47 protein-coding genes and 1 pseudogene (1 of these 48 only partly in view) are annotated in these 57,671 nt (G+C 60.7%); 8 read left to right on the forward strand and 40 right to left on the reverse strand.

Annotated features, from left to right (window positions below; all coding sequences use genetic code 11):
- Nucleotides 1-229 precede the first annotated feature (229 nt).
- The 4 genes from PQR53_RS14575 to hemE all read right to left on the reverse strand — a co-directional run bounded on the left by PQR53_RS14575 (nt 230) and on the right by hemE (nt 5,889).
- On the reverse strand, nt 230-475 hold the full coding sequence (locus PQR53_RS14575; protein WP_408454788.1) for a hypothetical protein: 246 nt from the start codon (nt 473-475) through the stop codon (nt 230-232).
- A complete protein-coding gene (locus PQR53_RS14580; RefSeq protein ID WP_408454791.1) occupies nt 475-1,905 on the reverse strand; it encodes a YeiH family protein in 1,431 nt (476 codons plus the stop codon). Before PQR53_RS14580 ends, PQR53_RS14575 begins: the two co-directional genes overlap by 1 nt.
- A gap of 172 nt (nt 1,906-2,077) precedes the next feature.
- Nucleotides 2,078-4,324 (reverse strand): primosomal protein N', encoded by a 2,247-nt coding sequence (locus PQR53_RS14585; RefSeq protein WP_408454794.1) that lies wholly within the window; start codon nt 4,322-4,324, stop codon nt 2,078-2,080.
- A gap of 464 nt (nt 4,325-4,788) precedes the next feature.
- Complete coding sequence (hemE, locus tag PQR53_RS14590; protein WP_408454797.1) at nt 4,789-5,889, reverse strand: uroporphyrinogen decarboxylase; 1,101 nt, start codon at nt 5,887-5,889, stop codon at nt 4,789-4,791.
- Between the two features lie 220 nt (nt 5,890-6,109).
- Between hemE and PQR53_RS14595 the strand changes: the two genes are divergently transcribed.
- Nucleotides 6,110-6,907: a transporter substrate-binding domain-containing protein gene (locus tag PQR53_RS14595; RefSeq protein ID WP_408454800.1), complete on the forward strand. Its 798-nt coding sequence runs from the start codon at nt 6,110-6,112 to the stop codon at nt 6,905-6,907.
- A gap of 883 nt (nt 6,908-7,790) precedes the next feature.
- Here PQR53_RS14595 and PQR53_RS14600 read toward each other — a convergent pair.
- The 26 genes from PQR53_RS14600 to PQR53_RS14725 form a co-directional block, all read right to left on the reverse strand.
- On the reverse strand, nt 7,791-9,521 hold the full coding sequence (locus PQR53_RS14600; RefSeq protein ID WP_408454803.1) for an AMP-binding protein: 1,731 nt from the start codon (nt 9,519-9,521) through the stop codon (nt 7,791-7,793).
- 317 nt (nt 9,522-9,838) lie between these two features.
- The gene (locus PQR53_RS14605) at nt 9,839-10,264 is read right to left on the reverse strand and encodes a F0F1 ATP synthase subunit epsilon (protein ID WP_012434800.1); all 426 of its coding nucleotides are present in this window, start codon (nt 10,262-10,264) and stop codon (nt 9,839-9,841) included.
- A 254-nt stretch (nt 10,265-10,518) separates the two neighbouring features.
- On the reverse strand, nt 10,519-11,913 hold the full coding sequence (atpD, locus tag PQR53_RS14610) for a F0F1 ATP synthase subunit beta (RefSeq protein ID WP_120346436.1): 1,395 nt from the start codon (nt 11,911-11,913) through the stop codon (nt 10,519-10,521).
- A gap of 103 nt (nt 11,914-12,016) precedes the next feature.
- On the reverse strand, nt 12,017-12,901 hold the full coding sequence (gene atpG, locus PQR53_RS14615) for a F0F1 ATP synthase subunit gamma (RefSeq protein ID WP_115781412.1): 885 nt from the start codon (nt 12,899-12,901) through the stop codon (nt 12,017-12,019).
- A 139-nt stretch (nt 12,902-13,040) separates the two neighbouring features.
- On the reverse strand, nt 13,041-14,582 hold the full coding sequence (gene atpA / locus PQR53_RS14620) for a F0F1 ATP synthase subunit alpha (protein WP_408239270.1): 1,542 nt from the start codon (nt 14,580-14,582) through the stop codon (nt 13,041-13,043).
- Nucleotides 14,583-14,640: 58 nt separating this feature from the next.
- Nucleotides 14,641-15,180: a F0F1 ATP synthase subunit delta gene (locus tag PQR53_RS14625; protein ID WP_120346434.1), complete on the reverse strand. Its 540-nt coding sequence runs from the start codon at nt 15,178-15,180 to the stop codon at nt 14,641-14,643.
- Between the two features lie 2 nt (nt 15,181-15,182).
- Complete coding sequence (locus tag PQR53_RS14630; protein ID WP_105510156.1) at nt 15,183-15,653, reverse strand: F0F1 ATP synthase subunit B; 471 nt, start codon at nt 15,651-15,653, stop codon at nt 15,183-15,185.
- 138 nt (nt 15,654-15,791) lie between these two features.
- Nucleotides 15,792-16,061, reverse strand: a complete 270-nt coding sequence (gene atpE / locus PQR53_RS14635) for a F0F1 ATP synthase subunit C (RefSeq protein WP_007180033.1) — start codon at nt 16,059-16,061, stop codon at nt 15,792-15,794.
- Nucleotides 16,062-16,153: 92 nt separating this feature from the next.
- Nucleotides 16,154-17,005 (reverse strand): F0F1 ATP synthase subunit A, encoded by an 852-nt coding sequence (atpB, locus tag PQR53_RS14640; RefSeq protein ID WP_408454808.1) that lies wholly within the window; start codon nt 17,003-17,005, stop codon nt 16,154-16,156.
- Between the two features lie 161 nt (nt 17,006-17,166).
- On the reverse strand, nt 17,167-17,712 hold the full coding sequence (locus tag PQR53_RS14645) for an ATP synthase subunit I (RefSeq protein WP_408454811.1): 546 nt from the start codon (nt 17,710-17,712) through the stop codon (nt 17,167-17,169).
- 916 nt (nt 17,713-18,628) lie between these two features.
- Nucleotides 18,629-19,519, reverse strand: a complete 891-nt coding sequence (locus PQR53_RS14650; protein ID WP_323047233.1) for a ParB/RepB/Spo0J family partition protein — start codon at nt 19,517-19,519, stop codon at nt 18,629-18,631.
- 18 nt (nt 19,520-19,537) lie between these two features.
- Nucleotides 19,538-20,329, reverse strand: coding sequence for a ParA family protein (locus PQR53_RS14655; protein WP_408454814.1), 792 nt, complete (start codon nt 20,327-20,329; stop codon nt 19,538-19,540).
- Between the two features lie 90 nt (nt 20,330-20,419).
- Nucleotides 20,420-21,103, reverse strand: coding sequence for a 16S rRNA (guanine(527)-N(7))-methyltransferase RsmG (gene rsmG, locus PQR53_RS14660; RefSeq protein ID WP_408454817.1), 684 nt, complete (start codon nt 21,101-21,103; stop codon nt 20,420-20,422).
- Nucleotides 21,100-23,058: a tRNA uridine-5-carboxymethylaminomethyl(34) synthesis enzyme MnmG gene (gene mnmG, locus PQR53_RS14665; protein WP_408454820.1), complete on the reverse strand. Its 1,959-nt coding sequence runs from the start codon at nt 23,056-23,058 to the stop codon at nt 21,100-21,102. The genes rsmG and mnmG overlap by 4 nt, the downstream gene beginning before the upstream one ends.
- Nucleotides 23,059-23,233: 175 nt before the next feature.
- Nucleotides 23,234-23,986 (reverse strand): ABC transporter ATP-binding protein, encoded by a 753-nt coding sequence (locus tag PQR53_RS14670; RefSeq protein WP_408454822.1) that lies wholly within the window; start codon nt 23,984-23,986, stop codon nt 23,234-23,236.
- A gap of 11 nt (nt 23,987-23,997) precedes the next feature.
- The gene (locus PQR53_RS14675; RefSeq protein WP_408454825.1) at nt 23,998-25,782 is read right to left on the reverse strand and encodes a branched-chain amino acid ABC transporter ATP-binding protein/permease; all 1,785 of its coding nucleotides are present in this window, start codon (nt 25,780-25,782) and stop codon (nt 23,998-24,000) included.
- Between the two features lie 4 nt (nt 25,783-25,786).
- Entirely contained in the window at nt 25,787-26,842 is a 1,056-nt protein-coding gene (locus PQR53_RS14680) for a branched-chain amino acid ABC transporter permease (protein ID WP_179735253.1), read from the reverse strand.
- A gap of 204 nt (nt 26,843-27,046) precedes the next feature.
- Nucleotides 27,047-28,207, reverse strand: coding sequence for an ABC transporter substrate-binding protein (locus PQR53_RS14685; RefSeq protein ID WP_408454829.1), 1,161 nt, complete (start codon nt 28,205-28,207; stop codon nt 27,047-27,049).
- 408 nt (nt 28,208-28,615) lie between these two features.
- Nucleotides 28,616-29,782, reverse strand: a complete 1,167-nt coding sequence (locus PQR53_RS14690) for an ABC transporter substrate-binding protein (RefSeq protein ID WP_408454832.1) — start codon at nt 29,780-29,782, stop codon at nt 28,616-28,618.
- A gap of 516 nt (nt 29,783-30,298) precedes the next feature.
- Nucleotides 30,299-31,270 carry a branched-chain amino acid ABC transporter permease gene (locus PQR53_RS14695; RefSeq protein ID WP_408454965.1) on the reverse strand — a complete coding sequence of 324 codons (972 nt, stop codon included), beginning with the start codon at nt 31,268-31,270 and terminating at the stop codon, nt 30,299-30,301.
- Nucleotides 31,270-32,154 (reverse strand): branched-chain amino acid ABC transporter permease, encoded by an 885-nt coding sequence (locus PQR53_RS14700; protein WP_408454835.1) that lies wholly within the window; start codon nt 32,152-32,154, stop codon nt 31,270-31,272. Before PQR53_RS14700 ends, PQR53_RS14695 begins: the two co-directional genes overlap by 1 nt.
- Before the next feature lie 195 nt (nt 32,155-32,349).
- On the reverse strand, nt 32,350-33,564 hold the full coding sequence (locus PQR53_RS14705) for an ABC transporter substrate-binding protein (protein ID WP_179735263.1): 1,215 nt from the start codon (nt 33,562-33,564) through the stop codon (nt 32,350-32,352).
- Nucleotides 33,565-33,630: 66 nt separating this feature from the next.
- Nucleotides 33,631-34,389, reverse strand: a complete 759-nt coding sequence (locus PQR53_RS14710; RefSeq protein WP_408454837.1) for an ABC transporter ATP-binding protein — start codon at nt 34,387-34,389, stop codon at nt 33,631-33,633.
- A complete protein-coding gene (locus PQR53_RS14715) occupies nt 34,386-35,165 on the reverse strand; it encodes an ABC transporter ATP-binding protein (RefSeq protein ID WP_179735267.1) in 780 nt (259 codons plus the stop codon). Before PQR53_RS14715 ends, PQR53_RS14710 begins: the two co-directional genes overlap by 4 nt.
- A gap of 414 nt (nt 35,166-35,579) precedes the next feature.
- Nucleotides 35,580-37,289 (reverse strand): GMC family oxidoreductase, encoded by a 1,710-nt coding sequence (locus tag PQR53_RS14720; protein ID WP_408454839.1) that lies wholly within the window; start codon nt 37,287-37,289, stop codon nt 35,580-35,582.
- 925 nt (nt 37,290-38,214) lie between these two features.
- Nucleotides 38,215-39,753 carry a CoA-acylating methylmalonate-semialdehyde dehydrogenase gene (locus PQR53_RS14725; protein ID WP_408454842.1) on the reverse strand — a complete coding sequence of 513 codons (1,539 nt, stop codon included), beginning with the start codon at nt 39,751-39,753 and terminating at the stop codon, nt 38,215-38,217.
- Nucleotides 39,754-39,886: 133 nt separating this feature from the next.
- On the opposite strand from PQR53_RS14725, the gene PQR53_RS14730 reads away from it, so the two are divergent.
- Together PQR53_RS14730 and PQR53_RS14735 are read left to right on the forward strand one after the other, a co-directional pair.
- Nucleotides 39,887-40,786, forward strand: a complete 900-nt coding sequence (locus PQR53_RS14730; protein ID WP_408454845.1) for a LysR family transcriptional regulator — start codon at nt 39,887-39,889, stop codon at nt 40,784-40,786.
- A gap of 429 nt (nt 40,787-41,215) precedes the next feature.
- Nucleotides 41,216-41,752: a class IV adenylate cyclase gene (locus PQR53_RS14735; protein WP_408454848.1), complete on the forward strand. Its 537-nt coding sequence runs from the start codon at nt 41,216-41,218 to the stop codon at nt 41,750-41,752.
- Between the two features lie 108 nt (nt 41,753-41,860).
- Here PQR53_RS14735 and PQR53_RS14740 read toward each other — a convergent pair whose 3' ends face one another.
- On the reverse strand, nt 41,861-42,352 hold the full coding sequence (locus tag PQR53_RS14740; RefSeq protein WP_179735278.1) for an Lrp/AsnC family transcriptional regulator: 492 nt from the start codon (nt 42,350-42,352) through the stop codon (nt 41,861-41,863).
- 148 nt (nt 42,353-42,500) lie between these two features.
- On the opposite strand from PQR53_RS14740, the gene phhA reads away from it, so the two are divergent.
- Both phhA and PQR53_RS14750 read left to right on the forward strand, forming a co-directional pair.
- Nucleotides 42,501-43,391, forward strand: a complete 891-nt coding sequence (phhA, locus tag PQR53_RS14745; protein WP_408454851.1) for a phenylalanine 4-monooxygenase — start codon at nt 42,501-42,503, stop codon at nt 43,389-43,391.
- A 92-nt stretch (nt 43,392-43,483) separates the two neighbouring features.
- Nucleotides 43,484-43,786 (forward strand): annotated as a pseudogene (locus PQR53_RS14750) (4a-hydroxytetrahydrobiopterin dehydratase); the annotation flags it as partial.
- 93 nt (nt 43,787-43,879) lie between these two features.
- Here the strand turns inward: PQR53_RS14750 and PQR53_RS14755 are convergent.
- Entirely contained in the window at nt 43,880-44,104 is a 225-nt protein-coding gene (locus PQR53_RS14755; protein WP_408454968.1) for a DUF3717 domain-containing protein, read from the reverse strand.
- A 174-nt stretch (nt 44,105-44,278) separates the two neighbouring features.
- On the opposite strand from PQR53_RS14755, the gene PQR53_RS14760 reads away from it, so the two are divergent.
- Nucleotides 44,279-44,965 carry a response regulator transcription factor gene (locus PQR53_RS14760; RefSeq protein WP_028197606.1) on the forward strand — a complete coding sequence of 229 codons (687 nt, stop codon included), beginning with the start codon at nt 44,279-44,281 and terminating at the stop codon, nt 44,963-44,965.
- Nucleotides 44,966-45,108: 143 nt separating this feature from the next.
- Nucleotides 45,109-46,611: a sensor histidine kinase gene (locus PQR53_RS14765; RefSeq protein ID WP_408454854.1), complete on the forward strand. Its 1,503-nt coding sequence runs from the start codon at nt 45,109-45,111 to the stop codon at nt 46,609-46,611.
- Between the two features lie 73 nt (nt 46,612-46,684).
- Here the strand turns inward: PQR53_RS14765 and PQR53_RS14770 are convergent, their stop codons facing one another.
- The 7 genes from PQR53_RS14770 to mnmC form a co-directional block, all read right to left on the reverse strand.
- On the reverse strand, nt 46,685-47,200 hold the full coding sequence (locus tag PQR53_RS14770; RefSeq protein ID WP_323043354.1) for an SET domain-containing protein: 516 nt from the start codon (nt 47,198-47,200) through the stop codon (nt 46,685-46,687).
- 220 nt (nt 47,201-47,420) lie between these two features.
- Nucleotides 47,421-48,533: an NADH:flavin oxidoreductase/NADH oxidase gene (locus tag PQR53_RS14775; RefSeq protein WP_408454858.1), complete on the reverse strand. Its 1,113-nt coding sequence runs from the start codon at nt 48,531-48,533 to the stop codon at nt 47,421-47,423.
- 73 nt (nt 48,534-48,606) lie between these two features.
- A complete protein-coding gene (locus PQR53_RS14780; RefSeq protein ID WP_408454861.1) occupies nt 48,607-49,320 on the reverse strand; it encodes a glutamine amidotransferase in 714 nt (237 codons plus the stop codon).
- A 127-nt stretch (nt 49,321-49,447) separates the two neighbouring features.
- Nucleotides 49,448-50,086: a MarR family winged helix-turn-helix transcriptional regulator gene (locus PQR53_RS14785; protein ID WP_408454864.1), complete on the reverse strand. Its 639-nt coding sequence runs from the start codon at nt 50,084-50,086 to the stop codon at nt 49,448-49,450.
- 538 nt (nt 50,087-50,624) lie between these two features.
- Nucleotides 50,625-51,740: a YbdK family carboxylate-amine ligase gene (locus PQR53_RS14790; protein WP_408454867.1), complete on the reverse strand. Its 1,116-nt coding sequence runs from the start codon at nt 51,738-51,740 to the stop codon at nt 50,625-50,627.
- Nucleotides 51,741-51,869: 129 nt separating this feature from the next.
- Nucleotides 51,870-53,075, reverse strand: coding sequence for a cation:proton antiporter (locus PQR53_RS14795; RefSeq protein ID WP_408454870.1), 1,206 nt, complete (start codon nt 53,073-53,075; stop codon nt 51,870-51,872).
- Between the two features lie 882 nt (nt 53,076-53,957).
- The gene (gene mnmC / locus PQR53_RS14800) at nt 53,958-55,925 is read right to left on the reverse strand and encodes a bifunctional tRNA (5-methylaminomethyl-2-thiouridine)(34)-methyltransferase MnmC2/FAD-dependent 5-carboxymethylaminomethyl-2-thiouridine(34) oxidoreductase MnmC1 (RefSeq protein WP_408454971.1); all 1,968 of its coding nucleotides are present in this window, start codon (nt 55,923-55,925) and stop codon (nt 53,958-53,960) included.
- Nucleotides 55,926-56,341: 416 nt separating this feature from the next.
- Here mnmC and PQR53_RS14805 point away from each other — a divergent pair, with 416 nt between their 5' ends.
- Entirely contained in the window at nt 56,342-56,620 is a 279-nt protein-coding gene (locus PQR53_RS14805) for an HU family DNA-binding protein (protein WP_006050811.1), read from the forward strand.
- A gap of 118 nt (nt 56,621-56,738) precedes the next feature.
- Here PQR53_RS14805 and PQR53_RS14810 read toward each other — a convergent pair whose 3' ends face one another.
- Nucleotides 56,739-57,671 carry the 3' portion of a GTP-binding protein gene (locus tag PQR53_RS14810; protein WP_408454873.1) on the reverse strand. It continues 366 nt past the right edge of the window, so the window shows 933 of its 1,299 coding nt (coding positions 367-1,299); its start codon lies off the right edge, out of view — the gene reads right to left on this strand; it ends in the stop codon at nt 56,739-56,741.

The raw sequence follows: 57,671 nt of genomic DNA on the forward strand, positions 1-57,671 counted from the left end.
TGCTTTTCATCCGTGGCGCGACCAGCGGCCCGGGCAGGAGCATGACTGATGAAAAGCGTGTGCGTCCTGCGTCGCGCGCATCGGCTGGCGACACGCGGGCAGCGTTGAACGATTGAGGGGCCACGCCCGGCGGCTCAGGATCGACATCGAGATGCGGTTCCTCGGCCGACACCGGACGGTGAATGCGCGCCGCTAGGTTCAAAGGCCGCTAGCGATGCGAACGTGCGCGTCAGTGCGGCGGAATCGGCTCGTATTGGGCGCAAACGTCGTCGGGCGAAACGAACTGATCGTGCAGCCGGCATAGCCGGCTGTCCGCCACGCTCGCGCCAAACCCTGAACTGAACACAGCGAGACCCGGAATGCTCTGCTCCAGTGAATGCCGATCCTCGGCGCGATTCCGGCAGCTGGCACAGCGCGGCGCGCACGCGTCTCCGCGTGCGTGGGCCGTGCCTGCCATGCGGACAGCCTCGCTCATTACGAGCCCTGCCCCAAGCTATTCCAGTACGGTGCGAACACGTGCGCGGACAGCGCGTAGCCGATGGCGATATTGACCACCACTCCGGCGGTGAACGCCAGGAACGGCTTCAGGCCGGTGGCCGTGAGCGAACGCAGGCGCGTGGTGAGCCCGATGCTGAGGAAACAGAACGTGAACGCCCACGTGCGCAACGCAGTGATCGGTGCGACGAAATCAGGCGTGACGACCTTGCGATAATCAGCCAGCGAATAGTGGCTGGCAATCCACGTTACCAGCGCCGAGGCGATCACAAAGCCGATCACGAACTTCGGAAAGCGCGCCCAGATTTCCCCGGCATTGGGTTTGGCTTTGACGCCGCTATCTTGCGACTCCCAGCGCGTGGTCGCGACTATCGCCAGCACGAACGCCCAGATACCGATCCAGATATCGCGGCCAACGACCTTCATCAGCGTGAACGCCTGCAGCGATGCCTCGGGGGCGCCCGCAATCACGCCGCCCGCATGCTTCGCGAAGTCGCCGTAGGCTTGAGCGGCGGCAATGCCCGCGGCGTCGGCGAATTCGGACGTACCGATCCACGCACCCGCCACCGCCGTCGAGAGCCCTAGCGAACGCGATGCGAACGGCAACACGAAGATCATCACGATTGCCCACAAGACCACCAACGTGATCGCCACCGACGCCTGCTCCCGCTTCGCCCGCACCGCGCCGGCAATCGCAATCGCGGCCGACACGCCGCACACCGCGCCGCCCACACCGAGCACGGCGGCAAACCGCCGGTCGAGACCAAGCGCCTTGCCGGCAAAGAAGATCACAAAGAACGTGACAAGCGAGACGATGCTGGCCTGCCCCACCGCGACCGGCCCCGCCCACACCAGCAAGGTGAACGGCAGCGTCGCGCCGAGCAGCACGATGCCGACCTTGATGTAAAACTCCACGCGCAGGCCGGCTGAGAACCACTCGGGCAACGTGACAACGTTCGAGATCAGGAGGCCCAGCGCCAGCGCCACCAGCGGCGGCTCGAGGTTGTACTTCGACGCATTGACCCACGCACCCAGCGTAAAGATCAGCGCCGACGCGACGAACAGGACCAGGAACGACGCCAGGAAAGCACCGACCCGCTGCTTCAACGTGGCAAGGCTTACGCCGAACAGCACGGCGAATGCGACGAACAGCGCGAGATAGTTCGGCAGATGCTTGCCGATGTCCTGCGCGGCTTGCTCGACGCTCGACCATCTGGCCGGCGCCACCGCCAACCACTTGATGCTGCTGCCCGAGGCGAACAGCGCCCAGGCAATCACGATCACCAGCAGGCCGACCCAGACGGCCCACCAGTCTTCCGTGGAAAAGAGACCGCCGCCGTGCGCGCTACGGCCGCTGCGCGGTTGGCTGGGCGCGGCGCCGCTCGGCAGTGTCTGGTTGGTATCGCTCATCGCAAATGCCCCGGGGAAAGTTAAGGTGCATCGGCGCGTGATTGTTGAGTTTTGCCTGAATGTGCGCCGATTCGGCGAAATATAGGCGAGCGGCGCCGCAAAGCGAAACGACCATTCGCTCTATGAATATGACTGAAAGGAGTAACGCCGCGCGGGGATGCGGCGACAGGCGTCAGATGTCGAGCGGGTCGACTTCGAGATTCCAGCGCAGGACGCCTTTCAAACCGCGCAGCAGCGGTTGCCACGCGCGCAAAGTGGCCTGCAATGCGCCACGCGACGCGCTCTCGATCAGCAATTGCGCGCGATGCACGTGCATGACCTTGACGATGGTGAGCGGCACAGCGTCATAGACCGTCACGCGCTCGGCGGCCGGAATCTCCGTCAGTGCGGCGGCCGCCTGCTGCAGGAAGGCGAGCGCGGCTTCGAGCGTGCGGCCTTCGGCGCGCAGCAAAGCCTGATAGACGAACGGTGGCAGATGCGCGTCGCGCCGCTCGGCCAGTGTCGAATTGGCAAAGCCGACGTAGTCGTGCCGCCCCAGCGCGTGATACAGCGCGTGGCGCGGATAGCGTGTCTGCACCAGCACGTCGCCCGGCAAACCGGCGCGGCCCGCGCGCCCGCTGACTTGCATCAATTGCGCGAAGAGGCGTTCGCTCGCGCGGAAGTCGTGTGAGAACAACGCCGTGTCGGCGTTCAGCACGCCGACCAGCGACACCCGCTGGAAGTCGTGGCCCTTCGCGATCATCTGCGTGCCGACGAGGATGTCGACCTCGCCGGCGTGGACGTCGGAAAACAGCGCCTGCGCGCTGCCTTTGCGGCGTGTGCTGTCGGCGTCGATGCGCAGCACGCGGGCGCCGGGTACCGCGCTGGCCAGAGTTTCCTCGACGCGTTGCGTGCCGCGTCCCATCGGCGCGATGTCGACATTGCCGCAGTCCGGGCACGAGCGCGGAATGCGCGATTCCCAGCCGCAGTGGTGGCAGCGCAGCGCGCGTTCGGGTTTGTGCAGGACGACGTAAGCGCTGCAGCGTGGACAGCCGGCGACCCAGCCGCAGGCGTCGCAGGCGAGTTGCGGCGCGTAGCCGCGACGGTTCAGGAACACGAGACTTTGCTCGCCACGCTCGAGCCGGGTCTTCAACGCCGCGATCAGCGGTCCGGACAACCCCTCTACCGAGGCCCGCCCGCGCCGCCGCTCCTCTTCCAGATCGATCAGCTTGACGGTCGGCAGCACGGCCTCGGCGACCGCGCGGCGAGAGAGGGTGAGACGCTTATAGCGCCCCTGATCGGCCTGCCACCAGCTTTCCAGCGATGGCGTGGCCGAGCCCAGCACGACCGGCAAACCGAGCTGCTTGGCGCGATAGATCGCCAGATCGCGCGCCGAATAGCGCAGGCCTTCCTGCTGCTTGTAAGCCGGATCGTGCTCCTCGTCGACGACGATGATCGCGAGCTTGGGCAGCGAGGCAAGCACCGCCAACCGCGTGCCGAGCACGATGCGCGCCCGTCCGGTGTGCGCGGCGAACCAGTTGCGGGCGCGTTCGCCTTCCGCGAGACCGCTGTGCAGCGTGACAATCGACGTGCCTTCGAGCGCTGCAAAGCGCGCCCGGAAGGCGGACTCGAACTGCGGCGTCAGATTGATTTCGGGGACGAGGACGAGTGCCTGCGCGTCGGGCTTCGCCGCGAGGATCTCGGCGAGCGCTCGCAGATACACCTCCGTCTTGCCGCTGCCCGTCACGCCGTGCAGCAGGAAGGGCGCGAAGCCGTTTGCGTCGCGGATCGCTTCGACTGCGCTTGCCTGTTCGTCGGTGAGGGTGGGTAGCGTGGGTGCCGGCGTATCCCGCGATGTCGGGTTGGCAAGCACCTCGGCGGCTTCGATCAGTTCCAGCGCAACCCAGCCTTCGGCTTGCCATGCGTCCAGTGTCGCGATGGCTTTGGGATGGAGCGCGCGAGCGTCCGCGGCGCTCAGAAATTCGGCCTCGGCGAGAGCCAGGGCAAGCTTGCGCAACGCGCTGGCTCGCGCCGGCAATGTGTCGGGCAATGCGGCGCGACCCTCCGCCGTCAAGCGGTAACGTTCCGCCGGCGCGAACAGGCGCGACCAGCGCGAAGCATCACGCAGAGCTTGGGGCAAAGCGGGCAGCGCCACTTCCCCGAGGCCGCGTTGATAGTAGTCGGCGGCGAAGGCCGTGAGCGCCAACCATTCGGCCGACACGGGCGGGCAGGCGGTGCAAACCTGATTGACCGCCCGCAAGCGGTTATCGGGCACGTCACTGTGAGCGGTCACTTCGCAGACGAGGCCCACCACGTGCCGCTTGCCGAACGGCACGCTCACCATCATGCCCGGTGCGACACGTTCGGGCGTGTCGCACCGGTAGTCGAACAAAGTCGGCAGCGGATGATCCAGCGCAACGCGAACAAATACCTCACTCACGCGGCGGCACGGGTGGGGTAAATGGATGCAGCACGACGCCACATCACGGTGCACATTGAACAAACGGCGAAGCCGTCGAAGTTAAAGTAAAACTTCAATTTCGGCGCTAAGTTTTGGATTCGGCTGAACAATTGCAATCGGCCCGCTTGCCTGTGGATAACTTTGTTGAGAACTTCACTCAGAAGGGCTGGGAACCGCGCCGCAGCGGCCTTCTGTGGGATTCCGCACATTCTGTCGTAAACCCTTGAAACCCTTGCCAGACAAGGCTTAGATCAAATGCGCCGGCAATGTGCAAGGGTAATGGCACGACGAAAGCTTCTACCGCGCCGCAGCGTGAACAATGTGCATAAGTCAAGTCTTGACTTTCGCGGGATCGCCATCCGACGGCCCATTCACTGCAATGTTTGCCTTAGAGCGAGAGCCCAGCTCGCTGCGCCGCAGCAAAAATGGTAACGATTACGGCGTCAGGTTGGTGCGTGGGCGCCGCTGCGAATCGCGCGGCTATGACGATGGACTTCGTCGACGAGTTCGGCAACATTTTCCGGCGGCGTGAACTGCGAAATACCATGGCCCAGATTGAAAACATGGCCAGGATGATTGCCGAAGCTGTCGAGCACAGCGCGCGCTTCCATGCGGATCGAAGCTGGCGGCGCAAACAGCACGGAAGGATCGATATTGCCCTGGAGTGCCACCTTGCTACCCACACGCTCACGCGCCTTGCCCAGGTTCACGGTCCAGTCGAGACCGACCGCATCCACGCCAATCCCGGCGATCTCATCGAGCCACAATCCACCGCCCTTCGTGAAGGTGATCACCGGTACTTTTTCGCCGTCGTGATCACGTTTCAGCTGGCTCACGACCTGTTGGATGTACTGCAGCGAGAAGCGCTGGTAGGCGCCGTCCGCGAGCGCCCCGCCCCACGTGTCGAAGATCATCACGGCTTGCGCGCCCGCTTCGATCTGCGCATTCAGGTACGCTGCAACCGACTTCGCGTTGACGTCGAGAATACGGTGCATCAGATCCGGGCGCGCGTACAACATTGATTTGACGGTGCGGAAGTCCGCCGAGCCGGCGCCTTCGACCATGTAGCACGCCAGTGTCCAGGGGCTGCCTGAAAAACCGATCAGCGGCACGCGCTGACGGCCTTGCGCGTCGGTGAGCGCGGTACGGATTTCGCGCACGGCGTCGGTCACATAGCGCAATGTGGCGTCGATATCCGGCACCGCGAGGCGTGCCACATCGTCTTCCGTGCGCACCGGCCGGGCGAATTTCGGGCCCTCGCCGGCAACGAACTCGAGACCCAGGCCCATCGCGTCCGGCACCGTCAGGATGTCCGAGAACAGGATCGCGGCGTCGAGCGGATAGCGCTCGAGCGGCTGCAACGTGACTTCCGTTGCGTACGCCGGGTTCTTCGCCAGACCGAGGAAACTGCCCGCGCGACCCCGCGTGGCGTTGTATTCCGGCAGATAACGGCCAGCCTGCCGCATCAGCCAGATCGGCGTGTAGTCGGTCGGCTGGCGCAGTAGCGCGCGCAGGAAGGTATCGTTCAGGAGTTTATGAGCCATGTTGCGTACGACCGAAGGCAAAGGGCCATTTTACCGGACGCGGCTTGCCGCATCGCGCCTGATGTACGCAATAACCGTCGCGCCTCGGTTGCGGTGGCCTTTTTTTGCGGCTGCCCGCGGCGCCATGACTCAGCTGAACGGCCAATGTTCAAGCGCGATTTGCCGGGCTATCATCCGACGGCTTTCCAAACAAACAATTACGCGCAACCAAGGAGACCTGATGAACAAGGCAGCACTCGCATTAGCCGGCATCCTGGCCGGCTTTTTGATGCACACGGGCGTCGCCCATGCCCAGACCAGCACAACCGCCGCGGCGCCCTCGCGGCTTGACGAAATACTTGCGCGCGGCACCCTGCGCGCCTGTACGACCGGCGATTACAAGCCGTACTCGTTCTACAAAGCGGACGGCCAGTTCGAGGGCATCGATATCGACATGACCGAGTCGCTCGCCAAATCGCTCGGCGTAAAGACGGAATTCGTCAAAACATCGTGGTCGAACCTGATGAACGACTTCGTCGCGAAATGCGACATCGGCGTGGGCGGTGTTTCGCCGACGCTCGAGCGCCAGAAGCGTGCGTTTTTCACGCAGGCGTACATGGTGGATGGCAAGACGCCGATCGTTCGGTGCGACGACGTCAACAAATATCAAACCGTGGCGCAGATCGATCAACCGTCGACACGCGTGATCGTCAATCCGGGCGGCACTAACGAGCGTTTCGCCAAGCAGTATTTCCCACATGCGAACTTGACTGTCTATCCGGACAACGTGACGGTCTTCAAGCAGATTCTTGCCGGCAAGGCCGATGTGATGGTGACGGACGCGTCGGAGACCCTGTTGCAGCAAAAACTGAATCCAGGTCTTTGCTCGGTGCATCCGGACAAGCCCTTCCAGTACGGCGAGAAGGCCTGGCTGTTGCCGCGTGGCGACGTGGCGTTTCAGCAGTACGTCGACCAGTGGTTGCACCTTGCGCGAGCGACTGGCGAGTATCAGGCGATCTCGGATAAGTGGCTGAAGTGAAGTGAGGATTGCGGGGTTCGGCGCGAATCGCGCCCGGTCCGGGAAAACATGTGGGGCTGATCGCTCAATAGGTTCACGCGGTCGGCACAATCATGTAACCGGGCCCCAAGGTGTTAAGCAAAACTCGAACAATGCGGTTTGAATAAGGGGCTGATCCAGAGGTCCCCTCCGTATATTTTGTCCGCCCGGCCAAATTGCTGCGACGCAGCATGAGCGTTTGACAGCTAACCGAAGATTTGCTGATGCTCGAAAAGCGCTTGTAACACAGTCGATTCGGTGTGAAAAAGATGATCATGCAACTATTTCATGCGGGATCGACTGAACGGATTACGCCGCAATATGCGTCGCGAATAGCATCAATCAGGCGTATGAAATTGCGCATCAGTCATCGGTAAAAATTGCGCTTAAAACGTTTCCGATTGGCAATAAATCCCTGGGCGCCTTATCTGGCGGGCGTTACAACCTGAAACACTTTGTTACCGCGCTCGTAGGTTAATTCGCCCACAATGCCTTCAACGGTTTCAACACGGATGTGGCTGGGTGCGTGGTGTGAGCGGATACGATGCACTTGCCGGTCGGCGTATGCCGAAGCCCTGTAAAGGGGCATCCCTGCTGGGGCCGTAGTCGGCGCAGGGTCGTCGTCTCAGTCGGTTCCAACTTTGGTCTCCTCGCGCTAACCCCGTAGCGTGTGGTTTTTAGCGGGCTCCAGGCCCGCTTTTTTTTCGTCCGGTCAAACGTTTGCGAGCTTGTTGGCGGATCGATTTCGCAGGTTTTTCAACCGCGCAATTGCCTCCCTCGCGAGCCTCTTCGCTGCAAGCGGTTTTCCCCAAAATGCCGGCCGGCGCCGCGCGAATCTTCGTGCGGCGCCGAACCAGCATGGCCGTCAGGCAGTCTTGTCTTCCTGCACCTTCAATTCGCTGATCATCCGTTCGCGCATGATGAATTTCTGCACTTTGCCGGTCACCGTCATCGGCAATTCGTCAACGAAGCGGATGTACTTCGGTATCTTGTAGTGCGCGATCTGGCCGTGGCAGAACTGCTGAATGTCCTCTCCTGTGGCCTGCTCGCCCGCGCGTAAAACGATCCACGCACACACTTCCTCTCCGTACTTTGCGTCGGGCACGCCGAACACCTGCACGCTCTGGATTTTCGGATGCCGGAATAGAAACTCTTCGATCTCACGCGGGTAGATGTTTTCTCCACCGCGAATCAGCATGTCCTTCAGTCGGCCAACGATGTTGCAGTAGCCCTCGGCATCGAGCGTCGCCAGATCGCCGGTGTGCATCCAGCCGTCGACGATGCTTTCCCGCGTCTTCGCTTCGTCGCCCCAATAGCCTTGCATCACCGAATAACCTTTGGTGCATAGTTCGCCTGTCTCGCCCACCGGCACGATCTCACCGAGCGGATCGACGATCTTCACTTCGAGATGCGGCTGGATGCGGCCAACCGTCGTGGTGCGCTTGTCGAGCGGGTCGGTGGTCGAGCTCTGGAAAGACACCGGGCTCGTTTCCGTCATGCCGTAGGCGATGGTGATCTCGTTTAGATGCATCCTCGAAACGACCTTCTTCATTGTCTCGATCGGGCATGGCGAACCGGCCATGATGCCGGTGCGCAGACGCGAGAAGTCGTAGGTAGCGAAATTCGGATGATCGAGTTCAGCGATGAACATGGTCGGCACCCCGTGCAAAGCCGTGCACTGCTCTTCGGCGACGGCAGCGAGCGTCGCGGCCGGCTCGAAGCCCTCGCCCGGAAACACCATATTCGCGCCGGCCGATACGCACGCCAGCACCGCCAGCACCATGCCGAAGCAGTGATAGAGCGGAACGGGGATGCATAGGCCGTCCTGTTCCGTTAGACGCATCGCCATCGCGATATAGCGCGCGTTGTTGACGACGTTGCTATGGGTCAGCGTTGCGCCTTTCGGATTACCCGTCGTGCCGCTGGTGAACTGGACGTTGATCGGCTCGTGGCAGGACAGGGTCGTACCGATCGCGTCGAGCCTGGCAACGTCGAGTGTCACGCGACCCTGCTCGATCACGTCGGAGAAGCTCAGCATGCCGGGCGTCTCCGTGTCGCACATGCGGATCACGTAACGCAGGTCCGGCAGGCGAGCAGCATGCAGTTCACCCGGGGTTTGCGTCGCCAGCTCCGGCGCGAGCTCCTGCAGCATCTCGAGGTACATCGACGTCTTGAACCGCTCGGCCGCAATGATCGCCTTGCAACCGACCTTGTTCAGCGCATATTCAAGCTCCGCAAGGCGATAGGCTGGATTGATGTTGACCAGCACCGCGCCGATGCGCGCGGTCGCGAACTGCGTAAGCAGCCATTCCACCCGGTTCGGTGACCAGATGCCTACGCGGTCGCCCTTCACAATGCCGAGTGCAAGCAGCCCGGATGCCAGCACATCCACCTCTTCGGCGAACTCCTTCCATGTCCAACGGATGCGTTGCTCACGAAACACCACGGCCGGTCGGTCAGGAAAGCGCTCCGCGGTGTCACGCAAAAACTGCCCGACCGGCGCTTCGCTCAACGGGATCTCGGTGGACCCGCGAACGTACGACAGGTTGTCCTTTGGTTCGATGAGTGCGCCATCGCCTGAAACGTGCGTTGCCATGGTGGTGTCTCCGTGAGCGGAAGCTCGCCCTATTGAATATTGAAATGGATTTGAAATCAATTGTGCCACTGGCGTTCGTCCGAGAGGCATCAAGTGTTACCCGCAGCGCATTGATGGACAGCTGTTGCTGCAAGATGCCGCGGCGAAGTCGCGGCTCTCCTCCTGCGCGCACCTGTGCTCCTCGGTCGCGGCCCGCGAGTTGCGCATCGCAAGCCGTTAGAAGCACGAAAGCGAATTTTTCTTACCTTTCCGTAAACGTCAACTAGCGACCAAAAAAAAGCAGCCACAAAGGCTGCTTTCTCTCTGATACGTGATGCCTAGTTCTGACCGCGCAGCTTGCGCAGACGCTGAATCGCAGCGAGCTGAGCCGTCGCATACGCCAGTTCCGCTTGCGCGGTTGCGTATTCGAGGTTCGAGCCCGTGTTCTGCAGCGCTTCTTCCGCGCGCTTGCGAGCATCTTCGGCTTTGGCTTCGTCCAGATCCTTGCCGCGGATTGCCGTGTCGGCGAGAACCGTCACAGCGCCCGGCTGGATTTCGAGAATGCCGCCGGCGACGAACACGAACTCTTCTTCACCGTTTTCAGCTTCGATGCGCACCGCACCCGGACGAATCCGCGTGATGAGCGGTGTGTGGCCCGGCAAAATGCCGAGTTCACCTGCTTCGCCCGGCAGCGCGACGAACTTCGCCTGGCCCGAGAAGATCTGCTCTTCCGCGCTGACGACGTCTACCTTGATTGTTGCCATAAGTGTCGACTCCTGTGGCGACCAGAGTTGGCGCTTTAGCGCTTACTCTGGTCCCCTGCAAAGCTCGGCGAGAGTTAGCGCTTTAGCGCTTATGTCGACCGGAGTTAGTGCTTTAGCATTTACTTCGGTCCCATGCAGCGCTCGCGCGCCTCGTCCCATGCAAGGCTGGGTTGAGCGTAATGATAGGCGCGATAAGTCACGTGTTGCTTATTCAGCGGCGTGGCTCGCCGCGCCTGATTGCCTACCCCCGACCTTTACTGGATCTTCTTGGCCTTTTCGAAAGCTTCGTCGATCGTGCCGACCATGTAGAACGCTTGTTCCGGCAGGTGGTCGCACTCGCCGTCGACGATCATCTTGAAGCCACGAATCGTTTCCTTCAGCGGCACGTACTTGCCCGGCGAGCCCGTAAACACTTCAGCAACGTGGAACGGCTGCGACAGGAAACGCTGAATCTTACGAGCGCGCGCCACGGCGAGCTTGTCTTCCGGCGCCAGTTCGTCCATGCCCAGAATCGCGATAATGTCGCGCAATTCCTTGTAGCGCTGCAGCGTTTGCTGCACGCCGCGCGTGATTGCGTAGTGCTCTTCGCCGATCACGTTCGGGTCGATCTGACGCGAGGTCGAATCGAGCGGGTCGACTGCCGGGTAAATACCCAGAGAAGCGATGTCACGCGACAACACGACAGTTGCGTCCAGGTGGCCGAAAGTCGTAGCCGGCGACGGGTCGGTCAAGTCATCCGCAGGGACGTACACGGCTTGAACCGACGTGATCGAGCCGGTCTTGGTCGACGTAATACGCTCTTGCAGCTTACCCATTTCTTCAGCCAGCGTAGGCTGATAGCCCACTGCCGACGGCATACGGCCGAGCAGTGCCGACACTTCCGTGCCTGCCAGCGTGAAACGGTAGATGTTGTCGACGAAGAACAGCACGTCGAGACCTTCGTCACGGAAGTGCTCAGCCATCGTCAGACCCGTCAGCGCGACGCGCAGACGGTTGCCCGGCGGCTCGTTCATCTGGCCGTACACCAGCGCGACCTTGTCGAGAACGTTCGAGTCCTTCATTTCGTGATAGAAGTCGTTCCCTTCACGGGTACGCTCGCCAACACCGGCGAACACGGAGTAACCACCGTGTTCCTTGGCGATGTTGTTGATCAGTTCCATCATGTTCACGGTCTTGCCCACACCGGCGCCACCGAACAGGCCAACCTTACCGCCCTTGGCAAACGGGCAGATCAGATCGATAACCTTGATGCCGGTTTCGAGCAGTTCCGTCGACGGCGACAGTTCGTCGAACGCCGGAGCCTTCTGGTGAATACCGCGAACCACGTCCGAGTTGATCGGGCCGGCTTCGTCGATCGGGCGACCCAGCACGTCCATGATCCGGCCGAGGGTCGGCTTGCCAACCGGCACGCTGATCGGCTTGCCGGTGTTCTTCACCGTCGTGCCACGGCGCAGGCCGTCCGATGCACCCAGACAGATGGTACGGACAACGCCGTCGCCCAGCTGCTGCTGGACTTCGAGGGTCAGTTCCGAACCGTCGAGAATGAGCGCGTCGTAAATCTTCGGCATGTGGTCACGCGGGAATTCCACGTCGATCACCGCGCCGATGCACTGTACGATCTTGCCTTCTACCAAAGCAGTAGTACTCATCGCTTTTCCTTTAGATACTCAATTCTTCACTCGCGCAAAGGCGCAGTTTCGATGGGCACGCCTCGTGGGGGTCCGCCCCAAGCGGCAAGCCTGACCGCTAAGATCAGACCGCAGCGGCGCCACCGACGATTTCCGACAGTTCTTTCGTGATCGCGGCCTGACGGCTCTTGTTGTACACGAGCTGCAGTTCGTTGATAACCGTCTTCGCGTTGTCCGAAGCGGCCTTCATTGCGACCATTCGGGCCGACTGCTCCGATGCCATATTTTCCGCGACGGCCTGATAGACCAGCGCTTCGACATAACGCACCAGCAGTTCGTCCACCACTGCCTGTGCATCCGGCTCGTAGATGTAGTCCCACTGCGTGCTCGGCGTCGTGCCGTCTTCGTCCTTGCGCTCGAACTGGTCTGCCGACAGCGGCAACAGCTGCTCGATCACCGGCTCCTGCTTCATCGTGTTGACGAAGCGCGTGTACGCCAGGTACACCGCCGAAACCTTGCCTTCCGAGTACAGGTCGAGCTGCACCTTCACCGCGCCGATCAGCTTTTCCAGATGCGGCGTGTCGCCCAGATGCACGACATTCGACACCACCTTGGCGCGCAGACGATTCAGGAAACCCAGACCCTTGGTGCCGATCGCAGTTGCTTCGATCGTCTTGCCCTGACCTTCCAGTTCCTTGAACTTCTGCAGCGACGCACGCAGCACGTTGGTGTTCATACCGCCGCACAGACCTTTATCGGTCGTGACGAGGATGATGCCAGCCGTCTTCGCGCCTTCGTTCGACACCATGAACGGGTGACGATACTCGGGGTTCGCACGGCTCATGTGTGCAGCGATATCGCGGACCTTGTCGGCATACGGGCGAGCAGCGCGCATGCGCTCCTGAGCGCGGCGCATCTTCGATGCGGCCACCATCTCCATCGCTTTCGTGATCTTGCGCGTGTTTTGCACGCTCTTGATCTTGCCGCGAATTTCCTTCATTCCAGCCATTGCTTGCTCCTTGTCGGCCCGAGTTAGCGCTTCAGCGCTGACTCGGGTCCCATGCAAAGCGATCGAAGCAACGCGGGTTCAGTTGCTTGCGGCCCGCGCCGCTTCAAGGTCCGTTTATGCCTTGCGGATCACTCGCAAATCAATAAGCGCCGGACTTCTTGAAGTCTTTGAGAGCCGTATGCAGCAGGGCTTCGTCGTCCTTCGAGAGTTCCTTGGTATCTTCGATGCGCTTGACCAGGTCAGCGTGGCTCGACTTCAGATATTCGCGCAGGCCTTTTTCGAACGGCAGCACTTGCGCAACTTCCAGATCGTCGAGGTAACCGTTGTTCGCGGCGAACAGAGCGATTGCCAGTTCCCACACTTGCAGCGGTTGATATTGCGGTTGCTTCAGCAATTCCGTCACGCGGCGGCCGCGCTCCAGCTGCTTGCGGGTAGCTTCGTCGAGGTCCGATGCAAACTGTGCGAACGCTGCCAGTTCACGGTACTGCGCCAAGTCGGTACGGATACCGCCCGACAGCTTCTTCACCACCTTGGTTTGAGCCGCACCGCCAACGCGCGACACCGACACACCAGCATTAATTGCCGGGCGGATACCTGCGTTGAAGAGGTCGGTTTCCAGGAAGATCTGGCCGTCGGTAATCGAGATCACGTTCGTCGGGACGAATGCGGTCACGTCGCCTGCTTGCGTTTCAATGACCGGCAGTGCTGTCAGCGAACCGCTCTTGCCCTTCACTTCGCCGTTCGTAAACTTCTCGACGTACTCTTCCGAGACGCGAGCAGCACGCTCCAACAGACGCGAGTGCAGATAGAACACGTCGCCCGGATAAGCTTCACGACCCGGCGGACGGCGCAGCAGCAGCGAGATCTGACGGTATGCCCAAGCTTGCTTGGTCAAATCGTCATAAACGATCAGCGCATCTTGACCACGATCGCGGAAGTATTCGCCCATCGTGCAGCCGGCGTACGGTGCGAGGTATTGCATCGCAGCCGATTCCGAAGCCGATGCGGCCACGACGATTGTGTATTCCAGCGCGCCGGTTTCTTCCAGCTTGCGCACCACGTTCATGATCGACGAAGCCTTCTGGCCGATCGCGACGTAAATACAGAAGAGATTCTTGCCCTTCTGGTTGATGATCGCGTCGACTGCGACTGCGGTCTTGCCGCACTGGCGGTCGCCGATGATCAGCTCACGCTGGCCACGGCCAACCGGCACCATCGCGTCGATCGACTTCAGACCAGTTTGAACCGGCTCAGAAACCGACTTACGCCAGATCACGCCCGGAGCAATCTTTTCGATTGCGTCGGTTTTCTTCGCGTTGACCGGGCCCTTGCCGTCGATCGGGTTGCCGAGTGCATCGACCACGCGGCCGAGCAGTTCCGGACCCACCGGCACTTCGAGAATGCGGCCCGTCGTCTTGACGATGTCGCCTTCCGAAATGTGTTCGTACTCACCCAGAATCACGGCGCCGACCGAGTCGCGCTCGAGGTTCAGTGCGAGACCGAAGGTGTTGCCCGGGAATTCGAGCATTTCGCCCTGCATCACTTCCGACAGGCCGTGGATACGCACGATACCGTCGGTCACGGAGATCACGGTGCCCTGGTTGCGAACGTCTGCGCTCGCTTCAAGGCCCTGGATCCGGCTCTTGATCAGCTCGCTGATCTCAGAGGGATTGAGTTGCATTATTCGCTCCTGATAGTCAATTCTGTTGCGTGCCAGCCGCTGAAGCGCCTCGGGCGCTTCAGGCCGTCAGAGCCGTCTGCATGCTGGCAAGCCGCGCGCGGACCGAGGTATCGAGCACTTCGTCGCCAACCGTCACGCGCACGCCGCCGATGAGCGACGAGTCGACTTCGACCGTCGGCTTCAGCTTGCGCTTGAATTTGCGTTCGAGACTTGCGACGAGTTCGTTCAACTGCGCGCCTTCGAGCGGGAATGCGCTGACGATCAGCACATCTGCCGCCCCTTCGCGGGCGTTCTTCAACTCTTCAAACTGCACAGCGATTTCCGGCAGCAATTGCAGGCGATGGTTATCGACCAGCATTTGCACCAGATTCTTCGCTTGCGCGTTGTCCTTGAGCGGCGACTTGACCGCGGCCAGCAGCAGTTCGCTGACCTGGGCGCGGCTTACTTTCGGGCTCGAGGCAATCGACAGCACTTCGGGCAGACGCGCAACCTGTGCCAGCTCCTGCACGAGCGTGGACCAGGCGGCGATGTCACCAGCTTCGGCCACACCAAACAGCGCTTCTGCGTACGGACGGGCGATGGTTGCAAGTTCGGCCATGATCAGAGCTCGGCTTTCAGTTGATTCAGCAGGTCAGCGTGAGCTGCCTGGTCGACTTCGCGCTTCAGGATCTGTTCAGCGCCCTTCACGGCGAGTGCAGCGACTTCGCCGCGCAGCGTTTCGCGCGCTTTCACGACTTGCTGGTCCGCGTCGGCCTTCGCTTGCGCGATGATGCGAGCGGCTTCTGCGTGTGCTTGAGCCTTGATTTCGTCAGCGACTGTCACAGCGCGCTTTTCTGCGTCAGCAATACGTTGCTGACCGTCGTTGCGTGCCTGAGCGAGTTCCTGGTCGACGCGCTTGTGAGCGGCTTCGAGTTCAGCCTTACCCTTTTCAGCCGCAGACAAACCGTCAGCAATCTTCTTCGAGCGCTCGTCGAGGGCGTTGATCAACGGCGGCCACACGAACTTCATCGTGAACCACGCGAGGATCAGGAACACGACCATTTGCGCAAACAGGGTTGCGTTGAGATTCACGGTGTTTCCTTAAACGTTGCTAGTTCGGAAAGTGAAACGGCAAGGCGCTCATCGATTCTGTATTCGATCAGCGCCCAAGTGCCCGTTCCGCCCTGCGCCTTTACCAGTTATAGCTCAGGCGCAAACTTCCGAGGAACCTCAGCCTGCCAGCTTCGACAGCAGCGGGTTCGCGAACGCGAACAGCATTGCCACACCAACGCCAATCAGGAACGCCGCATCGATCAGACCAGCCAGCAGGAACATCTTGGTTTGCAGCGGGTTCATCAGTTCCGGCTGACGAGCACATGCTTCGATGTACTTGCCACCCATCAGGCCGATACCGATACAGGCGCCGATTGCACCCAGGCCGATGATGATGCCGATACCGATGGCGGTCAGACCCTGGATGTTGGCGATGAAAGCTTGCATGATCACTCCTTTGTGAAAAGTCTTTTAGAACTGGTTGGAACTGGGATTTAATAAAACAAAACTAAAACAATTCGTCGTTCGACACGCCGTGATTAGTGGCTGTCGTGTGCCTGTCCGATGTACACCAGCGTCAGCATCATGAAAATGAACGCTTGCAGCAGAACGATCAGGATGTGGAAGATCGCCCAGACCGTACCTGCGATGACGTGGCCGATAAAGCCGAGCACTGACGCGTCCGCGCCGAAACCCCACATGCTGCCGAGGAGAGCAATCAGCAGGAACAACAGCTCACCCGCGTACATGTTGCCGAACAGCCGCATGCCGAGCGAAACCGTCTTTGCGACGAACTCGATGATGTTCAATGCAAGGTTCGGGATCCACAGCAGCGGATGCGCGCCGAACGGAGCCGACAGCAGTTCATGCACGAAGCCGCCTGCGCCCTTGATCTTGAAGTTGTAGTAAATCATCAGCGCGAACACGCCGAGTGCAATGCCGAGCGTGCCGTTCAGGTCGGCGGTCGGCACGATGCGATGATGGGGGATGGCTTGCGAGAGGCCCAGCCAGCCGATCACGCGGCCCGGCAGATCGACGGGGATGAAGTCGAGCGAATTCATCAACGCGACCCAGACGAACACGGTTAGTGCCAGCGGTGCGATGAAGGTGCGCGAGCCGTGGATCATCGACTTCGATTGATCTTCGACCATCTCGACCAGCATTTCGATCGCGCACTGGAAACGACCCGGCACGCCGGATGTCGCCTTGCGAGCGGCCAGATGGAGGATGGCGATCGTGGCCAGACCGCAAACGATCGACCAGAAAAGGGTGTCCAGATTCCACACATGGATGTCGAAAATCGACGTCTGGTGCGCGGTGGAAAAGTTCTGCAAGTGGTGCGCGATGTACTCGGACGGATCCAGAGCGCGCGTGCCTTCGCTAGCTGCCATATCGTTAATGCCACCCAAATTGTCGAAAATCGTCTTAGGCCGTTCCCGCCGCAATTCTCTATTGCGGGAACACGCCGGGTGCGGATCGTGTCATATCCGCACTCCTTATGCCAGCGCTGCGCGCCGGCCTGAATTTTGTGTTGCTATTCTCTGCTACTACCTTAGCGCCACGCGAGGGCGATCCAGTAAGTCTTGAGCGCGATGAGGTAAGTCACGAGCAGCGGCACCCAGCGTACGTCGTGATACCAGAAAGCGATGGCTACAAACATCGCGATCGTTGCCCCCATCTTGAGCGCTTCGCCGATCATCCAGCTCATCACTGTTTCGGCGCCACTCAGCGTTCTAAGGCGTGCCGCGAACAACGCGCCCGGTACCCAGCAAATCGCCCCTCCCAGGAACGCGGACAGCGCAGCAGCGCCCGGCGGCTTATAGAACAGCCACCACACCAGCGTAGCACCCAGGGACAAAGCCATTTGCGCCGCCACGACCTTGAAAGGCGTGACGCGCGATGGACGACTCACGTTCGGACCAAACAGCTTTTCAGCCTCAGCCCGCGTGAGCGGAACGATATTGTTATCTTGTTGCTCGACATCCCACGCATCGTCAGTTGTAACGTGCTGACCGGTGGACGCATCGGAAATGGTGCGTTCAGCGCGGTGGTCGTCACGCCCATTCTTCGGCGCTTGATTCGACGTTTTAACCGCCATCGCAGTGTTCCGAAAGTCTTGTTCCAGCCCGCGAGCTTACGCTGCGCTTACGGGGTTGCCGTGCAATTAAATCCGGGCGATTGTAAGCGATAGTTGCAGGCAATTCAAGACTTTAGGCCGTTCAATAACCAGCATGAAAACGGCCTTCACCATGCGGGAATCCGATTTCGGCCGCCCTGTACACGGCAAATGTAAGGTGGCAGGGGAAAGGCAAAACATGGCCATTGAATCAGGTCGGTTGAAGCGTGTGAATGCGTCGTTTCGACGCTGTTACGGACGTCTCAAAAATGCAACAGACGATGGTTTTTGCCAGCTTTGGTGGACATGGAGCGCTGCACCGGGTAAGTGCGAGACGGTGAATATGGCTGCGGCCTTTCCGTGGCTAACAGCAGCGTGGAACGCCGCACTCAGAACCGAGCGATCGACGCAGCGGGGACCAGGGGCCGATCGTTTCGTGTCGAAGCCTGCCGCCCTACCGCGCTAACGGCTCCGCCCACAGGCCGCGCACGGATTTCTACCGCCAGGTCCTGACGGGCGAAAGGCGGCGGAACTGGAACTCGTCGAGGCAGCGCAGCGGTTGATCTCAGCCCTGCCGGCTGCCCCATCCAAGTGGCCATCAAATCGCCGAGCAACTCGGCCACGTCCGTCTGCATCAGCGCAAAATATCAGCGCACAACAATACATCGTATTCCTGATTACTTACCGCAGCGCATAGTTAGGAATCCACGTGATACGCGATCGGGTTTCGACTAATTGGAGAGACCGTAAACCGAGCCATGCTTGCGGCAGCTGCGACCGTTGCACGATCGCCATCGTGCCTGAAACACACGAGGCACGCTAAACAGCTTGCGAGCGAGTTCGAAACTCGGCCAACCCTCAAGCATGTTCGACATCCCTCGCGTTCAATCCGCCACGATCAGGCGGTAGTGGCGTTACCCCGTAACCGGACAAGAATACCTTCCAATGCGTCCAGATCGCCGAAGTCCACCAGCACCTGGCCGCGGCCGCGCCGGCCGAGCTTGATCTTTACCGTTGCGGCAAGCAGATCGGATAACTCCTCTTCGAGCCGTCGTGTGTCGCGGCCGCCGTCCTGATTCGCACGCGCCTTCACTGCGGGCGCAACCTTGGTGGTCGCCGTCACCAGCTTTTCCGTCTCGCGTACTGACATACGCTTGTTGACGACCTGGTTGGCCAGCGTAATCTGCGTTGCGGCGTCGACGGCCAGCAGCGCACGCGCATGCCCCATATCGAGATCACCGGCCAGCAACATCGTTTGCACCGGCGCCGCCAGGTTGAGCAAACGCAACAGATTCGACACCGCGCTGCGCGAGCGGCCCACCGATTCAGCCGCCTGCTCGTGTGTGAAATTGAACTCGTCGAGCAAGCGCTGAATGCCCTGCGCTTCTTCCAGCGGATTCAGATCTTCACGCTGAATATTCTCGATCAGCGCCATGGCCGCGGCGGCTTGGTCCGGCACGTCCTTTACCAGCACCGGCACCTCGTTGAGACCGGCAATGCGTGCAGCGCGGAAACGCCGCTCGCCGGCGATAATCTCATACTTATCCGCCGAAACCGGCCGCACCAAGATCGGCTGCATGAGCCCCTGGGCACGAATGCTGGCCGCCAATTCCTGTAACGCACCTTCGTCCATGCGCGTGCGAGGCTGGTACTTGCCGGCCTGCAGTTTGCTGAGCGGCAGTACGTTCGGCGCCCCCTCGATCACTGCGGCCTCGGTAATATCAGCACTGCCACCCAGCAATGCTTCCAGACCGCGGCCCAAGCCCTTCTTTCTTGCTACTGCATTCATCGTGCTTCCTCGATCCGCTTAGGACGCCAAGGGCGCGTCGTTCAACGTGCGCACCCGCTCAATCATCTCTGCACCGAACTGCACATACGCTTGCGCGCCGCGCGACGCCTTATCGAACACGACACCCGGCAATCCGTAGCTAGGCGCCTCGGCAAGACGCACGTTGCGCGGGATCACCACGTCGAACACCTTGTCGCCGAAGTGCTCTTTCAATTGATCCGAGACTTGCTGTTGCAAGGTGATGCGCGGATCGAACATGACGCGCAACAGACCGATTACCTTCAGATCGCGATTCAGGTTCGCATGCACCTGCTTGATCGTGTTCACCAGGTCGGACAGACCCTCAAGGGCGAAGTACTCGCATTGCATCGGAATCACCACGCCGTGCGCGGCGCACAGTCCGTTGAGCGTCAGCAGCGACAAAGCAGGCGGGCAGTCGATCAGGATGAAGTCGTATTCACTTTCGACCGCCGCCAGGGCGGCCTTCAATTGGCGCTCACGGTTCTGCACGCTGACCAGTTCAACCTCGGCGCCAGCCAGTTCACGATTGGCGGGCAACATATCGTAACCGACGGCTTCCGGACGTACTCGCGCATCGGCCACCGCTACGCCATCCACTAGCACTTCGTAGACGGTGTTTGCGCATGCAGCCTTGTCGATGCCGCTACCCATCGTGGCGTTGCCCTGCGGGTCCAGATCGATGAGAAGGACTCGCTGTCCCTGCGCTGCCAGGCTCGCGGCCAGATTGACTGCCGTCGTCGTCTTGCCGACGCCGCCTTTCTGGTTCGCAACGCAGAAGATTTTTGCCATCGTTGGTGTGTCCCTGTCCCTTTTTGCTGCTTGAATAAAGTAGAAAGCGCTTCTGATACGCGGTGAGCGTCCCGGATCCGGCGGTGGCTGTCAGCTTTTGACGTCCACCTGCACCTTGATCAGGTGCCGCTCCGCGTCGAGCGACGGCACATTTAGCCGAATAATCTGTTCCACGTGGGCGCCCGCTGGCAGGCGCTCGATCTCACCATCCGGACGCACGCCCTTCATCGCCCAGATCGCTCCCTTGTCCGCAACCAGATGACGGGCCAGTGTAACGAAATCCGCGAGTTCTGCGAATGCGCGCGACACGATTACGTCGAACTTTGCCTGTACTTCGGCGCCCGGCTGCAAAGTCTCGACGCGTCCGGTGACGACCGACAGGTTCGCAAGGCCGAGCTCAGCTTTGGCCTGCGCCTGGAAAGCCGTCTTCTTGTGAACGATGTCATTGACGGTGACCGTCCAGTCGGGCAAAACGATAGCCAGCACGATGCCAGGCAGGCCACCGCCGGAGCCCACGTCCAGCACCGAGGACGCACCGCGCACAGCGAGATGCGGCACGATCGAAAGCGAATCCAGGATGTGCTGAATCAGCATCTGCCGGGGATCGCGGATCGCCGTCAGGTTGTAGACGGCATTCCACTTGGCCAGCAAGGCTACGTAGTCGAGCAGTTTGCCGCGTTGCGCGTCGCTTAAATCGAGGCCAAGTTCGCGGACGCCGTCCGCGAGCAATGGCGCCAATGCCTCGCTATCCCGTGCCTTCTGACTCATCGTCATTGCGCCACCGGCGTGCTATCGGCGCCGGGCTCGGCGGGTTTCGTCGAACTGCGCCCCAAGCCACGCTTCAGGTGGACCATCAGCAAGGAGATGGCCGCCGGGGTAATGCCGGAGATACGCGACGCCTGGCCGATAGTCTCGGGACGGAATTGCGTCAGCTTCTGACGCGCCTCGAACGACAGCCCTCTTACCTCGGCGTAGTCCAATCCCTCCGGCAAACGCGTACTTTCGTGTGATTCATTTCGCTCGATCTCATCAGCTTGGCGGTCGATGTAACCCTGATACTTGATGCCGATCTCGATCTGCTCCTTGATCTGGGCAAGCAGAACGTCGTCTTCGGCCAGTGTTTCGGGGGCGGCACATGCACCCGCGCGCAAACCGCAGACGCCGTCGTAAGTCACGCCCGGACGGCGGAGTAAGTCGGCCAGACTGTATTCGTGATCGATCGGCTTGCCGAGCAGCGCGGTCGCTTCTTCGGCTGGCAACGTCTTCGGGTTCACCCACGTCGTGCGAAGGCGCTCTGTTTCACGTGAAACAGCGTCGCGCTTGCGGCTGAATGCATCCCAGCGGATATCGTCGACCACACCAAGCTCACGACCGATCTCCGTGAGACGCATATCGGCGTTATCTTCGCGCAAGCTCAGACGGTATTCGGCGCGGCTGGTAAACATGCGATACGGCTCAGACACCCCGCGCGTCACCAGGTCATCGACCAGAACACCCAAATATGCTTGATCACGGCGCGGGCACCATGCGTCCTTGCCTTGCACCTGCAAGCCCGCGTTGATCCCCGCCAGCAAACCTTGTGCAGCAGCCTCTTCATAGCCGGTCGTGCCGTTGATCTGACCGGCAAAGAAAAGTCCGTTGATCACCTTGGTTTCCAGCGATGCCTTCAGCCCACGTGGATCGAAGTAATCGTATTCGATCGCGTAACCCGGCCGCAGAATGTGTGCGTGCTCCAAACCACGCATCGAGCGCACGAGTTCCAACTGCACGTCGAACGGCAGGCTGGTGGAAATCCCATTCGGATAAAACTCGTTCGTCGTCAGCCCTTCCGGCTCGAGAAAGATCTGATGCGATTCCTTCGACGCAAAGCGGTGAATTTTGTCCTCAATCGACGGGCAATACCGCGGCCCTACCCCTTCAATCACACCCGTGTACATCGGCGAGCGATCGAGACCGCCACGGATGATGTCGTGCGTGCGCTCATTCGTATGCGTGACCCAGCACGGCACTTGGCGCGGATGCTGCTCGACGCGCCCCAGAAACGAGAAAACCGGCACCGGATCCAGATCGCCCGGCTGCTCTTCAAGTTTCGAAAAGTCGATCGTCCGGCCGTCAATACGCGGCGGCGTCCCCGTCTTGAGGCGGCCCTGCGGCAACTTCAATTCCTTAAGACGCGCCGATAGCGATACCGCGGCCGGATCACCGGCACGGCCACCGGTGTAGTTGTTCAAACCCACGTGAATCTTGCCGTCGAGGAACGTCCCGGCCGTCAGCACAACCGCACGCGAGCGAAAACGAATCCCCACCTGTGTCACGGCACCGACCACCCGGTCGCCTTCCACCATCAAATCGTCAACCGCCTGCTGGAACAGCCACAGGTTTGGCTGGTTCTCTAGCCGATGGCGGATTGCCTGCTTGTACAGCAGACGGTCCGCCTGCGCGCGCGTCGCACGAACAGCAGGACCCTTCGACGAATTGAGGATGCGGAACTGGATCCCGCCCTCGTCCGTCGCGGCCGCCATCGCACCGCCAAGCGCATCGACTTCCTTCACCAGATGGCCCTTGCCAATACCGCCGATAGACGGATTGCAGCTCATCTGACCAAGGGTTTCGATGTTGTGCGTCAGCAGGAGGGTGGTATTACCCATGCGCGCCGAAGCCAAAGCGGCTTCGGTGCCGGCATGACCGCCGCCGACGATGATTACGTCAAATTCTGTGGGAAAAAGCATCGCGGATCTCACGCCAGATCGTCGCGTGAGCCTTTCAAAGGAAAATGTATGGGCGGATTATAACGGGTTCGGTTTCGGCCCGAATTTCGACCGAATGGCCCGACAAGAAAAAAGCGGTGTGTTTCACGTGAAACACACCGCTTCGAACCACAATCATCCAAAAAAAAACGAGGAATTACGCCACTTTCTTGGCCAGCCCCAGATAGGTTTCGATCACACGCGAATTCTGCGCCAAATCAGCCGCAGGCCCTTCCAGCGCCAGCTCGCCCGTTTCAAGCACGTAACCGTAGTCCGAGATTTGCAACGCTGCGCGGGCATTCTGCTCGATCAGCAGTGTCGCGACGCCGGTCTGCCGCAGCGCGCTAATGATGTGGAAAATTTCCTTCACGATCAGCGGCGCGAGACCCAGACTCGGCTCGTCGAGCATCAGCAAATCTGGTTTGCCCATCAACGCACGGCCGACTGCGAGCATCTGCCGCTCACCGCCGGACAACGTCCCGGCCGCCTGCTTCCGGCGCTCTTTCAAGCGAGGAAAAAGCGCAAAGACCGGTTCGAGCTGATCAAGAAAGTTGCGCTCCCCTGCCCGCTTGCGCCGATACGCGCCGAGGACCAGATTGTCTTCAACCGTCATCGACGCGAACAACTCGCGCTTTTCCGGCACCAGACACATGCCGCGTGCGACCCGCTTTTCAACCGGCACCGCGCTGACATCTTCACCTTGATAGAGTACCGAGCCTTTCGCATGGCCCGTAGTCGGCAATGCGCCCATGATCGCGTTCAGCAACGTGGACTTGCCTGCGCCGTTCGGACCAATCACTGAGACGATCTGCCCAGGCCGCACCTTGATTGCCGCGCCATGCAGCGCCTCCACCTTGCCATAGCGGACGGACAGCGCGTTCACGTCAAGAATCGGTGCAGTTGCATTCATCGTGTTTTCCATCACTCCACCCCGCCCAAATAAGCCTCAAGCACAGCCGGATTTTGCTGGACGTCCTGCGGCAGGCCTTCCGCGATCCGCGTACCGAATTCCATCACCACGAGTCGATCGGTGAGATTCATCACGAAATCCATGTCGTGTTCGACCAGCAGCACACTCATGCCTTCGGCTTTGAGGCGGCGCAGCAAATCCGCCAATTGCAGCTTTTCCTGATACCGCAGACCGGCGGCAGGTTCGTCCAGCAGCAACAAGGTCGGGTCACAGCACAGCGCCCGAGCAATTTCGAGAATCCGCTGCTGCCCCAACGCAAGGCTACCCGCCTCGTCGTACATATGTTGTTCGAGGCCGACGCGGCGAATCTGGCGCGCCGCTTCGGCCATCAGGCGCGCTTCTTCAGCGCCGTTCAGCCGCGCAACGCTGCGCCACACGCCGGCGTGGCCACGCAAATGCGCGCCGATTGCGACGTTCTCCAGCACCGTCATACCAGGTAGCAGCTTGACGTGCTGGAAGGTACGGCCAATGCCACGCTTGACGATTTCACGTGAACTCAGCGAATCGATACGCTCGCCGCGAAATGTGATTTCGCCGCTTGTCGCTTGCAGCACGCCTGTGACCAGATTGAAGGTCGTCGATTTACCGGCTCCGTTCGGACCGATCAAACCGATGATCTGCCCTGCCTTCACCTCGAAGCTGACATCATTCACCGCGACCAGGCCGCCGAACTGCTTGCGCGCCTTATTCACCGTCAACAGGCCTTCACCCGCGGTCGGCTTGCTGCGCTGCGGCAACGGCTCGGCATGATCAGACAGGTGCGCACGGGGTCCCTTCGGGAAAAACCGGGCGACAAACGGCCACACGCCTTGGCGAGCATATTGCAGCAGCAACACCATCAAGATGCCGAACACGATGACTTCGAAGTTACCGTTCTCGCCGAGTAGCTTGGGCAGCAGCGTTTGCAGATAGTCCTGCAGCACGGTCAGGATCGCTGCCCCGAGCACGGCGCCCCAGACATGCGACACGCCACCCACCACGGCCATGAACAGAAACTCGATGCCGTGGTTCAGACCAAAAGGCGTGGGATTCACTGCGCGTTGCAAGTGCGCGTACAGGAAACCGGAGATCGACGCCAACACTGCGGCATAGACGAAGATCACCACGCGCATCCACGCCGTGTTGACGCCCATCGCTTCAGCCATCATGCCGCCGCCGCGCAGCGCGCGGATCGCCCGCCCTGGCCGGCTATTAAGCAGATTCTGAACGGAAATCACCGCACCGAGCACCACCACCCAGATCAGGTAATAGATATGGCGGCCGGACTCCAGATTGATGCCAAAAACATTCAGCACCGGAATCCCGTTAATGCCGTCGTACTTGCCGAGCATCTCCATGTTGCCGAACAGATAGAACAGCGCGAGCCCCCATGCGATCGTGCCGAGCGGCAAAAAGTGGCCCGACAGCCGCATCGTCACGAGACCCAGCATCAGCGCGATCAACGCCGTCACCACCACGCCCGCGATCAGCGCGAGCCAAGGCGACACGCCATACGTCGTTGTCAGATACGCGGTCGCATACGCGCCGATGCCGACGAACGCCGCCTGTCCGAAGCTCGTCATTCCGCCGATGCCTGTCAGCAGCACGAGACCGATTGCAACGATCGAATACAAGCCGATGTAATTGAGCAGCGTCACCCAGTACTCGGGCACATGAATCGGATGCGGCAACACCGGCAACGCGAACAGCACCACGAGGAACAGCCAGAAGAACTTGTTTTGCATGATCCGTTTCATCGTGTCACTCCTCTTCCTCTTCCGAGTGCGGGCTGGCCAGACTCCGCCACAGCAGCACCGGGATGATCAGCGTGAACACGATCACTTCCTTGTAAGCGCTCGCCCAGAACGACGAATACGACTCCAGCAGGCCGACCAGGATCGAGCCCGCTGCCGCCAGCGGATAGCTGACCAGGCCGCCGATAATCGCCCCCACGAAGCCCTTCAGACCGATCAGGAAGCCCGAGTCGTAATAGATGGTGGTCAAGGGTGCGACGAGGATGCCGCACAGCGCACCGAGCCCTGCCGCAAGCGTGAACGCGAGACGCCCCGCCTGCGTCGTGCCGATGCCGACGAGCCGCGCGCCGAGCCGGTTCACCGAAGTCGCCCGCAAAGCCTTGCCGGAGATCGAGCGGTCGAAGTACAGATACAGCGCACCGATCAGCACCACCGCCGTACCGACCACCCACAAACTCTGCCCGGAAATCGACAGGCTGCCGAGATTGAAAGTCGCATCCGAGAACGCCGTGGTGCGTGAGCCTTCCGCACCGAACATCACGAGCCCGAGGCCGACCATCGCAAAGTGCACCGCCACCGCCACGATCAGCAGCAACAGCGTGGTCGCCTCCGCAATCGGCTCATAGGCGAGCCGATAGACGAACGGCCCCATCGGAATCACGATCAGCAGCGTCAGTGCGATCTGCGCGATCATGGGTAGCTGATGTAGAAAAACACCTTGCGTGAGCGCGTAGACCGCGATCGGAAACAGCAGGTATTTGCCCACCAGCATGACCAGCGTGCGGGCCGCATGCCGGCGCCGTTCAGGATGTCGCACCAACCCTGCCACCTCGACCACGAAGCACGCCGCGCCCATTGCCATCAGCAACCAGCAGGTCGCCGGAAATTTCTGCGTCTGCAGTGCGGCGAGCGTCAACGCGCCGTACGAAACAAATTCCCCTTGCGGGATGAAGATCACCCGCGTCACGGAGAACACCAGCACCAGCGCGAGCGCGAGCAGCGCGTAAATCGCGCCCGTGGTGATGCCGTCCTGAGCGAGGATCGCCGCAATTGATAGATCCATACTTCCTCATCCTGAAGCGTCGAAATCGAAACCGGGAACAGCCAGGGCGGCAGAACCCGCGGCCGGCCACTGACCTGCAATGCCAGAAAAGGCAACCGCCGCGCCGGGACACGGCGCGGCGGTCGTTGCCATTGTCATCGAACAGAATGGCAATGCGGCGTCATCTGCCGCAAGTTGCGCGAGAGGCGCGTATCGTTTTTGTTGTTAGTCGTTTTGCAGCTTCCACTTGCCGTCAACGATCTGCACGATCACGCGTGCGCGCTTGTCGAGGCCATTGTGGTCGGTCGTTGTGGTGTTCATGATGCCGTGCGAGACCGGCAGCTCCTTGATGTTCTCAAGCGCGCCACGCAGTGCCACACGGAACGCTTCAGTGCCCGGTTGAGCGGTCTTCAGCGCGACCGGAATCGCGGCTTGCAGCATCTGGCCGGCGTCCCATGCGTGACCGCCGAAGGTCGCCACCGAGCCCGTGCCGTACGCTTTCTCATACGCTGCCTTGTACGCCAGCGACGACTTCTTCACCGGGTTCGATTCCGGCAACTGATCCGCCACGAGAATCGGGCCGGCCGGCAGGAACTCGCCTTCACAGTCCTTGCCGCACACGCGCAGGAAGTCGTTGTTGGCGACGCCGTGCGTCTGATAGACCTTGCCCTTGTAGCCGCGCTCCTTGAGCGTCTTGGCCGGCAACGCGGACGGCGTACCCGCACCCGCGATCAGCACTGCATCGGGGTTCGCGCCCATCGTCTTCAGCACCTGGCCGGTCACCGATGCATCGGTGCGGTTAAAGCGTTCGTTGGAGACGATCTTCAGATGATGTGCCGCGGCCGCAGCGGTGAAGACGTTGTTCCAGCCGTCGCCATACGCGTCCGCGAAGCCGATGAAGCCGACCGTCTTCACGCCGTGATGCTCCATGTAGTCGGCGATTGCGTCAGCCATCAGGCTGTCGTTTTGCGGCGGTTTGAAGGCCCATGCGCGCTTGGCGTCCATCGGCGAAATGATCGCGGCCGATGCCGCCAGCGAGATCACCGGCGTCTTGCCTTCGGCCGCGGCGTCGAGCATCGCCAGCGAATTCGGCGTGACGGTCGAACCGATGATGGCGTCGACGTGGTCTTCGTCGATCAGCTTGCGCGTGTTCTGCACAGCCTTGCCGGTGTCCGATCCATCGTCGAGGATGATGTACTGCACCGTCTTGCCGCCGATCTCTTTCGGCAGCAGCGCGATGGTGTTCTTCTCAGGAATCCCGAGCGAGGCAGCCGGCCCCGTGGTGGACAACGTAACGCCGATTTTCACCTGCGCAAAGGCTGCGCCCGCGCCGCACATCAACGCCATTGCGATACCGGTGCGTACCCATTGCTTTGTCTTTTTCATTGCAAGTCTCCAAACGCTTTAAAGCGCGTATCTGTAATCCGGCTCACGGGCCGGGTGTCTAAATCTAGTTATAGGGTTCACGCATGCCAAGCATGGTTTCCCCTGCTCAGCATCAATGCCTTCGCCCTTCTGGTACCACTCTCCTGCTGCGAACCACTACTGCGATTTTTTATGCGACAAAACACTAACATGTTAGTGGCATTTCGTTCTGCATCATCCACAGACAATAGACGGTTATTCGTCTGCGGGGTTGTTCGGAAACCAACTGCTGCGCCCGCCCTTCGAGCGCTTGTTGTTCGATTGTCCAACCCGTCTCCCGCACCGCCATTCATCAAATGCGGACAATAAAAAAGACGCGTCAACTGCTCGCGTCTTTTTTGATGAGATTCCGTATCGCTTCGCCTTCGCTCAGTCGCCGGACAGCTTCCACTTACCGCCGACGATCTCCACCATCACACGCGCCCGCTGGTCGAGGCCAGCATGATCGTTCGCGCTCATGTTGAAGATGCCGTGGGAAGCGGGCATGTCTTTCGTGTTTTCGAGTGCTGCGCGCAGTGCTTCGCGGAACGCAGGCGTGCCCGGCTGACCTTTCTTCAGCGCTACCGGAATCGCGCGCTGCAACAGCAAGCCTGCATCCCACGCGTGGCCGCCGAATGTCGATATCGAGCCAGCGCCGTAGGCGGCTTCATACGCCTGCTTGTAGGCGAGCGAGGTCTTCTTCACCGGGTTCGAATCGGGCAGCTGATCAGCAACCAGCAACGGACCGGCCGGCAGATAGGTGCCTTCGCAATCCTTGCCGCACACGCGCAGGAAGTCATTATTGGCGACGCCATGCGTCTGATAGTACTTGCCCTTGTAGCCGCGCTCCTTGAGCGTTTTTTGCGGCAGCGCGGCCGGTGTGCCTGCGCCAGCAATCAGTACCGCGTCCGGATTCTGCGACATGATCTTCAGCACCTGGCCGGTCACCGAAGCGTCGTTGCGTGCGAAGCGTTCGTTCGCGACGATCTTGATCTTGGCGAGGTCGGCAGCCTTGCCGAATTCCTTGAACCAGCTCTCGCCGTAGGCGTCGGCAAAGCCGATGAATCCAACCGTTTTCACGCCGTGATTCGCCATGTGCTGCGCGATCGCGGTGGCCATCAGAATGTCGTTTTGCGGCGTCTTGAAGACCCAAGCGCGCTTCGCATCCATCGGTTCGACAATGCTCGCCGCGGCGGCCATGGAGATCATCGGCGTGGTGCTTTCCGCCGCGACATCGATCATGGCCAGCGAGTTCGGCACGACGGTCGAGCCGATCAACGCATCCACATGATCTTCGCTGGTGAGCTTGCGGACGTTCTTCACGGCCTGGGTGGAATCGGTGGCGTCATCGAGCACGATGTAGTCGATTTTCTGCCCCGCCACTTCTTTCGGCAGCAGCGCGATCGTGTTCTTTTCCGGAATGCCGAGCGACGCGGCCGGTCCCGTTGCCGACACCGTGACGCCGATTTTCACGTCCGCGAATGCATGGCCACTCCATGCTGCGGATACTCCGGTGGCGACCAGTGCCGCGCTCATCCAACGCAATGCCGACTTCATCCCGCTCCTCTATCTACCCCGTTATTCATTTGAATTCAAATCCGTGGATTCGAATCGCCGACCAGGCGGTCGGTGAATGGGGAGTTTAGCGGACGAAAGCTCCGCGCTGCAAGCATTTTGCGGGGTCGCGGCGGGCGAAATGGGGAGTGGTTCGGTGAATAAAAAAGGGTCACCGAATTAGCTTGGGATTTGAATGGTGCTTTACAGAAAGTACAAATAAAAAGCGCTGTTGGATATCAATCCAACAGCGCTTTCGTCTGGGCACTGAGTGCCTCATTGTCTCCTCGTTCTCCACCTGCAAAATTCGTGGTGCATCAGAACTGCATGAAGATTAAACGAGCGCCTGGTTCGCTACAACTAGCAATTACCCTAGTGGTGCACTGCGGCACTGAATTGGGGCATGTTATGTGCAGCCCTGCTTGCAGCGTCAACACGCGCAGCATAAGGCCCTGCTTCGCCTACTTCAAGCTGCCGAATTACATCGGATGCCGAAGCAATCTGCTATTCCGCACCACTTCAGGCCCGCAATGGCCGCACCCGCGCAATGATCTCGCCGACAATGCCGCGCCGGAACGCCAGCACACAGGCGATAAAAATCAGGCCCGTCACAATGGTCACCGATTCGCCCAGCGACCGGAACCATTCGACGCCCGTGGACGTTGCCAGCGCGGTGCCGATATCGCCGAGCCGGTCTTCCAGTGCAACGATCAGCGCCGCACCGAGCAGCGGCCCGAACAGCGTGCCCATGCCACCGACCAGAGTCATCAGGATCACGAGGCCCGACATGGTCCAGTACGCGTCGCTCAGCGTCTCGAAGCCCTGCACCAGCACCTTGAGCGAGCCCGCCAGCCCGGCAATCCCCGCCGACAGAATGAACGCCAGCAGCTTGAACCGATCCGTATCGTAGCCAAGCGACACGGCGCGCGGTTCGTTCTCCTTGATCGCCACCAGCACCTGCCCGAACGGCGAGTGCACGATCCGCACGATCAGCAAAAACGCCAGCACCATCACGGCCAGCACAACAAAGTACAGCGTCACATCCGACGACAGATCCAGCAAGCCGAACAGCTTGCCGCGTGGTACGCCTTGCAGGCCGTCCTCGCCGTGCGTAAACGGTGCCTGCAGGAACACGAAGTAGACCATCTGCGCGAGCGCCAGCGTCACCATCGCGAAGTAGATCCCCTGCCGCCGAATCGCAAACAGGCCGACCACCAGCCCGAGCACCGTCGCCGCTGCCGTGCCGGCCAGCACGCCGAGCTCCGGCGACAAACCGAGCGTCTGCATCGCATAACCAGTGACATAGCCGGCCGAGGCGAGAAACATGGCGTGACCAAACGAGAGCAAGCCGGTGTAGCCGATCAGCAGATTGAAGGCCGCGGCGAACAACGCAAAGCACATCACCTTCATGATGAAGAGCGGATAGATGCCGAGTACCGGCACCGCGAGAAGCCCGATCAGCAGCAGACCGTAGAGCACTTTTCTCTGCATCATTTTTCCTTGCCGAAGAGACCCGCCGGACGCACCAGCAACACGAGCGCCATGATCACGAAGACGACGGTCGCCGACGCTTCCGGGTAAAACACACGCGTCAGCCCTTCGATCACGCCTAACATCAGGCCAGTCAGAATCGAGCCCATGATCGAGCCCATGCCGCCGATCACGACCACCGCGAACACGGTGATGATCATCGGCTGGCCCATCAGCGGCGAGACTTGAATCACAGGCGCGGCGAGCACGCCGGCGAATGCTGCCAACGCGACGCCGAAGCCATAGGTGAGCGTGATCATCAGCGGCACGTTGATGCCGAACGCCTCCACCAGCTTCGGGTTTTCAGTGCCCGCGCGCAGATAGGCGCCAAGACGCGTCTTCTCGATCACGAACCACGTCGCGAAGCAGACCACGAGCGACGCCACCACCACCCACGCGCGATAGTTCGGCAGGAACATGAAGCCGAGATCGGTCGCGCCGGAGAGCGCCGACGGCACGTCGTACGGCTGGCCGGACGAACCGTAGATCGAACGGAACACGCCTTCGACAACCAGCGTGAGCCCGAAGGTGAGCAGCAGCCCATACAGGTGATCGAGCTTGTACAGCCAGCGCAGCATCGAACGTTCGATCAGCATGCCGAACAGGCCGACGATCAGCGGCGCGAGCACCAGCATCACCCAATACGGCAGGCCGAAATACGAGAACCCCATCCACGCGAGCATCGCGCCGAGCATGAACAACGCGCCGTGCGCGAAGTTGATCACGTTGAGCAAGCCGAAAATTACCGCAAGACCCAGGCTCAGAATCGCGTAGAACGAGCCGTTCACGAGCCCCAGCAGCAGCTGGCTCAGCATTGCCGGTAGCGGAACGCCAAAGATTTCCATTGAAGCCTTAATCCCTTAAGCCATCGCCAAGGTGAGATCGGTCATGCACGATCCGGCCGGCGTGCGATCGGTGAGTCATGCGCTGATCGCACGCGGCATGTGAAACGCTTTAACATCGGGCTGTGTACCATCACGGCGCCATGAGTACCCCGTCAGACGGAGCTCAAAGGCGACCGTTTGGTTATCAACCTACGCTTATTTCCACAACGCGCAGCGCGTTTGCGCCTTGGTCGTGAACGCCTGTTCGCCCGGGATCGTCGCCATGATCTTGTAGTAATCCCACGGCTCCTTGGATTCGGCCGGTGTCTTCACCTGCATCAGGTACATGTCGTGGATCATGCTGCCGTCCTGACGGATGTAGCCCTTCGCGTAGAAGTCGTCGATCTTCGTCTTCTTCAGTTGCGCCATCACCTTGTCGGTGTCTGTCGAACCGACCGCTTTCACCGCATTCAGATACGTCATGGTCGCGGAGTAGTCGGCCGCTTGCAGGCTCGACGGCATCTTCTTCATCTTGTCGAAGTAGCGTTGCGCCCACTTACGCGTGGCGGCGTCCTTGTTCCAGTACCAACTGTCCGTCAGCACCAGACCTTGGGTGGTTTCCAGACCCAGGCTGTGCACATCGTCGATGAACATTAGCAGCGCAGCCAGTTTCATTGTCTTGGTGATGCCGAATTCCTTGGCAGCCTTGATCGAGTTGACCGTGTCGCCGCCCGCGTTGGCGAGGCCGAGAATCTGCGCCTTCGACGCCTGCGCCTGCAGCAGGAACGAGGAGAAGTCCGACGCCGACAGCGGATGCCGCACCGCGCCGAGCACCTGCCCGCCATTCGCCTTCACCACGTCCGACGTGGCTTTTTCAAGCGCCTTGCCGAACGCGTAGTCAGCCGTCAGGAAGTACCACGTCTTGCCGCCCTGCTTCGTCACCGCCGAACCCGTGCCGTTGGCCAACGCCGTGGTGTCGTATGCATAGTGAATCGTGTACGGCGTGCATTGCTCGTTGGTCAGCGTGTCGGCGCCCGCGCCGATGTTGATGTAGACCTTGTGTTTTTCGCCGGCCACCGTGTTCATCGACAGACCTGTCGCCGAGTTCGTGCCACCGATCAGCATATCGACGCCATCCCGGTCAAACCATTCGCGCGCGCGCGACGCGGCGATATCCGCCTTGTTCTGGTGATCCGCGTAGACCAGCGTAATCGGCTTGCCGTTGACCTTGCCGCCGAAATCGGCGATTGCCATGCGGATCGCTTCGAGGCCGCCCTGGCCGTCGATGTCCGCGTACAGCCCCGACAGATCGGTGATGAAGCCGATCTTGACCGCATCGTCAGCCGCCTGCGCGCTGCTCATCGTCAACGCGGCGCCGGCGGCAACCGCGAAACAAAGGGTGGCAAGCCGCGCGAGTGGGTTCTTTTTCATTCCTGTCTCCTGGTTTCTTCGCTTGTGGTTATCAGAGGCAATCGGACGCTTCTCGTTACTTCCTGTCTATACGCCCAGTAGATCGTGCAGTACCGGCATCTTGCTTTCGAGCTCACTGGCTTCGAAGTGTTCCACGATCCCACCGTGCTCCATCACGTAGAAGCGATCGGCGAGTGGCGCGGCAAAGCGGAAATTCTGTTCGACCATCACGACGGTGTAGCCGCGCGCCTTGAGCGTCATGATCATGCGCGCGAGCGCTTGCACGATGACGGGTGCGAGGCCTTCCGAGATTTCGTCGAGCAATAACAAACTCGCACCGGTACGCAGAATGCGCGCGACGGCCAGCATCTGCTGCTCGCCGCCCGAGAGCCGCGTGCCCTGGCTCATGCGGCGTTCCTGCAGATTCGGAAACATCGAATAGATTTCTTCGAGCGACATCATGTGCGCCTTGTCGCCGACGGGCGGCGGCAACAGCAGATTTTCCTCACACGAGAGGCTCGAAAAAATGCCACGCTCTTCCGGGCAATAACCGATGCCGCAATGGGCGATGCGATGCGTCGGCAGATTGATGGTTTCGCGTCCGCCGATGCGGATCGAACCCGTGCGCCGGCCGGTCAGGCCCATGATCGCCCGCAGTGTGGTGGTGCGCCCCGCGCCGTTGCGGCCAAGCAGCGTGACGACTTCGCCACGGTTTACCGTCAGATCCACGCCATGCAGGATATGGGACTCCCCGTACCATGCCTGCAAACCCGCGATTTCCAGCGCGGGGGCACCGCCAGCTGTGTCGCTCACTTCGAGGCTTTCGTGCTCGGCAATCGTATTCATGCGTGAGCTCCGGCGAGCGCCGCGTCCGCGCTGCCCATGTAGGCTTGCATCACAAGTGGGTTCTTCGACACCTCTGCGTAGCTGCCTTCAGCGAGCACTTCGCCCCGTTGCAGCACGGTGATGGTGTCGGAGATGCCGGCGATCACGTTCATGTTGTGCTCGACCATCAGGATCGTGCGGCCGCTCGATACTTTCTTGATCAACGCGGTGACACGATCGACGTCTTCATGGCCCATGCCTTGAGTCGGCTCGTCGAGCAACATCAACTCGGGCTCCATCGCGAGCGTGGTGGCGATCTCCAGCGCGCGTTTGCGGCCATAGGACAGTTCTACCGTGAGCACGTCGGCGAAATCGGTCAGTCCGACCTGAGTGAGCAGATCCATCGCGCGATCGTCGAGTTGGCGCAGCGTGCGTTCACTCTTCCAGAAGTGAAATGCGGTGCCCAGCACGCGTTGCAAACCAATGCGCACGTTCTGCAATGCTGTCAGATGCGGAAATACGGCAGAGATCTGAAATGACCGGATGATGCCGCGCCGCGCGATTTGCGCCGGGCGTTCATTGGTGATGTCGACACCGTTGAAGACGATCTGGCCCGCGGTCGGTTCGAGGAATTTGGTGAGCAGATTGAAGCAGGTGGTCTTGCCCGCCCCATTTGGGCCGATCAGCGCATGGATCGAGCCACGGCGCACACGCAGGTTCACCCCGTTCACGGCGATGAAGCCTTTGAACTCGCGGGTGAGGCCGCGCGTTTCGAGAATCGTATCGCCGAGAATCATGTTCCCTTCCATACGGAGTAAGGCGAAGCACTACGATCTTCCGCGCGAACCCCTGCGCGACGTTTGATGACGGCGACACCCCCGTGTCGCTCGTTGGCGTGCTGCACCAATCCGGATGGTAGTCCATGGGGCGGCACGCAGCATGGCTGCCATTGTCGCGCCAATGATGCAGCGCATTCATCGGGATTTGCACTTAGTGGATGACGACTGCGTGAAACAAGCCGACGGCACGCGCGAGGCGTGCCAGAGCGGTGTTTGGGTCTCGCTCGGGGCGTGCCCGGGGATGCCCGAGCGATTCTTGAATCTTGCTCAAGCGTGCCTTGGGATGCCCGAGTAGCGCTCAACCTTGCTCAAGGCATGCCAGGGAAAGTCCGAAGCGCGCGCTGCGGCCTCGGCCCCGTGCCACACCGCGTGTCACATGGTGGACATGGACGGCGCAGCGCTCGTTTGAACCAGCACGCTGCTGGCCACGCGTGCGCGGCGGTCTTCGCGGATCATATCGCTGGCGCGTTCGGCGATCATCAGCGTCGGCGAATTAGTGTTGCCGGAGGTGATGGACGGCATGACCGACGCATCGACCACCCGCAAACCGTCAACACCGATAACTCGTAGCCGGTTATCGACTACCGCGCCGGGGTCGTCGATGGTACCCATGCGGCACGTGCCGACCGGATGAAAAATGGTGGTGCCGACCGCACCCGCGGCCTGCCGAAGTTCATCTTCGGTCTGGTACTGAATACCGGGCAGAATCTCTTGCGGCCGATAGCGCGCGAGCGCAGGCGCTGCAGCAATGCGACGCGTGAGACGCAACGCGTTGGCGGCGACGTGCCGGTCGTAATCCGTGGACAGATAATTGGGCGAGATCAACGGTGGCGCCGAAGGATCGTTCGATTCGATGTGAATGTTGCCGCGCGAGGTCGGCCGCAACTGACACACCGACGCGGTGAACGCATTGAAACGGTGCAGCGGTTCACCGAAGCGATCGAGCGAGAGCGGCTGCACGTGATACTCGAGGTCGGGGCGCGTGAGCGAGCGATCGTCTGGATCGGATTTGGCGAACGCGCCGAGTTGCGATGGCGACATCGACATTGGACCGCTTTGAAAGAACGCGTACTGCATGCCGATCATCAGCTTGCCCCACCAATGGGCGGAGGCGGTATTGAGCGTGCGCACGCCGTCGACCTTATAGGCCATGCGCAATTGCAAATGGTCCTGCAGATTTTCGCCGACGCCATGCAGATCATTCACGACCTCGATGCCTAGGTTCTGTAGCCGTGCGCCATTGCCGATACCGGACAGTTCGAGCAATTGCGGCGAGTTGACCGCACCCGAACTGAGGATGACTTCACAACGGGCTTTGGCGAGATAGTCGGTGTTGTCGCCGCGATATTCGACACCGGTGCAGCGACGTCCTTCGAACACGACGCGCTGTGTGTGCGCGCCGGTGATGACGGTGAGATTTGGGCGCTTGAGGGCTGGGCGCAAGAATGCTTTCGACGCGTTCCAACGGATACCGCGTTTCTGATTGACGTCGAAGTAGCCGACGCCGGTGTTGTCACCGCGATTGAAGTCTTCTGTGGCGGGTATGCCGGTTTGTTGCGCGGCTTGTGAGAACTCTTCGAGGATCTTCCACTTCAGACGTTGCTTTTCGACGCGCCATGGTCCGCCCGCGCCATGCGATTCCGACGCGCCGGCGTGGTGGTCTTCGCTGCGTTTGAAGAGGGGGAGGACGGCGTTCCATGACCAGGAGGCGTCGTTGGTGACACGGGCCCAATCATCGTAGTCCTCGCGCTGGCCGCGCATGTAGATCATGCCGTTGATGGATGAACTGCCGCCGAGTACTCTGCCGCGCGGGTATGAGAGGGAGCGGCCGTTCAGGCCGGGTTCTGATTGGGTTTTGTAGAGCCAGTCGGTGCGAGGATTGCCAATGCAGTAGAGATAGCCTACCGGCACGTGGATCCAGTGATAGTCGTCTTTGCCGCCGGCTTCCAGCAGGAGGACCTGGATTTCTGGATCTTCAGTGAGGCGGTTGGCCAGGACGCAGCCTGCCGTGCCGGCGCCAACTATGATGTAGTCGAATTCGCCTTCGGTACGCCTGGCGGCGTGGGGTTTGGTGTTGCTCATTGTTTCGTCTCCTAATCTTGTTGCCTGCGCGGCGCTTGTTTGTCCATCTGCCTACGGCGTTCGGCTTTTCTTGATTTGGTTGTCTTTTGGTTGTCTGCTCGCGATCGTTTGGTTGGTTGTCTGTTTGCCTACGGCGTTGGCCTTTCCTTGATCTCTTATTGGTCTATTAGCGTTGCCCCTGTGCGGGGCGGCACTTACTTTCTTTGCCGCCGCAAAGAAAGATAAGCAAAGAAAGCGGCTCAACCCGCCAGCTCATAAGCGGGTCCCCCGCACAGTCGCGGTAGTGGTGCATCTGGAATCCGTTCCCTCGCACATTCAACCTTAGTGACCAAGCAGTCATACTTCCGGCGGCGCTGCGCGCGCCGAAGCGCATTTCATAAAACCGACCACCATGTTTTCGCATTCGCGCTTCACTCGGCGCGATGCACCAACGTGTGTCGCCTCTTCTCCTCTTCGCCTCTTCTCCTCTTCTCCTCTTCGCTTCTGTCTCTCTCGCCGCTGTCGCTTGAGCGCTTCGCCGAGGCGGAGCCGATGGCCCCACCGCCCCGAACGAAACCCTTGGTTTCCCATGCATACCCATCCGCGACGCACGTAGTGCGGAGTGGGAGCTGATGAGCGCGTTGTCACTCACGCCGAATGTGCGAGGGCACTGATTCCAGATGCACCACTACCGTAACTGTGCGAGGGACCCGCTTATGAGCTGGCGGGTTGAGCCGCTTTCTTTGCTTATCTTTCTTTGCGGCGGCAAAGAAAGTAAGTGCCGCCCCGCACAGGGGCAACACTAATAGACCAATAAGAGATCAAGGAAAGGCCAACGCCGTAGGCAACCCACCAACCAATCGCGAGCACACAACCAAATCAAAAAAAGCCACCGCCGCAGGCAGACAACCAACCAAGCGCAGGCAGGCAAGAAAAACCGTAACTCTTATTTAGCCACCGGCATAGCAAACTCAGCCCCCTTCCCGATGCTATCCGGCCACCTCTGCATGATGCTCTTATACCGCGTATAAAACCTCACACCCTCTTCCCCATAGGCATGATGATCACCAAACAAAGACCTCTTCCACCCACCAAAAGAATGCCATGCCATCGGCACAGGAATCGGCACATTAATCCCCACCATCCCGATCTCGATCCGCCGCGCGAAAGCCCGAGCCACACCACCGTCGGAGGTAAACAACGACACCCCATTGGCAAACTCGTTAGCGTTAATCAACTCGACAGCAGACGCAAAATCCGGCACCCGCACAATACACAGCACCGGACCAAAAATCTCCTCGCGATAAATCTTCATATCGGTCGAGACATCATCGAACAACGTGCCGCCGAGAAAGAACCCTTTCTCATGCCCGGCCACCTGATGGCCCCGCCCGTCCACAACCAGCTTCGCACCAGCCTCAACACCAGCATCGATATAACCCGTCACCTTCTCGCGATGCGCCGCCGTCACCAACGGCCCCATCTCGGCTTCCGATTCCATGCCGTTGAGAATCTTCAGGCTCTTCACACGCGGCGTCAGTCGCTCGATCAATTCATCGGCAATATGCCCCACTGCAACAGCCACCGAAATCGCCATGCAACGCTCGCCCGCCGAACCGTAGGCCGCACCGATCAATGCATCGACCGCCTGATCGAGATCCGCGTCCGGCATCACCACGAGGTGATTCTTCGCACCGCCCAACGCCTGCACGCGCTTGCCGTGCTTCGTGCCTTCCGTATAGATGTACTCGGCAATCGGCGTCGAACCGACAAACGACAACGCGCTCACCTCGGGATGCACGAGCAACGCATCCACCGCCACCTTGTCGCCATGCACGACGTTGAACACGCCATCCGGCAAACCCGCTTCTTTCAGCAATTCCGCCAGTCGATTCGAGACGGACGGATCACGTTCCGATGGCTTCAGCACGAACGTGTTGCCGCATGCGATCGCCACTGGAAACATCCAGCACGGCACCATCATCGGGAAATTGAATGGCGTAATTCCGGCGACCACGCCCAGCGGCTGACGCAAATTCCAGTTGTCAATGCCGCCGCCGATCTGGTCGGTGAAGTCGGTCTTCAACAGATTCGGAATGCCGCACGCGAACTCGACGATCTCGATGCCGCGCATCACCTCGCCCTTCGCATCCGAAAACACCTTGCCGTGCTCGCGCGTGATCAACTCCGCGAGTTCGTCATGGTGACGGTCGAGCAATTCCTTGAACTTGAACAGCACGCGCGCCCGCTTGATCGGCGCGGTTTCGCTCCATGCGGGAAAAGCAGCATTGGCGGCAGCAACCGCCGCATCCACTTCCGCGACGCTCGCCAACGGCACCCGCGCGCTCACGCTGCCAAGCGCGGGATTGAAGACGTCGCCGAAACGGCCGCTCGTGCCGTCGACCCGCTTGCCGTTGATGAAATGGGTCAGCGCGCGTGCGCTCGTCTCGCTCCGGACGGTTTCGTCCTGATATGTCTCGCTCATCGTTTTGTCCTCTTCCTGTGAATGTTTTCCGCTCACCGCAAACAGCGTGATGAACGCAAGCGTACGGCGCTTCGAGGCGACAAATCCAATGAGTAATGCTCAACTGCGCTATAAGCCGAGCTAATATCAAGATATGGATCTGACTCTGCTACGGGCGTTCGTCACCGTCGCACGCGAGGGCAATCTCACGCGTGCCGCGGTGCAACTCCACCTGACCCAACCGGCCGTTAGTCTGCAAATCAAGCATTTGCAAACGACGCTCGGCGTGACGCTGTTCACGCGGACCTCGCACGGGCTTTCGCTGACACGCGATGGCCAGGCGTTGTTGCCTCATGCCGAACGCGCGCTGGGCGCCGCGAGCGACGTGCAGCGTGCGGCGGCGGCGCTGCGTCACGAAGTGCGCGGTCGATTGCGGATCGGCACGATTCTCGATCCCGCGTTCCTGCGCCTCGGCGGTTTTCTCAAGCAACTGGTGGAAACCTGGCCGCACATCGAAACAGCCTTGCGCCACGGCATGTCGGGCTGGGTACTGGAACAGATTCGCGCCGGGGAACTGGACGTGGGCTATTACATCGGCCTGCCAGCGGATGACGACACCCGCGACGGCGCCGCCTTTCACGCCGTCACGCTCACGCACTTCCAGTACCGCGTGCTGGCGCCGGCGGGCTGGAAAGATCGCGTGAAAGGCGCGCGCGACTGGCGCTCGCTCGCTGCGCTGCCGTGGATCTGGACGCCACCCGCGTCCGCCCACAACCGATTGTTGTCGCGCTGCTTTGGCGAGGCCGGCGTAAAGCCGGTTAAGGTGGCAGAAGTGGATCAGGAGCCGTCGATGCTCGATCTGGTCAAATCGGGCGTCGGGCTAACACTCGCTCGCGACGCCACCGCGATCGCCGAAGCTCATGCACACGCGTTGACTATCGTCGAAGGCGTCACCGTGCCGACCCAGCTCACCTTCATCACGCTGGCGGAGCGCAAGGACGAGCCCGCAATTGGCGCCGCGTTGAAACTGATCGAGCAACAATGGGCCACATGAGTGCGGCATGAAGGCATGCCTGAGGGCAAAGCGAGAGCGATATGAGCCACTCTCATGACAGGTGCGTACCGTTCGGGCCGGTCGATAGCTATTCTCGCCGGCTGCCCCATTAGGCGGCATTCTTTCGCGGTTTCTGCAGGCCGCCGTGGTAGTTCGGGGTTCGGGGTGCACGACTCACTGTGCGCTGTGCGCTGTGCGCTGTGCGCTTGTGATCAACGCCAGTCGCTCTCGCAAGTCACACTGACAGGCCCCTTTCCGTCGATCCCGTCATCTGAAACCACGCCGTCACGCACTTTTTGTTAGATTGAGGGTTCGCGCTCACCTGCCGACCCCGCATCGTTTGTTCCGTCTGACTTCTTTCTTCCTGGCAGCTTCGCCCCGGCAACACCTGAAGCCGCCGACCACGCCATCCTTCGACAGGAGCCTGACATGGCACGCAACATTGAAATCAAAGCCCGCGCCCAGCATTTCGAGCAATTGCGCGAACGCGCCGCGAAGCTCGCGCCGGACGCCCCACTGATCTTCCGCCAGCAGGACTTTTTCTACGATGTCCCGCGTGGCCGCCTGAAGCTGCGCCAGTTCGACGACGGCACGCCGGCCGAACTGATCTTCTATCAGCGCGACGATCGCGACGGCCCCAAAGCGTCGTATTACACGCGCAGCCCGGTGACCAACCCTGAAGCGATGCACGCGCTGCTCGCCACAGCGCTGACTACGCGTGGCATCGTCACGAAGGAACGCCATGTTTATCTAACTGGCCGTACGCGGATTCATCTGGACCGCGTCGACGGTCTTGGCGATTTTGTCGAGCTTGAAGTCGTGCTGGCTCAGGACGACGACGAAGAAGGCGGCCACGCCGAAGCACACGCGATGTTTCAGAGCCTCGGCGTGCCGGAATCGGATCTGGTAGCGGTCGCCTACGTCGATCTGCTGAGCCCGGACAGTGAACCGAAGCAGGCTGCGTAAAACTTAACCATCGCGGGCCGCGGGCGAAATCAGTTCGGGAACAGCGGCCCGAAAAGACCCCACGGTTTCAGCGATTTCAGTGGCCCGAGCGGCCGGAACTTCGCCGCATCAAACGGCCGCGGCCCCCGGCGACAAATGGCCGAGCGGCAACGGTCCATTACGCTTGAACGTGGTCAACACGATATTGGAGCGCACGCTGTCAACGCCCGGCACACGCATCAACTTCTTCATCACAAACGCCGAGAGATAGTTCAGATCGGGTGCGACAATGCGCAGCAGATAATCGGCGTCGCCGACCACTGCGTGACATTCCAGTACTTCCGGCAGCACGTCGATCTGTTGCTGGAATTGCTCGATGATCGAGTCGCCATGATGCTTCAACTTCAGACTCGTAAATGCCGTTACGCCGAGCCCAAGTTTCTCCGGCCGCAACACGACGCGATAACCATCCACCACACCCACCTGCTCCAACCGCTGCAAGCGCCGCCCAATCTGTGACGGTGACAGCGGCACCTGCTCAGCCAGCTGCTGATGCGTGGCCCGGCCAAAACGCTGCAGAACGTCCAGAAGCGCGAGATCGAAGTGATCGAGTTCCAGCATGATTGATATCCGCGTAAAGTCCGTAAATTATGCACGATTATTGCATAACGACGCGCCATAACGCCATCATTGCGCCCTTTCCGCACGCTCGCCGCTCTACACTTGCATCACCGTTTCAATCCGCAGTTATCGTAGAGCGCGCAGCATCATGTCCACACCCAACACCGCCAAACTCAAAGAGCAATTCGACGCCGGCCTCGAAACCCGCGCCGATTTCACCATCGACCAGCCGACCGAACGATATGGCGCCGTCGACCATGCTGTCTGGCAACAGCTTTACGCACGCCAGACCGCGTTGCTCAAAGGCCGTGTGTGCGATGAGTTTCTGGCAGGCGTCGACTGCATTGGCATGCCATCCGACCGCGTGCCCTCGTTCGACGAAATCAACGCCAGGCTGACCCCGGCGACCGGCTGGCAAATCGTCGCCGTGCCTGGGCTCGTGCCTGATCAGGTGTTCTTCGAGCATCTGGCGAACCGCCGCTTTCCCGTGACATGGTGGATGCGCCGCCCCGACCAGCTCGATTATCTGCAGGAGCCGGACTGCTTTCACGACCTGTTCGGTCACGTGCCGCTGCTGATCAATCCAGTGTTCGCGGACTACATGCACGCGTACGGCCGCGCGGCGCTTGCCGCCAATGACGCTGGCGCCCTGCCGCTGCTCGCGCGGCTCTATTGGTACACAGTCGAGTTCGGCCTGATCCGCGACCCGGCGAGCCCGAACGGCGTGAAGATCTACGGCGCGGGCATCGTGTCGAGCAAAGGCGAGACGCTCTACAGCCAGCAAAGCGCGGCGCCGAACCGGCTCGGCTTTGACCTCGAACGCGTGATGCGCACGCGCTACCGCATCGACACGTTCCAGAAAACCTATTTCGTGATCGACGACTTCGCGCAATTGTTCCGCGTCGCACAAACCGACTTCGCGCCGTTGCTGGCAGAGCTGGCCGCGCAGCGAGCGTTCGCCGCAGGCGAAGTACTCGAGCGCGATCACGTCATCACGCACGGCTCGCAGGAAGGCTGGCAAGCCGACGGCGATATCTGACGATCAAGCTGAGCGGGGGCCGGCAGCAGGCTGATGGCATCCGTGAAAAAATAGCTGATGCGCACGCCTACCGGCGTGCCTGATCTGATCAACGAGGTAGCATGATGATTCACAAACTGACTCCCGAAGAACGCACCACGCAAGTCGCGGAACTGCATGGCTGGCAAGCCGTAGCAGGCCGCGACGCGATCCAGCGCCACTTCGAATTCGCCGACTTCAACGAAGCATTCGGCTTCATGACGCGCGTGGCGATCAAGGCCCAGGAGATGGACCATCACCCGGAATGGTTCAACGTGTACAACAAGGTGGAAATCACGCTGTCGACACACGAGGCCAATGGCTTGACCGAACGGGACATCCAATTGGCACGATTTATCGACACTATTACAGCGTAATACAGGCGATTGGGCGCATGGGTACGCCTTGCAGCGAACAATTGGCGTGAATGAAAGGACATTGCAGGCAATCTGGTGCCCAAACCTTCAGTTCTACAGGCTATTATTAAGGCGCACGTAAGAATCCCACGCTTGCCGGGCAATCCTGTCCAAACGATCCGGCGATAGCGTCTGCTGACGCTGTACAATCATTAGCGCATACGGCTTGGAGAGCGCGCTTGCCTCCTTGCACAGCACGAGTTCGTCGCCGCTCGAAGGTGAGCGGGCGCGCCAGAAGTTGATCGCGGCTTCCAGTTCGTTAATCGTTATCTCGGACATGACGTCGTGATCGCTCAGTGGCTGCTTGATGGCTACTTCATGGCGGCTCGATAGCTGCTTCTTGGCCACCCGGTGCCGGTTCGGCACGGCCACGCGGCACGTTGCCTGTGCAGCAGGCGCCCCCGGCGAACCGCTTGCCTAAACGCCTAAACCCATTGTACTTGAGCGAAATCCATGCGACTCCTTCTGATCGAAGATGACCGCCCCATCGCACGCGGCATCCAAAGCAGTCTCGAACAAGCCGGCTTCACTGTCGACATGGTCCATGACGGCATTTTCGCCGAGCAGGCCCTCACCCAAAACCGCCACGAACTGGTGATCCTCGATCTGGGGCTGCCCGGTATCGACGGCATGACGCTGCTTGCACGCTTCCGTCAGAGCAATCGTCACACGCCGGTGATCATCCTCACCGCGCGCGACGAATTGAACGACCGTGTGCAAGGCCTGAATTCCGGCGCGGACGACTACATGCTGAAACCGTTCGAACCCACCGAACTCGAAGCACGTATCCGCGCCGTGATGCGCCGCAGCGGCCCGCACGGCGACATGCCGCGTCCGGAAGTGTCGTTGGGCGGGGTCCGTTTGTCGGGCGTCGATCGCCGCATTTTCAACGACGACAAGCCGCTCGAACTGTCGCCCCGCGAATTCGCGGTGCTCGAAATGCTGCTGCTGCGCCACGGTCGCGTGGTCAGCAAGGCTCAGCTACAAGACCATCTGACGCACTTCGGCGGCGATCTCGGCGATACCGCGATCGAAGTCTATGTGCACCGGGTGCGTAAAAAGCTCGAAAACTGCCGTGTCGAAATCGTCACGGTGCGTGGCTTCGGTTATCTGTTGCAGGAAATCCGCCAGGCCGCATAATCGTCACAAGGGCCACACACGGCGTTGCTGTGTTGCGGCCTGACGGCGCCAGGCCGGCGCCGCGCACCTTGGTGCGCACTTCGCCGGCATCCGGCGGATTTCTCGGCGCTTGTCGCCGTTGCTTCTTTCCCGCGCGTTCGATCATGCCCCAGCCGGCCGCCAATAGTCTGCGCCGCACGCTGCTGCGGCGCCTCGCTGCTCCCCTTTCGCTGCTCGCGCTGATGAGCGGCCTGATCGCTTACTGGCTGGCGTGGCAGTACACGCAGCACGTGGTCGACCGCTCGCTCGCCGATCTCGCCACCGCGATCTCCAAACAGATCCAGATTGCCGGCCCCGACGCCAAGGTGACGGTGCCGCCGCTCGCACAGGCCATGTTCTCTGATCCGGTCGAACAACTCGTCTATCGGATCAGCAACGGCGAAACCGAAATCGCCGGCGATCACAATCTGCCGCTGCAAGGCACCAGCGTGCGCCGAATGCACTACGCATACGTCTTCGAAACGCAACATGAAGGCGTGACCGTGCGTGTCGCACAGGTGCGCGTGGATCAGCCCACCGGCAATCCGATCGTTGTCGAAGTGGGTCAGCCGGTGCATCACCGTTTTCGGATCGCCGCGGAGTTTCTGGTCGCGATCATGATGCCGTTGCTGTTGTTGCTGCTGGCGGGCTGGGTGATTGTGTGGCGCGTCGTCAATCAACAGCTCAATCCGCTGACCGATCTGGCGGACTCGCTGAACCGCCAGACCCACACGTCCCTCGAACCGGTCGACGAAACCTATGTACCGGTTGAAATCCGGCCGCTCACGGGTGCGCTGAATGCGCTGCTCGGCCGTCTGAAAACCGCCCTCGAAGGCCAGCGCAAATTTATCGCCGACGCAGCACATCAGCTGCGCACGCCGCTCACCGCCGTCAAGCTGCATGCGGAACAGGCCGCGGTTGCACGCGACCCGCAGCAAACGCTCGCCGCGGTCCGTGAGCTGCGGGCAGCCGCCGACCGCGCCGTGCGGCTGTCGAACCAACTGCTTTCACTCGCTCGCGCTGAGCCGGGCGAGCAAGCGGCTCGGTTCGTCAATGTGGATATGGCCGCACTTGCGTTCGACACGGGTGCCGAGTGGGTGCCGCGCGCATTGACGTTTCATGTCGACCTGGGTTTTCAGCGCCTCGACGATCCCACCAACGATCACCCGCTGATGGCGCGTGGTAATCCAGTGCTGCTACATGAAGTGATCGCCAATCTGCTGGATAACGCGCTGAAGTACGTGCCGCCTTCGCGCTTCGATGGCGGACGCATCACCGTGACGGTGTCGCAAACCGTGATCGACGAGCTGCGCATGGCCGAGATCATCGTCGAAGACAATGGACCGGGTGTGCCGCTCGCGCAGCAAGCCGATCTGTTCAAACGATTCTTCCGCGGCGACGGTCAGAGCGACGCCGGTGTGGATGGCGGTGCCGGCCTCGGTCTCGCGATCGTTCACGACATCATGGTGCTGCATCACGGCAGCGTGCATTACGAAGATGCGCCGGAAGGCGGAGCGCGCTTTATCGTGCGCATTCCGCTTATACCGATCAGTGTTCAGCCGAAGGTCGAACCTGAGACACGGCGCCCGGCAAAAAAAATGGCGCACTCGGCGCCGATCGATATGTGACTCTGCGGTGGGTCACAACACGCTGCCACGGGCTGCCTTGAGTTCGATGACACCAACCCAGGCAGCCCGCATTTCATTTCTTCTTCGCCTTTTTCGCGGGCTTCTTTACCGGCTTGTCCGACCTGGACGCGCCCTTCTCTTTCTCCGGCGGCGCCAGCATCGTGCCGCGGCACTTACGCGCGCCGCAACGGCATTCGTATTCCTTCTTGAGCTTCTTGGTCTGCCGCGCGTCGATGACGAGGCCGTAGTCGTAAAAGACTTCCTCACCCTCGGCGATGTCGCGCAGCGCGTGCACGTACACGTGTCCGTCGATCTCTTCGGCTTCGCAGTTCGGCGCACAGGAATGGTTGATCCAGCGCGCGCTGTTGCCGTCCACTTTGCCGTCGATCACCTTGCCGCTGTCGAGCGCAAAGTAGAACGTGTGATTCGGTTCGTCCGGATTATGCGGATGACGGCGCAACGCTTCCTTCCAGGAGATCCGCTCACCCTTGTATTCGATCAGCCGCTCGCCGGCCGCAATCGGCTCGATGGCAAACACGCCTTTGCCGTGCACTCCCGAACGGCGCACGGCGATCCTGCGTGAACTCATTGAATGAATCCTTGTGAAGAACTGGGGGTGAAGATCCGGCAGCCGTCAGAAATGCCCGCGTCTGACGCGCTGCGTTTTCCGACGCGGATAGCAAACGCGGCGCCTTGCGAGCGCCGCGTCGATCTGCGACGCTCATGCGTCACATTCGGCATCGTACACGCTCAAGACGGCTTCGTTCAACCGTCAAAAAGACGTGCGCGTGCAAGGCAGGTTGGCCGGCTCACCGTTGTCCGAACGAAATGTCGCCGAACAGCGCCTTTTGCTCACGAGGTTGCGAACGCCAGTATTGCGGCGGCGCTTCGACCGTCGCGCCCAATTGCGCCGCGGCATGCCACGGCCAGCGCGGGTTGTACAGCAACGCGCGGGCCATCGCGATCAGATCGGCATCGCCCTCTTCGATGATCTGTTCGGCATGCAGCGGATCCGTAATCAGGCCCACGCCAATGGTGGTGAGGCCGGTGGCCTGTTTGACCGCCCTCGCGAACGGGATCTGGTAGCCCGGCTCGAGCGGAATCTTCTGCAGCGGCGAGACACCGCCGGACGACACGTCGATCCAGTCGCAGCCGCGCTTTTTCAATTCCTGCGCGAACGCGATCGTGTCCTCGAGCGTCCAGCCGCCTTCGACCCAATCCGTTGCCGAGACACGCACGCCAACCGGTTTGTCGGCGGGAAACGCGGCGCGCACAATATCGAAGATTTCAAGCGGAAAACGCATGCGGTTTTCGAGCGAGCCGCCGAAGTCGTCGCTGCGTTGATTGGCGATCGGCGACAAAAACTGATGCAGCAGATAGCCGTGTGCCGCGTGCACTTCCAGCGCATCAATGCCGAGGCGTGCGGCGCGGCGCGCGGACCCTGCAAACGCTTCGCGAATCCGGTTCAGTGCGGGTGTATCGAGTGCGAGCGGCGGCTCTTCGCCTGCTTTGTGCGGCAACGCCGACGGCGCGTGCGGCAGCCAGCCGCCTTGCGACACCGGAATCAGTTGACCGCCGTCCCACGGCGCATGACTCGATGCCTTGCGTCCAGCATGTCCCAACTGCATCGCCACGCGAATGTGCGAATGCTTGCGAATCGCCGCCAGCACCGGCTCCAGTGCGGCTTCGGTGGCATCGTCCCACAGTCCGAGATCACCCGGCGTGATGCGGCCATCGGGTTCGACGGCGGTCGCCTCGATGCATAACATGCCGGCGCCGGATAACGCGAGACTGCCGAGGTGGATCAGGTGCCACGCCGTAGCCTCGCCACGTTCGGCGGAATACTGGCACATTGGGGAGACGACAATACGGTTTGGAAGCGTCACGCTACGCAGCGTGAGCGGGGAAAAAAGCGCGCTCATGGATTACGCCCAGTAAAAGCCCGAGAGCGGACGAGCATAGCACTGCAGGTAATTGTCTGCAGGCGCGCGCAGTTCAGGGTTTCGGCTCGACCTGATCGAGCCACTCGCTAAACATGCGGCGCGCAGCGGTTTCCAGCGCCGGACCGAACTGCGCGGTCTCGGCCCGCAACTGACGGGCGTCGATACCATGGCCGGCAATCTCACCAGCGTTGCCGATCAGCCAGGGTTCGAACCGGTCAGCGCGAATCTCGGGATGACATTGCAGACCCAGCACATGGCCGCCCCAGGCGAACGCCTGGTTTTCGCAGGCAGGCGTCGAGGCGAGACGCGTGGCGTTGTCGGGCAAATCGAAGGTATCGCCGTGCCAATGCAGCATTGATGTGTGTGCGCCGTCCAGATGACGCAGCGGTGAAGCGCGGCCCGCATCGGTAAGCGTGAGCGGTGTCCAGCCGAGCTCGGTATGGCCGGCGGGATAGACCCGGGCACCGAGCACACGCGCAATCAATTGCGCGCCGAGGCAGATGCCGAGCGTCGGCAAACCAGCGGCAATGCGCTTTTCGATCATGGCGAGCAACGGAACGAGCGTGGGGTAAAGCGCGTCGTCGGTTGCACTGATCGGGCCGCCGAGTACGACCATGAGCGATGCGGCAACCGGGTCTGGTGCTTCGATGCGGGCAAAGCCGACGTCGAGATAGCGCACCGGGCAGCCGCGTTCGCCGAGCTCCAGTTCAAGACTGCCCAGATCTTCGAAGTGCACGTGGCGAATGGCCAGAACTTCGCGATTCATCAGCCCGTCCCACCTTCGGTTGACTAAAGACTTGCCGCTACGCGGCGCGAACCGTCCGGCAGGCGACGATTGCCGTCTGCTGGAACACGGTTTGGCAGTGTAGCGGATTGTCCCGGAAGAAGCCGCCTTATTGGGCGAAGATCTTCCAGGTCTTCTTTTGGGTGGCGACGTCGGCCATTTCATACACCGAGCAATCGAGACGCAGATTCGTGTCCGACATGTTCATGTCGAGCAGCGCGCAGTGATGCGGCGTCTTCTTCGGATTCTTGCTCGGCTCGAAGTGCGTGCAGCTCAGGCACATGCGATGCGGCGGAATGGTGCCTTGCGCTTCCAGTTGGTGGATCGTCTTGAGCAGCGTGCGATAGAACAGCGTTTGCTCTTCGTCGCGCAGAGTGCCGACCGCTTTGGCCAGGAAGTCCGGCCATTGCGCAGCGCGCTTCGCGGCGGTGCGGCCACGCGCCGTCAGACGGACCGCGAGGGCGCGGCCATCGTCGAGGGCACGGCGCTTTTCGACCAGACCTTTGGTCTCGAGCGTGCTCACTGCATCGCTGGTGGTGGCAGCCGTCAGGGCCGTTTCACGCGCGATTTCGCCAAGACGCATCGGGCCTTTGCGCTGCATCAGCAAGACCAGGATTTCGCCCTGGGTCGGCGTGAGGCCTGCGCCTTCCGCCCATTCCCAAGCCTGGCTCCGCATGGCCGTGCTCAATCGCAATAGGCTGTGGGTCACTCGCCCGCCTGCCTGTTCTCCGTATACGCCTTCGCTCATAATCTTCGTGTGGTTTATTAAAGCTTGCGTGCGATGCCGGCGAACCGCTGCCGAGCACACCCGTAGCCTGTGTGGGGTAGCCTCGCCCAAAAATAGACGAGACGGTTTCTACTATCTCAAAAATTTACCGCCTTGCAAGCCAAAGACGGCGAAAACGACATTCTATGCGAGACCGGCCAATCGTACAGCTAAGTTATCCAACGCAAGCTGTGGATAACCATGAGAAAACACAGGGGATGGCCTGTGTGTCGATTCTTGATAAGCGATTTGTTGCCTGTGCCCGCTCCAGAGTTGTCCTCGTTTACCGCAGCCGATACGCCTCGGATCAGCCCGGTTATGGTTTACGTAGCACTTTGACTTTTCAGGGAATTATTCAGTTGTCCACAGGCAGATGCAATGCTTGTTAACTACTACTACATGTGTATACGTAAATTTTAGAAAAACCTGAAGGCCTCCCGATCTGAAAATTTAATTACGAAAAAAAACCCGCATGAAGCGGGTCTTCCTTACGATTAGCCGTTAGCGATCCTGTGCCAGGCTAGGCTCGCCACTGCAGACACTGCTGCCTGACCGCTTCGTGCAAAGACTTTTCCTGCTCGAAAACGCCGCGCAACCACGTCGCATCATTAACCTGACCGCGCGCGATTGCCCCGATTTCGGCAAGCGCATTGCCCGAACCCAATGCTTCGGCGTGCGGTGCAATCAGATCCAGTGTTTCGAGGATGTCTTCGGAAATCGTTTTGCGTTCGCTTGTTTGCGGATTGATGCAGTTGCCGGCCAGACCGAAGCGGCATGCCTCGAAACGGTTGAACGTGTAGACGAGGTAGTCGTCTTCTTTCGGCGTGATCGGTTTGTCCAGCAACAGATGCCGCGCCAGCGTCTGGATATAGCAGGCAATCGCCGCGGCGCGATCCACTGAAAACGGCGTATCCATCACGCGCACTTCGATCGTGCCGAAACCGGGCTTCGGTCGGATGTCCCAGTAAAAATCCTTCATGCTGTTGACCACGCCCGTGTGGACCATCTTCGAGAAATATTCCTCGAAGCTGTCCCACGTCAACACGAACGGCGCGCGGCCCGACAGCGGGAATGCGAACACGGAATTCAGGCGTGCCGAATGAAAACCGGTGTCCACACCCTGCACAAACGGCGACGAAGCGGATAGCGCGATGAAATGCGGAATGAAGCGCGACATGGAGTGCAGCAGATACAGCGCGCTGTTCGGGTCAGGGCAGCCAATGTGCACGTGCTGTCCGAACACCGTAAATTGCTTGGCAAGGTAGCCGTACAACTCCGAAAGATACTGAAAGCGCGGCGTATCGACGATCTGCCTTTCGCTCCATTGCTGGAACGCATGCGTGCCGCCGCCGCACAAGCCGACGTTCAGTCGATCGGCCGCGGAAACCAGCGTGTCGCGGATCTTGCGCAAATCGGTGACGGCCTGTTCGTGCGTCGTGCAGATACCGGTCGACAGCTCGATCATGCTTTCGGTGATTTCCGGCGTGATGTTGCCGGGGATTTTTTCGTCCTTGATGAGACGCATCAAATCCGAGCCGGCTTTGGTCAAATCGTAGTCGTGCGTATTGACGATCTGCATTTCGAGTTCGACACCGAAAGTGAACGGTTTCGAATCGATGAAGGGTTCGAGTGACATGGCGTCCCCTGAGTCAGGTCGGCTGGTGTGCGACACGTGCTCGTGTCACATACGCAGCCATTTTTGAATCGAATAAGTTGGATAAAACACGCAAATCAAGCGCCTGAAGCGTCGAGCCGCAGCGCGCGCCTACTCTTCGCGCCGTTCGGCCACAGCCGCGAGGCTGCGATACACGAGCCACGGCCCGAGAATTTGCAACACGAAAATCGAACACATCACGATGGCCCGCAATTGCGGATCGAAATTCGGATAAAGGTTGTACGTATCGTCCACAAGCAGGTACGCGAGCGCCGACATGGGCGATAACGACAAACCCAGCGCCATGCCCTGCTTCCAGTTCAAGCCGCTCGGCTTGGCAAAAGCCATCACGCCCACCAGTTTCGCGATCAGACGCGCAACAATCAGACCCAGCGCGGCAACGCCACCAAGCGCGATGTCCTTCCATTCGAACGATGTCAGCGTCAGCACGAACAGAATCACGGTCAACAACCAGCCGGCCGTGCCGAAATGCTGTGGCCACAACTGCGGGCGCGCTTCATGATTCTTCACGATGATGCCTGCGGCCAGCAGCGCGAGAATCGTCGACAGCTTGAACAGATGCGCTACCGCGATGGCCAGCAGCACGAGGCCGAACAGCGCGACGAACGAATGCTCGTCCTGCATGTTCAGACGGCGATAGAAAAACGTGCAGGTGCGCGCGAGCAGATAAGCGAGCACGAGCGAGCCGACCAGCAGATATAGCGGCTGCAGAATCGTCGCGAAAACGTTGCCGTAAATCTCCTGATGCAACCAGCTCGAGACGAGCTTTTCGATTACCACCGCGTACATGCTGTTCAGCGCGGTCAAGGTCAACAGACGTTGAGTGACCTGGCCTTCCGCGCGCAGCTCGGTTTTGAGCTGGATCACCATGGCCGGCGAAGTCGCCATGGCTATGGCGGCCAGCACCGTCGCCACCATCAACGGCACATTCAGGAACAACAAAACAGGCAAAACCAGCGCGAAAGTCAACGTCGCTTCAGCGACGCTCGACAGAATCAGCCAGGGATTGCGGCGAATCCAGCGCAAATCGAGCCGGCTACCGAGTTCGAACAATAACAAACCGAGCGCGACATCGAGCAACGGCCGCGCAGCGCTCGCGGAATCCGCGTCGATTACGCCAAAACCGGCTGCGCCTGCGACCAGGCCGATGACCGCGTACCCGGAGATGCGGGGCAAACGCCATGCGCGATAGCAAAGCTCACCGCACAGGCCGGCGGCGAGCAACGCAAGACCAGCCCAAAAAATGGCGTCGGGTGTAAGGGGCCAGGCTGGAAAAAATGAAAACGCCGACTTCATCGTGATGGGTTCTCCTTGGCAGCAACGGCAGACGACACGAGCCGGCACAAACACCGGCGAACGGATGAGCGCATGAGGCGCTCACTGTCGCGATCGCTTCGCGTGATCCGCGTTGCGAGTTTTCAATGATCGGATGATCTGAACGCGCCGCAGCCGCAAAGAGCGTGGCGCGTTCTGGGATGCGGCCGCAGCAACCGGCCCGGCACGGTGAAAGAATGCCGTCGACGTTGAATCAGATTCTGATTGAGCGGCACCGTTCCGTTGCAGCGTGTGCCGCCAATGGCGAGGCACGACGCGGAAAAGAACGGCGATTGTGCCATAGCTTGTTAAGACTTGACCGAAAAGACAGGAACATGCGGGTAAAACGGTAAAAACGTACGTTATCTTCGCAAGATGAGGAAAAAGCGACCGTTTTAAAGGACGGCTCGGCTCTCATAGGGTACAGACTCGACGTTGCAGATGTGTTTCCTGGAGCACGGCGGCAGGTGTTTTTCTCCAACTTTCGGCGATTCAAGCTCAACGATCGCGCTCGATCTGGCCACGGCCTTTCTGTTTACAGGTTTACCGTATGTATACGTAGTAACAGTTAACAAGCTGCCTCGGTTTCTGTGGATAACTCTGGTTTACCTAATCAATTCATCACGTTGCCGCTCGCATAACAGGATGCACAGCATGTGCGGTAGCGGCGGGTATACAAGGGTAACTTTTCGCGATTTTCGGCGAGGGCAAAGTTACCCCGTTTACGTCCACAACGGTTCCACATGAGTTGCGCCGGTAAACGATCTGGTTATCCACAAGTTTCGGTGGATAACTCTCTATCGCGAGAGGCTAGGTCCGCAGCGTGCGTTTCCGGTGCGCCGTGGCCTAATGTCACGCGGGCGGTTAACTCACTGTGCCTTGGCGCAACGCGCGCAGGAGAAAGCGAGCAGGATCGATGTCTTCAGCCAGATCCCGTTCGAGCGGCCACGGTTCACCTTCGATCTGCGAGGCGATCAACTCAGCGCCGAGCGCCGCCCACACCAGTCCGCGAGAACCGTAGGCGAATGCACCGTACAGGCCATGGACGCGCGGCAAATCGAGCGGCCATGCGCCACGCAGGCGTTGGGCGTCGCGCGTCGAGGCGGCTTCGTCGGCGAAGTTGCCGATCATCGGCATCCGGTCGCTTGTCACGCAGCGAAACGCCACGCGCCCGGTGAGCGCCGCCGCCCGCGCCGGGTCGACGATGCCGTCAAAGGGCGGCAGCATCTGCGCGACGCGCTCCAGATTTTCCAGATGGCCATCTGCGCGCAGCGAGGTGTCCGGATCGTCGAGTTCGTAAGTAGCGCCGGTCAGCGTGACGCCGCCGGCTAACGGGACCGCGTAGCCAACGCCCATCACCGGCATGCCGAGCGGGGGTACGGTGCCCGGCGGCAGCAAGGTCAACTGACCGCGGATGCTGCGGGTTGGAGCATGCTGCAACCCGGCGATGCGCGCGGCGTCGTGGGCGCTCGCGACAATGACCACTGGCGCGCGCGCAACGGCCTGCCCTCCCGTGTCGAAAACGGTCCATTGATTACCGGACCGCTCGAGGCGCGCCACCTCCACGCCGAAACGGCGTTCGAGCAGATCGCCCGCCGCTGCGCACTGCGCGGCACAAAGCGACGCCGGGTCGATCCAGCCGCCATGGGGAAAGAACCAGCCGCTCTGCGCGAGTGGCATGCCCGCGAGGTTTTGTGCTTCGCTCAGCGAGACGGGCGTGACGTATTCGGGCGGATAACCGAACGCCGCGATTGCCTCACTCATCGAGCGGGCTTCCTCGTCATCCGCAGCGATCTGTAACAGGCCTGGGGCGCCGCGTAATGGAGAGTGACCAAGCCGTTCGAGCGCTGCCCAGCGTCTCAGCGCGTAGAGAAAGCCCGCACGCGTGACGCGCGAAGCGACGCTGTCGTCGCGCGAGATCATTGGATGGAACACGCCGGCCGGGTTGCCCGAGGCGTCCTGCGCCACCGACGCGTGCTGCTCCAGCGATGTGACGCGCCAACCGCGCGACGCCAGGCGCTCGATCGCCGCGCAGCCGGCGAGCCCGGTACCGATCACGATCGCATGCCGCTCATCGACTTCAAGCGGCGCGGGCGGCTCATAGCGACGTACGCGCCAGCGCGGCGCGAAATGGCCGACCAGCATCGCGCGTTTCCAGCCGAAGCCGTCGACTTTTTGGTACACAAAGCCGTTTTGCATCAACGCGCGCTTGATGTCGCCGGCACTACTGTAGGTCGCGAACGTGGCACCCTCGCCGGCCAGGCGAGCGAGCGCTTTGAAGATCGCGGGCGTCCACATCTCCGGATTCCGGGCCGGCGCGAAACCGTCGAGATAGAACGCATCTACACGTAGCCTCAATGCTGGCAGGCTTTCCAGCGCGTCGGCGAAGACGAGTGTCAGTGTGATCCGTCCGCCCTCGAATTCGAGCCGGTGCGTGCCGGGAACGAGCATCGGCCACTCAGCGGCCAGCGTATTCGCGAGCGCGGCAATCGCCGGATCTGAAATCGTCGCCGCATAGACGCTGCGCAGATCGGCTTGAGTAAACGGATGCTTCTCGGTCGACACGAAATGCAGCCGCTCGCAACGCGCCGGATCGGCTCGCCAGGCGGCCCAGGTTGTCAGGAAGTTGATGCCCATGCCGAAGCCGGTTTCGAGCACGGTGAAAATGCGACGGCCCTGCCAGCGCGCCGGCAACTCATTGCCGCGAAGGAACACGTATTCAGCCTGTTCGAGACCGCCGACAGCGCTGTGATAGATGTCGTCGTAGAGCGGCGAAAAGGGGGTGCCGTTGTCGCGAAACGCGAGGACGGCGGGGATCAGCGGATCGGTCATGCGCAGCGGAAAATGACGCTCGAAAGCGCGAGTCACACGTTACCGCCAGCGCGCGGAGCTCGCCGGGCGGCGAAAAGGACGCGCTGCAACGTTGGCAAAAACCAACGCTAAGCCCCGTCCCTACTGGGTTTCAGCCTTCGATTGGGGTCCGCGAAGAGAAAAAAGAAGGGTTTCCCCTCGGTATCGGCCCCAGAACCGCTTAATTCTTCGAAACCCTTGTCCTGATTGGGTTTGCGCTGCGCTATCATAGCAAGCGCCGCGTAGGGAGCGGCGGCACGGCCGACGGGCAGTCAACCGCCCGGCGCTAATTGTCCGGAGGGGATCCGGAGCCGCAGCTGCTCGACGGCGCGGCCCGCGCACGTATAATCGGCGCGTTCGCGCTGTTCGTGTCAACCTAAACTCAGAAAGGAACCTTAATGAACAAACAGGAACTGATCGACGCCGTCGCAGGACAGACGGGCGCCAGCAAGGCTCAAACCGGTGAGACGCTGGACACGTTGCTTGAAGTGATCAAGAAGTCTGTGTCAAAGGGTGACGCGGTCCAGCTGATCGGCTTCGGCAGCTTTGGTTCGGGCAAGCGCGCAGCACGTACGGGTCGTAACCCCAAGACCGGCGAAACCATCAAGATCCCGGCAGCCAAGACCGTCAAGTTCACGGCTGGCAAGGCGTTCAAGGACGCCGTCAACAAGCGCTAAGCAGACTACTGCCAGGCAGTTGACACCCGCCAATGGCGGGTTTTTTTTCGTCCGCGATTTTTGCTTTAGCCGCGACGGGCGCCGCGGCCAGACAATCAGCCTGGAGTGGCGAGGCCGCTCAGTCGTGACGATGCACGATTTCGCCGTGACCGTGACTGTCGTGATCATGATGGTCGTGGTCGTCTTCGTCGAAGTCCCATGCCGGGAACGGATCGGCGAATTGTTGCCACGCTTGTGGCCCCGCCGCATATTCCTCGTCGGTCAGCAGGCACGCGTCGAACTTCGCTTGCCAGATAGCCGGGTCGATGCCGACGCCGATCATCACCAGTTCCTGCCGACGATCGCCAATGCTGAGATCATCCGGATCGCCGAACCAGTCGGCGGCAATTTCGGCGGCCAGTTCGTCATCGCCGTCGGGCCATTCGCTGCGTTCCTGAGCGGCCCACCACATCCCTGCCGGACCATGCCGGCAAGCGCCGCCCGCCTGCGACAGCGAACCGGCGATATCGTTACGCGTGGCGAGCCAGAAGAAGCCCTTGCTGCGCAAAACGCCCTTCCACTCCTGATGCAGCAGCGCCCACAGGCGCTCCGGATGAAACGGCCGCCGCGCACGGTAAATGAAATTGCCGATGCCGAATTCGTCCGCTTCGCCGTGATGCACATGGCCGTGCTCGTGCTCGTGATTGAGCGACGCCAGCCAGCCCGGCGCGCTCGATGCTTCGTCGAAATCGAAACGTCCGGTATTCAGCACCTCGGCAAGCGGTACGTCGCCGAAACGGCTCACCACCTGCACCGCGCGCGGATTGATGCGAGCGAGGATGCGCTGCAAACGCGTGAGTTCATCGGCGCTCACCAGATCGGCCTTGTTGACCACCAGCACGTCGCAGAATTCAATCTGCTCGATCAGCAATTCGACCAGCGTCCGATCGTCTTCCTCAGTCGCGGCAATGCCCCGCTCCGCGAGGGCGTCGGCTGAACCATAGTCGCGCAGGAAGTTGAACGCATCGACCACGGTCACCATCGTATCGAGCTGCGCGACGTCGGACAGCGA

It is taken from the genome of Paraburkholderia fungorum, from assembly GCF_046027605.1.
In the GTDB taxonomy this organism is placed as follows: domain Bacteria; phylum Pseudomonadota; class Gammaproteobacteria; order Burkholderiales; family Burkholderiaceae; genus Paraburkholderia; species Paraburkholderia fungorum_F.

Bases quoted from the DNA above. Each gene is read 5' to 3' on its own strand.
- PQR53_RS14575 (WP_408454788.1), bottom strand. From the start codon at position 475: ATGAGCGAGGCTGTCCGCATGGCAGGCACGGCCCACGCACGCGGAGAC.
- PQR53_RS14580 (WP_408454791.1), bottom strand. From the start codon at position 1,905: ATGAGCGATACCAACCAGACACTGCCGAGCGGCGCCGCGCCCAGCCAA.
- hemE (WP_408454797.1), bottom strand. From the start codon at position 5,889: ATGGCTCATAAACTCCTGAACGATACCTTCCTGCGCGCGCTACTGCGC.
- PQR53_RS14595 (WP_408454800.1), top strand. From the start codon at position 6,110: ATGAACAAGGCAGCACTCGCATTAGCCGGCATCCTGGCCGGCTTTTTG.
- PQR53_RS14600 (WP_408454803.1), bottom strand. From the start codon at position 9,521: ATGGCAACGCACGTTTCAGGCGATGGCGCACTCATCGAACCAAAGGAC.
- PQR53_RS14605 (WP_012434800.1), bottom strand. From the start codon at position 10,264: ATGGCAACAATCAAGGTAGACGTCGTCAGCGCGGAAGAGCAGATCTTC.
- atpD (WP_120346436.1), bottom strand. From the start codon at position 11,913: ATGAGTACTACTGCTTTGGTAGAAGGCAAGATCGTACAGTGCATCGGC.
- atpG (WP_115781412.1), bottom strand. From the start codon at position 12,901: ATGGCTGGAATGAAGGAAATTCGCGGCAAGATCAAGAGCGTGCAAAAC.
- atpA (WP_408239270.1), bottom strand. From the start codon at position 14,582: ATGCAACTCAATCCCTCTGAGATCAGCGAGCTGATCAAGAGCCGGATC.
- PQR53_RS14625 (WP_120346434.1), bottom strand. From the start codon at position 15,180: ATGGCCGAACTTGCAACCATCGCCCGTCCGTACGCAGAAGCGCTGTTT.
- atpE (WP_007180033.1), bottom strand. From the start codon at position 16,061: ATGCAAGCTTTCATCGCCAACATCCAGGGTCTGACCGCCATCGGTATC.
- atpB (WP_408454808.1), bottom strand. From the start codon at position 17,005: ATGGCAGCTAGCGAAGGCACGCGCGCTCTGGATCCGTCCGAGTACATC.
- PQR53_RS14645 (WP_408454811.1), bottom strand. From the start codon at position 17,712: ATGGCGGTTAAAACGTCGAATCAAGCGCCGAAGAATGGGCGTGACGAC.
- PQR53_RS14650 (WP_323047233.1), bottom strand. From the start codon at position 19,519: ATGAATGCAGTAGCAAGAAAGAAGGGCTTGGGCCGCGGTCTGGAAGCA.
- PQR53_RS14655 (WP_408454814.1), bottom strand. From the start codon at position 20,329: ATGGCAAAAATCTTCTGCGTTGCGAACCAGAAAGGCGGCGTCGGCAAG.
- rsmG (WP_408454817.1), bottom strand. From the start codon at position 21,103: ATGACGATGAGTCAGAAGGCACGGGATAGCGAGGCATTGGCGCCATTG.
- mnmG (WP_408454820.1), bottom strand. From the start codon at position 23,058: ATGCTTTTTCCCACAGAATTTGACGTAATCATCGTCGGCGGCGGTCAT.
- PQR53_RS14670 (WP_408454822.1), bottom strand. From the start codon at position 23,986: ATGAATGCAACTGCACCGATTCTTGACGTGAACGCGCTGTCCGTCCGC.
- PQR53_RS14675 (WP_408454825.1), bottom strand. From the start codon at position 25,782: ATGAAACGGATCATGCAAAACAAGTTCTTCTGGCTGTTCCTCGTGGTG.
- PQR53_RS14680 (WP_179735253.1), bottom strand. From the start codon at position 26,842: ATGGATCTATCAATTGCGGCGATCCTCGCTCAGGACGGCATCACCACG.
- PQR53_RS14685 (WP_408454829.1), bottom strand. From the start codon at position 28,207: ATGAAAAAGACAAAGCAATGGGTACGCACCGGTATCGCAATGGCGTTG.
- PQR53_RS14690 (WP_408454832.1), bottom strand. From the start codon at position 29,782: ATGAAGTCGGCATTGCGTTGGATGAGCGCGGCACTGGTCGCCACCGGA.
- PQR53_RS14695 (WP_408454965.1), bottom strand. From the start codon at position 31,270: ATGCAGAGAAAAGTGCTCTACGGTCTGCTGCTGATCGGGCTTCTCGCG.
- PQR53_RS14700 (WP_408454835.1), bottom strand. From the start codon at position 32,154: ATGGAAATCTTTGGCGTTCCGCTACCGGCAATGCTGAGCCAGCTGCTG.
- PQR53_RS14705 (WP_179735263.1), bottom strand. From the start codon at position 33,564: ATGAAAAAGAACCCACTCGCGCGGCTTGCCACCCTTTGTTTCGCGGTT.
- PQR53_RS14710 (WP_408454837.1), bottom strand. From the start codon at position 34,389: ATGAATACGATTGCCGAGCACGAAAGCCTCGAAGTGAGCGACACAGCT.
- PQR53_RS14715 (WP_179735267.1), bottom strand. From the start codon at position 35,165: ATGATTCTCGGCGATACGATTCTCGAAACGCGCGGCCTCACCCGCGAG.
- PQR53_RS14720 (WP_408454839.1), bottom strand. From the start codon at position 37,289: ATGAGCAACACCAAACCCCACGCCGCCAGGCGTACCGAAGGCGAATTC.
- PQR53_RS14725 (WP_408454842.1), bottom strand. From the start codon at position 39,753: ATGAGCGAGACATATCAGGACGAAACCGTCCGGAGCGAGACGAGCGCA.
- PQR53_RS14730 (WP_408454845.1), top strand. From the start codon at position 39,887: ATGGATCTGACTCTGCTACGGGCGTTCGTCACCGTCGCACGCGAGGGC.
- PQR53_RS14735 (WP_408454848.1), top strand. From the start codon at position 41,216: ATGGCACGCAACATTGAAATCAAAGCCCGCGCCCAGCATTTCGAGCAA.
- PQR53_RS14740 (WP_179735278.1), bottom strand. From the start codon at position 42,352: ATGCTGGAACTCGATCACTTCGATCTCGCGCTTCTGGACGTTCTGCAG.
- phhA (WP_408454851.1), top strand. From the start codon at position 42,501: ATGTCCACACCCAACACCGCCAAACTCAAAGAGCAATTCGACGCCGGC.
- PQR53_RS14755 (WP_408454968.1), bottom strand. From the start codon at position 44,104: ATGTCCGAGATAACGATTAACGAACTGGAAGCCGCGATCAACTTCTGG.
- PQR53_RS14760 (WP_028197606.1), top strand. From the start codon at position 44,279: ATGCGACTCCTTCTGATCGAAGATGACCGCCCCATCGCACGCGGCATC.
- PQR53_RS14765 (WP_408454854.1), top strand. From the start codon at position 45,109: ATGCCCCAGCCGGCCGCCAATAGTCTGCGCCGCACGCTGCTGCGGCGC.
- PQR53_RS14770 (WP_323043354.1), bottom strand. From the start codon at position 47,200: ATGAGTTCACGCAGGATCGCCGTGCGCCGTTCGGGAGTGCACGGCAAA.
- PQR53_RS14775 (WP_408454858.1), bottom strand. From the start codon at position 48,533: ATGAGCGCGCTTTTTTCCCCGCTCACGCTGCGTAGCGTGACGCTTCCA.
- PQR53_RS14780 (WP_408454861.1), bottom strand. From the start codon at position 49,320: ATGAATCGCGAAGTTCTGGCCATTCGCCACGTGCACTTCGAAGATCTG.
- PQR53_RS14785 (WP_408454864.1), bottom strand. From the start codon at position 50,086: ATGAGCGAAGGCGTATACGGAGAACAGGCAGGCGGGCGAGTGACCCAC.
- PQR53_RS14790 (WP_408454867.1), bottom strand. From the start codon at position 51,740: ATGTCACTCGAACCCTTCATCGATTCGAAACCGTTCACTTTCGGTGTC.
- PQR53_RS14795 (WP_408454870.1), bottom strand. From the start codon at position 53,075: ATGAAGTCGGCGTTTTCATTTTTTCCAGCCTGGCCCCTTACACCCGAC.
- mnmC (WP_408454971.1), bottom strand. From the start codon at position 55,925: ATGACCGATCCGCTGATCCCCGCCGTCCTCGCGTTTCGCGACAACGGC.
- PQR53_RS14805 (WP_006050811.1), top strand. From the start codon at position 56,342: ATGAACAAACAGGAACTGATCGACGCCGTCGCAGGACAGACGGGCGCC.